51 protein-coding genes and 1 tRNA gene (1 of these 52 only partly in view) are annotated in these 57,671 nt (G+C 37.5%); 12 read left to right on the plus strand and 40 right to left on the minus strand.

Going from position 1 to position 57,671, the window contains the following annotated elements; genetic code table 11:
* From IPJ83_10985 to dapB, 7 genes are all read right to left on the minus strand, one after another.
* Nucleotides 1-762 carry the 5' end (the start) of a DUF1501 domain-containing protein gene (locus IPJ83_10985; GenBank protein MBK7881067.1) on the minus strand. The gene continues 804 nt to the left of window position 1, outside the view, so the window shows 762 of its 1,566 coding nt (coding positions 1-762); it begins with the start codon at nucleotides 760-762; the stop codon falls past the left edge of the window.
* Nucleotides 763-780: 18 nt separating this feature from the next.
* Entirely contained in the window at nucleotides 781-2,457 is a 1,677-nt protein-coding gene (locus IPJ83_10990) for a DUF1800 domain-containing protein (protein ID MBK7881068.1), read from the minus strand.
* Between the two features lie 128 nt (nucleotides 2,458-2,585).
* Nucleotides 2,586-3,140, minus strand: a complete 555-nt coding sequence (locus tag IPJ83_10995) for a hypothetical protein (protein MBK7881069.1) — start codon at nucleotides 3,138-3,140, stop codon at nucleotides 2,586-2,588.
* A gap of 4 nt (nucleotides 3,141-3,144) precedes the next feature.
* Nucleotides 3,145-4,335, minus strand: a complete 1,191-nt coding sequence (gene kbl, locus IPJ83_11000; GenBank protein MBK7881070.1) for a glycine C-acetyltransferase — start codon at nucleotides 4,333-4,335, stop codon at nucleotides 3,145-3,147.
* Between the two features lie 159 nt (nucleotides 4,336-4,494).
* Nucleotides 4,495-8,463, minus strand: coding sequence for a PKD domain-containing protein (locus tag IPJ83_11005; GenBank protein MBK7881071.1), 3,969 nt, complete (start codon nucleotides 8,461-8,463; stop codon nucleotides 4,495-4,497).
* A gap of 44 nt (nucleotides 8,464-8,507) precedes the next feature.
* Nucleotides 8,508-10,448: a DNA primase gene (locus tag IPJ83_11010; protein MBK7881072.1), complete on the minus strand. Its 1,941-nt coding sequence runs from the start codon at nucleotides 10,446-10,448 to the stop codon at nucleotides 8,508-8,510.
* A gap of 30 nt (nucleotides 10,449-10,478) precedes the next feature.
* Nucleotides 10,479-11,195: a 4-hydroxy-tetrahydrodipicolinate reductase gene (gene dapB, locus IPJ83_11015; GenBank protein ID MBK7881073.1), complete on the minus strand. Its 717-nt coding sequence runs from the start codon at nucleotides 11,193-11,195 to the stop codon at nucleotides 10,479-10,481.
* 133 nt (nucleotides 11,196-11,328) lie between these two features.
* Between dapB and IPJ83_11020 the strand changes: the two genes are divergently transcribed.
* The gene (locus tag IPJ83_11020; protein ID MBK7881074.1) at nucleotides 11,329-12,180 is read left to right on the plus strand and encodes an acetyl-CoA carboxylase carboxyltransferase subunit beta; all 852 of its coding nucleotides are present in this window, start codon (nucleotides 11,329-11,331) and stop codon (nucleotides 12,178-12,180) included.
* 110 nt (nucleotides 12,181-12,290) lie between these two features.
* On the opposite strand, the gene IPJ83_11025 is transcribed toward IPJ83_11020, so the two are convergent.
* The gene (locus IPJ83_11025) at nucleotides 12,291-12,881 is read right to left on the minus strand and encodes a DUF1572 family protein (GenBank protein ID MBK7881075.1); all 591 of its coding nucleotides are present in this window, start codon (nucleotides 12,879-12,881) and stop codon (nucleotides 12,291-12,293) included.
* Between the two features lie 116 nt (nucleotides 12,882-12,997).
* On the opposite strand from IPJ83_11025, the gene IPJ83_11030 reads away from it, so the two are divergent.
* The 3 genes from IPJ83_11030 to bshB1 are packed head-to-tail and all read left to right on the plus strand — an operon-like array spanning nucleotide 12,998 to nucleotide 16,222.
* Nucleotides 12,998-14,431, plus strand: a complete 1,434-nt coding sequence (locus tag IPJ83_11030; GenBank protein ID MBK7881076.1) for a T9SS type A sorting domain-containing protein — start codon at nucleotides 12,998-13,000, stop codon at nucleotides 14,429-14,431.
* A gap of 7 nt (nucleotides 14,432-14,438) precedes the next feature.
* The gene (locus IPJ83_11035) at nucleotides 14,439-15,494 is read left to right on the plus strand and encodes a ketoacyl-ACP synthase III (protein ID MBK7881077.1); all 1,056 of its coding nucleotides are present in this window, start codon (nucleotides 14,439-14,441) and stop codon (nucleotides 15,492-15,494) included.
* Nucleotides 15,494-16,222 (plus strand): bacillithiol biosynthesis deacetylase BshB1, encoded by a 729-nt coding sequence (gene bshB1 / locus IPJ83_11040; protein ID MBK7881078.1) that lies wholly within the window; start codon nucleotides 15,494-15,496, stop codon nucleotides 16,220-16,222. The genes IPJ83_11035 and bshB1 overlap by 1 nt, the downstream gene beginning before the upstream one ends.
* A gap of 9 nt (nucleotides 16,223-16,231) precedes the next feature.
* On the opposite strand, the gene IPJ83_11045 is transcribed toward bshB1, so the two are convergent.
* Nucleotides 16,232-17,065, minus strand: a complete 834-nt coding sequence (locus IPJ83_11045) for a hypothetical protein (protein ID MBK7881079.1) — start codon at nucleotides 17,063-17,065, stop codon at nucleotides 16,232-16,234.
* Between the two features lie 203 nt (nucleotides 17,066-17,268).
* Between IPJ83_11045 and IPJ83_11050 the strand changes: the two genes are divergently transcribed.
* On the plus strand, nucleotides 17,269-18,813 hold the full coding sequence (locus IPJ83_11050; protein ID MBK7881080.1) for a DUF853 family protein: 1,545 nt from the start codon (nucleotides 17,269-17,271) through the stop codon (nucleotides 18,811-18,813).
* A gap of 412 nt (nucleotides 18,814-19,225) precedes the next feature.
* On the opposite strand, the gene IPJ83_11055 is transcribed toward IPJ83_11050, so the two are convergent.
* Together IPJ83_11055 and ung are read right to left on the minus strand one after the other, a co-directional pair.
* Complete coding sequence (locus IPJ83_11055; protein MBK7881081.1) at nucleotides 19,226-19,723, minus strand: hypothetical protein; 498 nt, start codon at nucleotides 19,721-19,723, stop codon at nucleotides 19,226-19,228.
* 69 nt (nucleotides 19,724-19,792) lie between these two features.
* The gene (gene ung, locus IPJ83_11060; GenBank protein ID MBK7881082.1) at nucleotides 19,793-20,461 is read right to left on the minus strand and encodes a uracil-DNA glycosylase; all 669 of its coding nucleotides are present in this window, start codon (nucleotides 20,459-20,461) and stop codon (nucleotides 19,793-19,795) included.
* A gap of 72 nt (nucleotides 20,462-20,533) precedes the next feature.
* Between ung and IPJ83_11065 the strand changes: the two genes are divergently transcribed.
* The 3 genes from IPJ83_11065 (at nucleotide 20,534) to tnpA (ending at nucleotide 25,174) form a co-directional block, all read left to right on the plus strand.
* Entirely contained in the window at nucleotides 20,534-22,603 is a 2,070-nt protein-coding gene (locus tag IPJ83_11065; protein ID MBK7881083.1) for a SprB repeat-containing protein, read from the plus strand.
* Between the two features lie 59 nt (nucleotides 22,604-22,662).
* Nucleotides 22,663-22,736 (plus strand) — tRNA-Arg (locus tag IPJ83_11070).
* Nucleotides 22,737-24,706: 1,970 nt separating this feature from the next.
* Complete coding sequence (gene tnpA, locus IPJ83_11075; protein MBK7881084.1) at nucleotides 24,707-25,174, plus strand: IS200/IS605 family transposase; 468 nt, start codon at nucleotides 24,707-24,709, stop codon at nucleotides 25,172-25,174.
* Nucleotides 25,175-25,732: 558 nt separating this feature from the next.
* Here tnpA and IPJ83_11080 read toward each other — a convergent pair.
* The 7 genes from IPJ83_11080 to IPJ83_11110 form a co-directional block, all read right to left on the minus strand.
* Entirely contained in the window at nucleotides 25,733-27,118 is a 1,386-nt protein-coding gene (locus tag IPJ83_11080) for a tyrosine phenol-lyase (protein MBK7881085.1), read from the minus strand.
* Between the two features lie 51 nt (nucleotides 27,119-27,169).
* Entirely contained in the window at nucleotides 27,170-27,910 is a 741-nt protein-coding gene (ric, locus tag IPJ83_11085) for an iron-sulfur cluster repair di-iron protein (GenBank protein ID MBK7881086.1), read from the minus strand.
* A 386-nt stretch (nucleotides 27,911-28,296) separates the two neighbouring features.
* Nucleotides 28,297-30,867 carry a DUF4062 domain-containing protein gene (locus IPJ83_11090; protein MBK7881087.1) on the minus strand — a complete coding sequence of 857 codons (2,571 nt, stop codon included), beginning with the start codon at nucleotides 30,865-30,867 and terminating at the stop codon, nucleotides 28,297-28,299.
* A gap of 414 nt (nucleotides 30,868-31,281) precedes the next feature.
* Complete coding sequence (locus IPJ83_11095) at nucleotides 31,282-32,058, minus strand: response regulator transcription factor (protein MBK7881088.1); 777 nt, start codon at nucleotides 32,056-32,058, stop codon at nucleotides 31,282-31,284.
* Between the two features lie 125 nt (nucleotides 32,059-32,183).
* Entirely contained in the window at nucleotides 32,184-33,245 is a 1,062-nt protein-coding gene (locus IPJ83_11100; GenBank protein MBK7881089.1) for a histidine kinase, read from the minus strand.
* Complete coding sequence (locus IPJ83_11105; protein MBK7881090.1) at nucleotides 33,242-34,291, minus strand: histidine kinase; 1,050 nt, start codon at nucleotides 34,289-34,291, stop codon at nucleotides 33,242-33,244. The genes IPJ83_11100 and IPJ83_11105 overlap by 4 nt, the downstream gene beginning before the upstream one ends.
* Before the next feature lie 392 nt (nucleotides 34,292-34,683).
* Nucleotides 34,684-35,112 carry a DUF1761 domain-containing protein gene (locus IPJ83_11110; GenBank protein ID MBK7881091.1) on the minus strand — a complete coding sequence of 143 codons (429 nt, stop codon included), beginning with the start codon at nucleotides 35,110-35,112 and terminating at the stop codon, nucleotides 34,684-34,686.
* A gap of 450 nt (nucleotides 35,113-35,562) precedes the next feature.
* Here IPJ83_11110 and IPJ83_11115 point away from each other — a divergent pair, with 450 nt between their 5' ends.
* A complete protein-coding gene (locus tag IPJ83_11115) occupies nucleotides 35,563-35,814 on the plus strand; it encodes a hypothetical protein (GenBank protein ID MBK7881092.1) in 252 nt (83 codons plus the stop codon).
* On the opposite strand, the gene IPJ83_11120 is transcribed toward IPJ83_11115, so the two are convergent.
* The 5 genes from IPJ83_11120 to IPJ83_11140 form a co-directional block, all read right to left on the minus strand.
* On the minus strand, nucleotides 35,811-36,365 hold the full coding sequence (locus IPJ83_11120; protein MBK7881093.1) for a GNAT family N-acetyltransferase: 555 nt from the start codon (nucleotides 36,363-36,365) through the stop codon (nucleotides 35,811-35,813). The two genes, IPJ83_11115 and IPJ83_11120, sit on opposite strands and share 4 nt — an antisense overlap.
* A 131-nt stretch (nucleotides 36,366-36,496) precedes the next feature.
* Complete coding sequence (locus IPJ83_11125) at nucleotides 36,497-37,204, minus strand: DNA alkylation repair protein (protein MBK7881094.1); 708 nt, start codon at nucleotides 37,202-37,204, stop codon at nucleotides 36,497-36,499.
* 129 nt (nucleotides 37,205-37,333) lie between these two features.
* Complete coding sequence (locus IPJ83_11130; protein ID MBK7881095.1) at nucleotides 37,334-37,513, minus strand: glycine zipper family protein; 180 nt, start codon at nucleotides 37,511-37,513, stop codon at nucleotides 37,334-37,336.
* A 238-nt stretch (nucleotides 37,514-37,751) separates the two neighbouring features.
* Entirely contained in the window at nucleotides 37,752-38,102 is a 351-nt protein-coding gene (locus tag IPJ83_11135; protein MBK7881096.1) for a DUF2200 domain-containing protein, read from the minus strand.
* Nucleotides 38,103-38,264: 162 nt separating this feature from the next.
* The gene (locus IPJ83_11140) at nucleotides 38,265-38,822 is read right to left on the minus strand and encodes a hypothetical protein (GenBank protein MBK7881097.1); all 558 of its coding nucleotides are present in this window, start codon (nucleotides 38,820-38,822) and stop codon (nucleotides 38,265-38,267) included.
* Between the two features lie 566 nt (nucleotides 38,823-39,388).
* Here IPJ83_11140 and IPJ83_11145 point away from each other — a divergent pair.
* Entirely contained in the window at nucleotides 39,389-40,078 is a 690-nt protein-coding gene (locus IPJ83_11145) for a DUF4397 domain-containing protein (protein ID MBK7881098.1), read from the plus strand.
* 210 nt (nucleotides 40,079-40,288) lie between these two features.
* Here IPJ83_11145 and IPJ83_11150 read toward each other — a convergent pair whose 3' ends face one another.
* Nucleotides 40,289-41,710: a T9SS type A sorting domain-containing protein gene (locus IPJ83_11150; protein ID MBK7881099.1), complete on the minus strand. Its 1,422-nt coding sequence runs from the start codon at nucleotides 41,708-41,710 to the stop codon at nucleotides 40,289-40,291.
* A gap of 392 nt (nucleotides 41,711-42,102) precedes the next feature.
* Here IPJ83_11150 and IPJ83_11155 point away from each other — a divergent pair, with 392 nt between their 5' ends.
* Nucleotides 42,103-42,774: a flavodoxin reductase gene (locus IPJ83_11155; GenBank protein MBK7881100.1), complete on the plus strand. Its 672-nt coding sequence runs from the start codon at nucleotides 42,103-42,105 to the stop codon at nucleotides 42,772-42,774.
* Nucleotides 42,775-42,785: 11 nt separating this feature from the next.
* Nucleotides 42,786-43,637 carry an alpha/beta hydrolase gene (locus IPJ83_11160; GenBank protein ID MBK7881101.1) on the plus strand — a complete coding sequence of 284 codons (852 nt, stop codon included), beginning with the start codon at nucleotides 42,786-42,788 and terminating at the stop codon, nucleotides 43,635-43,637.
* 773 nt (nucleotides 43,638-44,410) lie between these two features.
* Here IPJ83_11160 and IPJ83_11165 read toward each other — a convergent pair.
* From IPJ83_11165 to IPJ83_11240, 16 genes are all read right to left on the minus strand, one after another.
* Nucleotides 44,411-45,319, minus strand: coding sequence for a homogentisate phytyltransferase (locus IPJ83_11165; protein MBK7881102.1), 909 nt, complete (start codon nucleotides 45,317-45,319; stop codon nucleotides 44,411-44,413).
* Entirely contained in the window at nucleotides 45,316-46,035 is a 720-nt protein-coding gene (locus IPJ83_11170) for a hypothetical protein (protein MBK7881103.1), read from the minus strand. Before IPJ83_11170 ends, IPJ83_11165 begins: the two co-directional genes overlap by 4 nt.
* Before the next feature lie 506 nt (nucleotides 46,036-46,541).
* A complete protein-coding gene (locus IPJ83_11175) occupies nucleotides 46,542-47,252 on the minus strand; it encodes a hypothetical protein (GenBank protein MBK7881104.1) in 711 nt (236 codons plus the stop codon).
* A 171-nt stretch (nucleotides 47,253-47,423) separates the two neighbouring features.
* On the minus strand, nucleotides 47,424-47,954 hold the full coding sequence (locus IPJ83_11180) for a hypothetical protein (protein ID MBK7881105.1): 531 nt from the start codon (nucleotides 47,952-47,954) through the stop codon (nucleotides 47,424-47,426).
* A 127-nt stretch (nucleotides 47,955-48,081) separates the two neighbouring features.
* A complete protein-coding gene (locus tag IPJ83_11185) occupies nucleotides 48,082-48,267 on the minus strand; it encodes a hypothetical protein (GenBank protein ID MBK7881106.1) in 186 nt (61 codons plus the stop codon).
* A gap of 13 nt (nucleotides 48,268-48,280) precedes the next feature.
* Nucleotides 48,281-48,769, minus strand: a complete 489-nt coding sequence (locus tag IPJ83_11190) for a DinB family protein (GenBank protein MBK7881107.1) — start codon at nucleotides 48,767-48,769, stop codon at nucleotides 48,281-48,283.
* 90 nt (nucleotides 48,770-48,859) lie between these two features.
* Nucleotides 48,860-49,363, minus strand: a complete 504-nt coding sequence (locus IPJ83_11195) for a DinB family protein (protein MBK7881108.1) — start codon at nucleotides 49,361-49,363, stop codon at nucleotides 48,860-48,862.
* A 347-nt stretch (nucleotides 49,364-49,710) separates the two neighbouring features.
* Nucleotides 49,711-50,808, minus strand: coding sequence for a regulator (locus tag IPJ83_11200; GenBank protein MBK7881109.1), 1,098 nt, complete (start codon nucleotides 50,806-50,808; stop codon nucleotides 49,711-49,713).
* Between the two features lie 264 nt (nucleotides 50,809-51,072).
* On the minus strand, nucleotides 51,073-51,666 hold the full coding sequence (locus tag IPJ83_11205) for a hypothetical protein (protein ID MBK7881110.1): 594 nt from the start codon (nucleotides 51,664-51,666) through the stop codon (nucleotides 51,073-51,075).
* 9 nt (nucleotides 51,667-51,675) lie between these two features.
* On the minus strand, nucleotides 51,676-52,137 hold the full coding sequence (locus IPJ83_11210; GenBank protein MBK7881111.1) for a VOC family protein: 462 nt from the start codon (nucleotides 52,135-52,137) through the stop codon (nucleotides 51,676-51,678).
* Nucleotides 52,138-52,293: 156 nt separating this feature from the next.
* The gene (locus tag IPJ83_11215) at nucleotides 52,294-53,373 is read right to left on the minus strand and encodes a hypothetical protein (GenBank protein ID MBK7881112.1); all 1,080 of its coding nucleotides are present in this window, start codon (nucleotides 53,371-53,373) and stop codon (nucleotides 52,294-52,296) included.
* A 544-nt stretch (nucleotides 53,374-53,917) separates the two neighbouring features.
* Complete coding sequence (locus tag IPJ83_11220) at nucleotides 53,918-54,652, minus strand: hypothetical protein (GenBank protein ID MBK7881113.1); 735 nt, start codon at nucleotides 54,650-54,652, stop codon at nucleotides 53,918-53,920.
* 534 nt (nucleotides 54,653-55,186) lie between these two features.
* Nucleotides 55,187-55,696, minus strand: a complete 510-nt coding sequence (locus IPJ83_11225) for a hypothetical protein (GenBank protein MBK7881114.1) — start codon at nucleotides 55,694-55,696, stop codon at nucleotides 55,187-55,189.
* A gap of 9 nt (nucleotides 55,697-55,705) precedes the next feature.
* Nucleotides 55,706-56,074, minus strand: coding sequence for a VOC family protein (locus IPJ83_11230; protein ID MBK7881115.1), 369 nt, complete (start codon nucleotides 56,072-56,074; stop codon nucleotides 55,706-55,708).
* 73 nt (nucleotides 56,075-56,147) lie between these two features.
* On the minus strand, nucleotides 56,148-56,960 hold the full coding sequence (locus IPJ83_11235; GenBank protein ID MBK7881116.1) for an AraC family transcriptional regulator: 813 nt from the start codon (nucleotides 56,958-56,960) through the stop codon (nucleotides 56,148-56,150).
* A gap of 44 nt (nucleotides 56,961-57,004) precedes the next feature.
* Complete coding sequence (locus IPJ83_11240; protein ID MBK7881117.1) at nucleotides 57,005-57,547, minus strand: cupin domain-containing protein; 543 nt, start codon at nucleotides 57,545-57,547, stop codon at nucleotides 57,005-57,007.
* Nucleotides 57,548-57,671: the final 124 nt, after the last annotated feature.

Raw genomic sequence — 57,671 nt, forward strand, 5'->3', positions numbered from 1 at the left:
CAAGGCATTGCCGGATGCCGGAATAGAGCCACCTGCATTGGTATTGGCTTGTTTGATGACTTCAGAATAATCATTCGTTTGCAACAAGGTGCTGACAATGTACCTTAATTCATTGGCATAATTCGTATTGGAAGGAAGATTTGCAGCTAATGCGCCTTCAGGCAATAGACCTAAAGTTGCCGGATCGTTAATGGCCAAACTAAAATTTGCAACTTTGCCCTGACAAGTTTGTGACACCAGTGATCCAATGGTGATCGCCAGTGGATCCGGGTTGTCGGCATTTGGATAACCGGTGGGAAATGATGCATGATTTTCGGTATAATATCTACCTAACCAGCCGGTAACCTCGAATTGTTCCGCAGAGGATCCGGAAGTCCAAATGTCCGTAGATCTAAAGTGGGATCTGTTTTGGTTTGGATAGCCTACGGACTGAATTAATTTCAAACCACCATTGTCATAAAGGGATTTTATACCAGTCATGGACGGATGTAAAGACAGGCCATCTCTTAATTTAATGCCAAAGCTTTCCTTAATTAGAATTTTATTTCTATGTTTATCCAGATTGCTGTACTGGTCAATTGGAAGGACCATGTTTAATCCATCATTTCCGCCACTCATTTGGATGAGGACCAAAATTTTGTCATTATCCGGACTAACAAAATCCAGGAAAGAATTCCGTGCTACTGCGTTAACCGGAATTCCATTTATTAAAACCGGCACTGCGGCTATTGAACTTGCTTGTAAAAAGGTTCTTCTTTTCATGGTGAAGAATTTGTGGGTTTAACTTAAAAAATATTCCGGCATTGACAAAAGAGTAGTAAACAAAGGTTTTAACCTTGAGTCTACTGCAGTTCTTGCTTGTGCGTTATTTGGATTTGCTTTGTAATTGTTCCACATGGTTGCCCATTGGGCTTCGGTAAGGTTTCCTAAAAGAGCTTTTTTAAGGAAGTCAATCTGGTTTTGGTAAATATTCTGAGGGAGCAAGTGAGCTACAATTTCACTAAGCAGCATGCTGATATTGGCTGGATCGGTAAAAGAGGTAACGTATTCTACAAGATCTAAACCAAAAGTAGTGGTGCCGGCACCTCCCCGAATGCGCATTTGTTTATTTACAGCCTGGCCGGTGAATCCCACACGAAGTGGATATGTCACAGAGTTTATCCAGATTTCATGGTATCCCGGTTCCTGATAATAAGGAGACCAACCCGCCACACTTGGGATATCAAAATATACTTGCTGTAAACCCATATTATTTCTGTAGATGGAAACAAACAATGAATAATTGATTTCCAAATCAGCAGATGGTTTGAATTTCATTGCCTTGAGCGTATTGAAAATAAACTCGTAAGGAGGGCGAATCATACAACCCAAGGCTTCTATAGAATAAAAATGTTCGCTGCCAAGAAGAGCTTTCAATACAGGTTTTATTTCAAAATTATTAGCGATCAATAAATTTGCCATCTCGTCAATAATCTGACTTTCAATCGTTTGATCTACTTTATAATAAACAAAATAATTATAGAGTTTGCGACAAATGAATGTAGCAGCTTCTCTTTTCTGGAATATCAAATTAATAACTGTTTTGTATTCGTTTTCTTCGCCATTGGTAATTTGTTGGTTGTTAAATCTGGCAGAGAGTTGCTTGGTGGATTTATCATGCAAACGGGTATCAAATCTGGCGTATGGATAAAAAGATTCATTCCTGCGGTCAGCGGCTATTGTCCATCCTGTAAGTGCTTTGGCGACAGCCAAAACATCCTGTTCAGTAAATGTAGTATAGTCACCGGGACCTGCAAGTGCTCCTTTTCCCAAGGTAAATAACTCCATTACCTCTCTGGCAAAATTCTCATTGGGCGCCAAATTTGTATTTTGATTTCCATTGAGATAAATCAGCATGGATTTATCGATGGTGATCTTTTCAGTAAGGGATTTAAAGTTTCCCATACAATTGGATCGCAAAGTGGTGATATAATCATAATTGTAGCGAGGGTCAAAAATCTCTGACACCACAAAATGATTATGCCAGAATAAAGTCATTTTTTCAGTCAAAGAAACGCCCTCATTAAACATCAATTGCATGAGCCATGAATAAAGAGAATTTTCTTTCAACTGGACCAGTCCCTGAACCTGAGGATTAAGTTTGCCTGTTACCCAAGTCTGTCCTTTTGGAATATCAGGGTCGGCAATTTGGTCCGTGTACAAAACAGGTGGACTTGGCAAAGCCTGGTCTTTGGCCAATTTATCCAAGGTCTTCTGCAATCCGTCCGATACCGCTTCTTTAATTTGTTCATGAGTAGGTCCAAACATTGCCCTTCGCAATAGATGAGCAGCGGTGGCATAATCCCATATCCCTTGATATGGTGTTAGCCCACCGTTTACCGGAAGTGCTGTGGTTGGGCGCATAGGCTCCACTTCAGCAGTACTGGTAAGTATTGAAAAAAGTTTCCTTCTATCCATAATATATGGTTTTTATTGGTTAGGAATAAATCGAATTGTTTCTTTGACTTGAATTCTTAAGTTTTGTTTAAAGAAATCTTAAGGATTCACTAATATATTTGGGAAGTCAGGAACGGGCTGTTTTGTACTCAATTGGATGAAGAAATATTTCGCTTGATTGCTGAATATATTGCAAATAATAAAATGCCCAACAAAATCAACAGGGATCCCCATTTCAAAATTTTAAAAATTTCCACAAAATGGGCGGTAATTATCCCTTCGGCTGGATACAGATTGAGCAGCCTAATGATAAAGGCATTTTCCAAAAAATCAAATATTAGGGTTGCTATGGGAAATATATTCCATTTTCTGAAGCGAAAGGATTTATAGTTTTTAAGAAGCAAACTCAACAAAACAATAAAAAAACAGGCGTAGGTCAGTGGATATAAAATATCCAAAGTCATTTCGACATTGTGGTAGTATATGCGTGCTTCATCACCATAATCTTTGACCATTTGGAGGGTCCTCGTCGGGAAATAGCCTATTGTAAGGTCTATTGGGCCAATTTCCTTTTTAGCCAAAGTGTTGATTTGCTTTTCTGCTTCAGGTAAGTAATGTACAACAAAAATGATGTATAATCCCAAAAGCAATAAGAGGAGATAAAAATTGGAAATTTTATAAAAAAAATCTGATAAACTTCTCATAGATTTATTGAATAACAGCCAATTCCTTTCCGACTTTGATAAATGCTTGAACACATCTTTCTATATGATTTTGTTCATGACCTGCTGAAATTTGTACTCTGATTCTTGCTTTTCCCTGAGGAACAACCGGATAGAAGAATCCAACCACATAAATTCCTTCTTCCAACATCCTTGCCGCAAATTTTTGCGCTAAAGGAGCATCGTAGAGCATTACAGGAACAATAGCATGTTCTCCAGGAAGTATATTAAATCCGGCCTGGGTCATGGCTTCTCTGAAAAATTTAGTATTCCGCTCCAACTTATCTCTAAGTTCAGTGGAGGAGGACAATAATTCAAGCACTTTGATGGATGCACCGGTGATGGCAGGAGCCAGTGTGTTGGAAAATAAATATGGCCGGGATCGCTGTCTAAGAATTTCTATAATCTCTTTTTTTGCTGCAGTAAATCCGCCCGAAGCACCGCCTAAGGCTTTTCCAAAAGTTCCTGTAATGATGTCAATTCTCCCCATTACATTGCGATATTCATGGGTGCCTCTTCCTGTCTTACCCATAAATCCGGAGGCATGGCATTCATCTATCATCACCATGGCTTTATACTGTTCTGCCAGATCACAGATTTTATCTAATTGTGCAATTGTGCCATCCATAGAAAAGACTCCATCCGTAACTACAAGGACTCTGCGGCAATCTTTGGCCAGTTCCAGTTGTACAGCAAGATCAGCCATATCATTGTGTTTGTAGCGGAATCTTTTGGCTTTTGCCAGTCTGATGCCATCAATGATGGATGCATGGTTTAGTTCATCGGAAATAATCGCATCTTCTTCACCAAGTAGGGGTTCAAATATCCCTCCGTTTGCATCAAATGCTGCCGCATAAAGTATTGCATCTTCCATCCCAAGGAAAGTGGAAATTTTTGATTCCAGCTCTTTGTGAATGTCTTGTGTCCCACAGATAAATCGGACCGAAGACATTCCAAAACCATGAGAGTCAATGTATTTTTTCGCCGCAGCCACTACTTCCGGATGCGAGGACAGACCAAGATAATTATTGGCACAAAAGTTCAACACCTCAGAACCAGTATTGGTGCGTATAACTGCACCTTGAGGCGTAGTAATAATCCGTTCAGTTTTATAAAGACCGGCATCTTTAATGTTTTGAATCTCTTTTTGAAGCTCTGTCAGAATATTTCCAAGCATAAATTTATTTTTCAGATGATTGAATTACGGTTTATGGCAGCTGTTGTGTACAGCTATATGCGCCAAAATTAAGATATTTTATGGTCAAACCAAGTATTGTGATTTTAGTCCAATTTTATAAATCTGAAACAACCAATAAATGGATTGGTGTTTGAATTTTTATTTTTCTTTGATCAGAATCGCATTTGAATTTTCGATTTTCATCAAATAAATACCTGCAGGAAAATTTGTTAAATCCAATTCTTTAATCCTGTTATTTTGCCAATTGGTGTTTAAGAGAATTTTACCTTCTGCATTGATCAGCAAAAGTCTTGCATCCGGTGAGTCTGCATGGTATTGCACACTGCAACTTGCACTTCCTGGATTTGGAAACAGTATAATTTCTTTTCCAGACTTTTGTTCATTTTGCGTGGAGGTTAAATCAATGGCGGGAATTTGAATGAGATATTGTCCATTGAAATTATTACCTCCAGGAAAAAATATTTTTGATCCCTCTTTCACTGCAGAGCTTGCCGGAACCTCTGTCGACCATACGCTTAAATGTTCGTTGGAAGCTTGTCTTTTGAGAAATTTAAAGGAAGCAGGATCATTCACTTCCTTGGAGCCAAAACGGGTAATTTCACTAAATCCTATACTGTCAAATTTACTGATAGAGATGGATCCCCAGGTTCGGATGATAAAATAATGATCTGCAAATTTTTCCGTTCCTGTCGAAGGCATAGAATCAGGTCTTTGAAACAAACGATAGGAGGCCACCTCATGCTGTCCAGAAGGCCTGTCCTGTAGAAAAATTTCTACGCCTGTTTGTTCGAATGTATTTTTTCCCTTGTCCAGATTCAGAATTTTTTCACTTAATCCGGTGGAGATGGGTGCAGTGGAAGTTTGTAATTTTCCATTTCCATTCAGGGCATGAGCGACGTTGACTTTATCATAAAATATTTGTTCGCCGGGTTCATTAAACTGGTAATAAGCAACTAAACCTGCTTCGGGTTTGGTCGAGATAAGATGCATGTTTAATCTAATTTCTTCTTCACTCAACGATCTGTTGAATAATTTTAGCTCATCCATCTGGCCATCAAAATCTCCGCATTGTCCTGGAACTCCCTGACCAATCGTCCAGGGGGTTTTACTGAGGTCGAATCCTGAGAAATCACCTTTTCGGGTCCAGCTCAAACCATCTCTGTAAAGCCTTACAGAATCGGGATAAACCACCATCGCGACGTGGATCCATTTTGTAGTATCCAGATTAAAGGCAGAGGTAAGTTGATAGGGTTGCCCTTTCCAGAAAAAAGTAAGATTTGTAGTCGGTCTGTAACCCTGGAAGGCGAAACCAAAACCAAATCCAATGTTGCTGTCCCAATTAGAAATAATCTGGGTAAAGCAATCCTGAGGTTTGTTGATTTTTATCCAGGCCATGCAGCTGAAACCTTTTGCATCTGCCATTGCAGGAATTGCGGAAATGCTGGCGTAATCATTTCTAAAAGAAAGATCAAGCATTTTACCGGGAATGGTGTCTCTTGCACAAGTACTGGTCTTGATTTCAACCATATCCATTACTGTCTTCGAGTGACTCCCTTTATTGTTTTTGACGGTTAATTTTACCGAATATTTTCCTGGTTTTCCAAAAACAACTTTAGTCGATTTACTTGTAGGGTCACTTACGTAAACAGCATTTGGAAACTCCCAAAGATATGCTGCTGCAGAATCGATTTTTAGCACGGAATAATCTTCAAAATAAAATGTGTCCCTGTCACAAAATGAAATTTGTTTGTCCACAGAAGGTTGGGCTACAGGTTGAGATTCCTCAAAGAAATCTATTTCCCAAATGCCCATGCTACTCCCGTTGATTAATTTTCCATCCCGGTAGAAAGGGCGTAGATTCCTGGTAAAATGATCTACACTTAAGCCCATTCCATGCTCTTCCCAATCTGTCATTTTTAGGTTACGATAAAATGTTCTACCGCCATCACAGGCAATATAAACGCCACCATCAGTACCGTTCTGAAAACAAATGTCACTTATTCTAAGATTACCGATTTTAGCAGTAGTTAAATTTAACCATGTCTTACCACCGTCTTTGGAAACGAAAACTTTGTTGCTGGAGCCACCGGTGCGTAGTGCCTGAAAAATTAATTGATCATCCTGATCGCTTAGGCAAATTGCTTTTACTCTGCGTTCTCCTCCGGAAGTTCCTGCCGGTGGAGGTAGTTCGGAGAAGCTAATTCCGCCATTTACAGATTTCCAAATTTTACCATCCGGAATACTGTTGCTTCGTTCTGTAAAATAAATAACCTCCGGATTACTCCTTGAAATTTCTATTGCCTCAACCCAGGAGTCTGCTCTTGGTACAGAGAAAACCGGAACAAAACTAACGGCATTATTTATACTTTTCCAAAGCGTGTTTTTTTGTCCAAGGTAAACAGTCTGGTAACACAATGGCGACCAAACCATGTCACTATGTTCCATCGGATAGTAGGATTCATTTGGATATTTTTCGCAGGGAAGTCCAAACCACTTCCAGTTGGTATCCAATTTTGCAGGCATGGAGTATGCGCCAATATCCGAAAAATAACAATCTCTGTTTTTTATGGGATTAATATAACCTGTGGGGGATTCCGCTCCACCCATCCGTATAAATTTACCTTCATAATTTTCGTGGTAAAAAGTATTTCCATTATGGTAACGGCCACCTACAAAAACATTTTCATGCCAACCTGCATCAAATCCCCAAAAATCACTTCCGTTTAATCCAAGATTTAGGGCTTTTGCATTTTTTACTTCCGTAAAAAAATCAGTAGAGTAGGTGAGCCCACCATCTGTTGCAATCCAACTTTCCGTACCGTTCGAAACGCTGGCTTGAAGATCCGGATGTAAAGCAAAACTTCCGCCATATCCACCAATAACTTTAAATGTTGTACCTCCGTCAGTAGATTTAAAAGTGGAACCTGTTCCGGTAATTAGTTCATCTGCTTTGGTTTGTGATGCCATCAGGGAAAGATCATAAAATCCTTGCCAATTATCCATTGGAAAACTTGGCGAATCATAGCCATCATAAGAACCTTTGGCAGTATTCACCCATGTCTCTCCTTCATCATTGCTACGCATTAAATATGGACCTTTATCGCTGGTCAAAACAATGGCATAAATTCTTTTTGGATCTGCAGCTGTCGTGGCCATGCGGGCTCCACCATCTTTTAGTGTATGCCAACCGGAATTTTTTAAAGTAAAGTTTGATCCATAATTCGTGGACTTGTAGGGATCATAAGAAGATTTAGTCCCATTATATCGAAGCGCATAGATGATATTGTTCTTACTTGGATGCGTTTTTATTTCACAGCTGGCTTCAGGAAAAATCTGCTTCCAGTCTTGACCTGAATTTTCGCTTCGATACAAACCTTTGCTGGTTGCAGCAAGAATGACATTTGGTCTGGAAGTGGGTATTTCTAAGTCGTAAACCCATAAATCTGCTACAGTTAAAACGGTTGTCCAATTTATACCTCCATCTGTAGATCTTCTGATCAGCCCCGAATTGCCAATATAAATTGTATCGGTACTTTGAGGGTGAACGGCTATGGCTTCTGAGCCCAACTGGTATTGGATGCCAATCTGCCGCCAGCTTATTCCTTTGTCCAGACTTCTGAAAAGTCCTCCAGTCTCCGTTGCACAAACCAAAAACTCTGGATGTGCTTTGCAAAGATCAATGGCATAAACGTTGGTCTGCCATGGACAGGTTTCCTGATTTTTCTCCAGCCAATATGTTTGCATGTTGTAGGGTTTCCAAGGTGTCAGGGAGGATCTGAATGATTGGTTTGCCACATGATTTCGGGCGTTTTCACGGTCAAGATTCTGACGGGATTCCATTTTTCCATCTGCTGACATGAACATTCTGTTAGTCATGATCAGCCTCTTGTAATATCTGGTGTAATTATTTTTTTCAAAAGGGTGGGTGTCATAAAATTTTTTGTAGGCTTCTTCCAAAGCAATAAAATTTATTGGCGTTGCGTACATCAACTTGGCCCACTCCGGCATTTTGTCAGTTATGTGGGGAATATTTAAATTTCCTTCCACTTGACAAAAAACATTTGTATTTATTAAAATAAATGCAAGAAAGAAGATCAGTTTTTTCATTTGATATTTATTAAAATTATTTGGAGTTATGGAAATGGTTTTTTCTATTTAAATCCTCCCCATACTTCTTCGTATAAATTGTTTTTTATTTTTTTTAATTCTTCCCTGGCTTTAACCAATTCTATTTGCTCCTCAAAGCTTGGTGCGGCTTTTATTTGTTGGTCAATATCCAAAATAACTTTGTGGAATTTACGGTATTTAATGTGTTTGATTATTTTTTCAACATCATCCGCAGAATATTCCATGTCACTTTGATTGCCGAGTAAATAAATACCATATTTGTCCGCCCAGTTGTTGCTGTAGACGTAAGGCGAACTGGTTAGCTCGATAGCCATGTGACTGATGTTTTTATCCGGGTGATGCAGAAAATAATTTAAATTGACAGCTTCCCCTTGTTTTAATAGAGACTCCACTTGTTGTAAGACTTCTGCATACAATTTATTGTCGAAATAGTCTATGACATCATTGAGATTGCCTACTAAAAATTGAGCAGTGGTAATGTTTTCCTGTCTCCACTTCTTGTCTCCTTCCAGCATTAATATTTTAAGAATTTCTCTTTCTTGAAATTCATCTCCCTTATGTAAGTAAGGTTCGTTTTGTTTTTTAAAACTAATGATTTCTTCCTGCTCTTTGATGATTTGTTCATCGTGGTCAAGTGCTTTTCTTTGTGCAGAAAAAGATTTGTTTTTAATGTCTTCCTTGATGAGTTTATTGGCGCTGCTGATCAAAGTGGATTCATCAATATTTAAAAAGTGTGCTGCGTTTTGTAAATAAACTGATCTCTTAACAGGGTCATCTATTTTTGCAATGGTACCGACAATGTCGTTTATCACATTTGCGCGTTGAATAGGATCATTTTGGGTTTCCTTCTTGAGGAGGTTGATTTTAAAAAGTATAAAATCCTTGACTTCTTCCTGTAAAAATTTTTGAAATCCCTCATAACCTACTTTCCGGATAAAACTATCAGGATCATCTCTGTCCGGAATCAAGCCAATATAGACATTGAGCCCTTCTTTGAGAATCATGTCTATTCCCCTCATCGCAGCTTTGATGCCTGCATCATCTCCATCATAAAGGATGATGACGTTTTCACAATGTCTTTTGATGAGTTGTACCTGATCTTCGGTTAATGAAGTTCCAGAAGAGGCCACAACATTTTCTATTCCGGACTGAACCAGTGACATCACATCCGTATAGCCTTCCACCAGAATACACGAACCTAATTTTCGAATGGCCGTTTTAGCCAGATGCAATCCATAAAGTGTTTTGCTTTTTTTGTAAACTTCAGTCTCCGGAGAGTTTATATATTTTGCAACTTTAGCCTCTTTGTCCAGAACCCGACCTGCAAATCCTATCACTTTTCCACCCTGGTTGTGAATAGGAAAAATGATTCGGTTTCGAAAAAAATCGTTCCCGGTAGAGGATGTTAATCCAAGTTTTTTGAGGAGGTCAACAGAATAACCTTTTTTTATAGATTCCGTGGTAAAGGCCTGATATTCATCCTGAGCAAATCCGATGTCAAATTTTCTTAAGGTGGTTTCCAAAAAGCCCCTTTCTTTAAAATATCCCAGGCCGATGCTTCTACCCAGATCCGATTCCCACAATTGGGCAGAATAATATTCTAGTGCCCATTGGTTCACAATGTTCAGACTTTGGACTTCCAGCGCTTCATCAATGCTTTCCTGAGTTTGTGCTGTTTCTTCCAGTTCTATCCTGTATTTTTTTGCGAGATGTCTGATGGCTTCAGGAAAAGTGTATTGTTCTATTTCCATGATGAAATCCACCGGACTTCCAGCTTTACCACACCCAAAACATTTGTAAATGTTTTTTGAAGGGGATACAGAAAAGGAAGGGGTTTTTTCTTTGTGAAATGGACATAAACCAGTGAGGTTGGAACCTCTTGTTTTCAGATCTACATAATCCCTGACAACCTCTTCTACCCGGGAGGTTTCAACTACTTTTTGTATGGAACTACGCGCAATCATCTAAGTCCTGGGATTAATAAAATGCCATGATTAAAATCCCAAAGCCTGAGACATGGTATAAAGTCCTTTTTTGCCTTTTAACCACTCTGCAGCAAAAACGGCACCTTTTGCAAAGCCTTCTCTGGTAAAGGCTTCGTGGCTGATTTCTAATTGGTCAATTGGACTTTTAAAGCGCACTTTGTGATAACCTACAACGGACTCTTCCCGCTTCGCCAAGACACTCAGTTGATCTGCGTTGGGCTCTTGGGGATCTAATATCCAGGATTTGTAAATTGGGTGTTTGTCCATGATATCATTAATGAGACTCACGGCAGTACCACTTGGTTTATCCTTTTTATGAATATGGTGAATCTCCTCAACCTGTATCTGGTATTCCGGTAGTCGGGACATAATTTTGGCCATCAGTCGGTTGACTTCAAATAAAACATTCACTCCAATACTGAAGTTTGATGCCCAAAGCATAGTTCCATCCGTTTCTTGAAGAATATGGATCAAATCATCCCATTGTGCAAGCCAGCCAGTAGTGCCGCTAACCACAGGAACCTGGTGTTCAAAGCAAGAAAGCAGGTTGTCAAAGGCAGATTCTGGGTCAGTAAATTCAATGGCAACATCAGACTGACTGAGAAAGTCTGCCAATTGGCTGGAATTGCTCCGCGTCACGATTCCACTCAATTCGTGCCCTCTTTCGACTAAAATAGGTTCAATTGCCTTGCCCATTTTACCATAACCTATCAAACATACTTTCATAAGAAATTGTTAATCAAGCGAATGTGTATTAAGATTGTTGCCCACAAAAATAGTTATATTAGATCATAAATAAAACATATAAATTTGCGCCAATCCTTATGAACATTATCATTCTTAACTAAATGATTGTGATATGGGATGGTTTACCCGCCTCAAAGAGGGGATTTCAACAGCGACAAAATCAAAAAAGGAAGCACCGGATGGACTTTGGTTCAAATGTCCGGACTGTAGTGCTACTTCAACCAACATGAAGTTGAAGGAGAATTTCTATAAATGCCCGTCCTGTAATTACCATACCAGGATCAGTTCAGATCAATATTTTGATATACTTTTTGATGGTAAATATGAAACGCTTTTCGATGATTTGCGATCTTATGATTTCCTTGAGTTTACTGACCTTCAGCCTTATGCCAAGAGATTGGACGAAGCCATGAAATCTTCCTCTAAGGATGATTCGATAACCGTAGCCATTGGCCGCATCAACAAAAAGCCATTGGTGGTAGCTGCAATGGACTTTAGTTTTATCGGCGGTTCTATGGGAAGTGTCATGGGAGAGAAAATCAGCAGGGCCATCGATGTAGCACTCGAAGACAGAGCAGCATTGATGGTCATTTCAAAGTCAGGCGGTGCCCGCATGATGGAATCTGCTTTTTCCCTGATGCAAATGGCCAAAACCTCAGCCAAATTAACCTTAATGGCTAAAAATGGCTTGCCATACTTTTCTTTTCTTACTGATCCCACAACAGGTGGGGTTACCGCTTCCTTTGCGATGTTGGGAGACATTAACTTTTCTGAGCCCAAGGCGCTTATTGGATTTGCAGGGCCAAGGGTAGTGAAGGAAACCATCAAGCGTGATTTGCCGGAAGGATTTCAGAGGTCTGAGTTTTTGTTCGACAATGGTTTTTTAGATTTTATTGTCGATAGACAGGATCTGAAAGAAACCCTTGGCAATCTCCTGGACATGTTTGATTTGGGGGAAGCGTAAACTCATCAATGAATAAAGACCAATTTTTAAATTGTGTACCACAATTTAATTCTGCAATTTATCGTCAGCAGAGTATTCCTATAAAATTTTCGACAATACCCATCGATTTTTTAGCCATTTTTTTCTTCAGCATCCTTGTTGGAAGTGGTAGAAGTGAAATGACGAACTCCTTTTTCTACTGAAAATTTATCTGTATTGAAAACGGCTGATTTATTGATGGGAATAGACAAACTTACCCATTCATTTGGTTTTAACATTTTTGCAATAAATACAATTTGTCCGACATGATATGAATAATGTGCCAATTGTCTGTTCAGCGCATCCATGATACTGTGTCCTTCATTTCGGATATAAATAATTTCTTGTAAATCTTCTTCGTAAATGGAATCCAATGCATGTTCAAAGCATATCCACCCAGCTTCCCATCTTTGCATAAGCTGATCCTTGTCCTGAATGATTGCCATAAATTCTTCATCCCTGTTTCGCCAGGTTTTTTCACCATCGGTCGTTTTGAAATCAGTCCACCTGGATATCATGTTGCCTGCCATATGCTGGACAATGATGGCGATGCTGTTTGATTCATCGGAAGGCCTGAGGAAGATTTGTTCCGGTTCCACCTGAGCAATGGATTTTTCGGCTAAAGACCTGTAATATTTAAACAGAGACTTAACGCCGTTGAGATAAGTTGTGTGGAGATTCATGCGGCTGCTTTTATTAATCAACATTATGGAATGACTTAAGTTTAGTGTGGAATTGGTTGAATTACCTAAAAAGGAATTACCTTGCAAGGATAAATTTTGCAAAATAAAAAAGCCTTATGATTACCCGTTTTTTACTTTTGATGATTGCCTTCACTTGCGTAGCTGACAGGGCATTTACCCAGCAATACACATTTAATTTTGAAGATTGGCAAAAGTATGACTTGTATGAAGAGCCGGCTGTTTATGAGACGGCTAATTTTCAATCCTATTTTTCCACATTTTCTCCAAATGTAACCAAAATAAAAGGCCCGGTTGGAAACGCTATCCGTCTGGAGAACAAAAGGGCCATGTTTGATACCACCATTATTCCGGGTTTGATTTATTTAGGGGATTTGGTAAATCTTCCCAATGGAGGATTTCCGTTTACAAAAGTTCCGGACAGTTTGGGAGGGCTGATTCGCTATAACATGGTGGCTAATGATACAGGATTTCTGGTTTTGATTTTTAAAAGAACGGGCATTCCGGTTTCTTTCAATGTTTTTCCTATAGTGGGTCAACAAAATCAATTTACCCGATTTTCACTGCCTCTGATTCCATCAGGAATTGCACCGGATACTGTATTTTTTCTTTTGGCCTCCGGCAATTTGGACAATCCCAAAGAAGGATCATTTATCGAATTGGAAGAACTTACTTTTCCAAATACTTTAAGCCAGATGCCAAATCATGATTTCGAAAAATGGGAGGACGTTTCTTTTGAAGAACCTGAACAATGGGCCAGCACAAATTTGATTTCTGCTTTGCTGAGACTGCCTCAAACCGTGGTAAAGAGTACCGATGCCAATGAAGGGAATTACAGTCTACAATTGGAACATAGGCAAATCAATAAATTGGGCATCAATCTTTCTGCTGGTTTTTGCACCATAGGGGAAACAGGTTCAGGCCAAGCCACCGCATTACCATTTAAAGCCACAAAACTTAAAGTTTCTTATTCCTACAAATATGAACCAAAAGGATTGGATACTGCATGGGTAGTGATCCGGGCTGTAAGATACAATCCTCAGATCGGAGGTAGAGAACTGGTGCATATTTATGCCGCACCACTGCTGTCTACCCGTTCCTACACCAGCATAGACCATACATCACCCGCGTTTATCAAAGAATCTGATTCCATTTATGTGGAAATTTACGCTGGAAATTTTTATCCCGGAATGCCGGCGGACAAAATAGGCAAACCAAAACCAGGAAGCAAATTATGGATAGATAATTTGGTGGTGCGGCCTACATCAGAAAATTCCATCGACAATACTCAAAACCAAATTACCATCAGCCCACAACCCGCTAAGGATTTTATGGAAATTAGGGTGGAAGAACCAATTTTGTCTTACAGAATTTTGGATGCCAGCGGCAAATCCATTGAATTTGTAGGCACTTACTCCTCGTTTGATTCTACAAACAGAATAAATATTTCCCACCTGGATCCGGGGAGTTATTTTATTCAATGGAAAACAAACTCAGGATATCAAGTAAAATCGTTTTTAGTAATTAAATAGACACACCATGTTTCATACAAAAATTGCAGGTCTTGGATATTATGTACCGGAAAGGATAGTGCCTAACTCTGAGTTAGAAAACTTAATGGATACTACCGATGCGTGGATTCAGGAGCGTACAGGAATTCAGGAAAGAAGGTATGGAAAGTTACATCAGGAAACTACCACAACCATGGGCGCGCGAGCAGCTGAAATTGCCATAGAAAGAGCTGGGATTCAAAAAGAGGATATAGATTTTATCATTTTCGCCACACTAAGTCCCGATTATTTTTTTCCGGGATGTGGGGTGTTGTTACAACGCGAAATGAAGATTACTGCACAAGAGATGCCGGCTTTGGATGTGCGCAATCAATGTTCAGGATTTATATACGGTCTGTCTATTGCAGATCAGTTTATTAAAACCGGCAAGTATAAAAATATTTTATTGGTAGGTTCAGAAATGCAATCCATGGGATTGGATTATTCGACCCGTGGGCGGAATGTTTCAGTCATCTTTGGGGATGGTGCCGGAGCAGTTGTACTCCAACCCAGTTTAGAGGAAAATTCAGGGATCTTGTCTACCCATCTGCATGCGGACGGTACTCATGCAGAAGAATTGGCTTTTATAAATCCCGGTTGTCATGGTGGATATCATTTGGGTTTGGAGAGATTCGGTTATACGGATCAGGAGTACGGAGGAATATTTCTAACCGAAAAAATGTGGCAGGAGCAGGACATATTTCCGAATATGAATGGACAGTTGGTTTTTAAAACAGCCGTCACCAAATTTCCGGAAGTAATTCACGAAGCCTTGAAAGCAAACGACTTGAAAAGCTCGGATATCAGTTTGCTCATTCCACATCAGGCCAATCTGAGAATAAGCCAGTTTGTGCAACGGCAATTGGGTCTTAAGGATGAGCAGGTTTGGAATAACATCCAGCGTTATGGGAACACCACAGCAGCCTCTGTACCCATTGCATTGACAGAAGCATGGGAAGCAGGGAAAGTGAATAAAGGAGATCTGGTTTGTTTGGCTGCGTTTGGGAGTGGTTTTACCTGGGGGTCTGCTTTAATCAGATGGTAATGGACAAAATTAAAAAGATAGATATCCTGGCAATAGGGGTGCATCCGGACGATGTGGAGTTGTCTTGTGCCGGTACACTTGCCTTGCAAAAATCTTTGGGTTATACTTTTGGGATCTTAGATTTAACGGAAGGTGAATTGGGAACCCGAGGAAGTGCAGAACAAAGAAAAAAAGAAGCCTTTCGTGCAGCTGAAATTCTTGGTGCTGAGTTTCGTCATATTCTTAACATTGGGGATGGATTTTTTCGGTATGAGGAAAACAATTTAAAAGATATCATCAGAGTCATCCGAGCCTGTAGGCCAAAGATTGTTTTTGCAAATGCATTGTCGGATCGACATCCGGATCACGGACGTGCGGCGAAGCTTGTTTCGGATGCATGTTTTTTATCCGGCTTGCGTAAAATTTATACGGAATATAAGAGCGTGACCCAGGAAAATTGGCGTCCGGAAGTAATTTATCATTACATACAGGATCATTACTTAAAGCCAGATTTGGTGGTGGATATTTCTAATTTTTTGGATAAAAAAATGGAATCCATCATGGCATTTGAATCCCAATTTTATAAAGAAGGATCCACGGAACCAGAATCACCAATCAGTGGAAAGGATTTTCTAGAATTTATCAAATCAAAATCCAGAGTTGTAGGCAGATCTTCGGGTGTAGAATATGGGGAAGGATTTAATACCGCAAGACCTATAGGCGTGCATAATATTTTTGATTTGAGTTAATGCTTACTTTTAGTTTGGATTGGTAAAAATTAAATAATTTAAACCAAAACCAATAGCCGTACCTATGAGTGGATATTGTTCCATGCTTGCATCCAAAAATAAGTTTTCTTTATATTGAAATCCAAAGCCAAAACTGAATTTTCCATCCGTGTTGTATCCGCTTCTCAAAGCTATATTTTTGACCGGGATATATTCCATCCCAAGGTTTATAGAAACTGGTATCAAACTAGTTTTATGTGCCTCTAGCTGGATATTAAATTTTGAATTCAAAAGATAACCAATGCCTAATCTAATGACCGTAGGTAATGGTGTATTGTTTTTTATTTTCACAGGAATCGGGTAGATAACCAGTGCTGCTGCACTTAGCGTTTTGCTGAGTGCACTAAGTATGCTTAGTTCCGGAACAAAGGCATTTTCCGTTTTTGATTCTGGAAGATTTCGGATAAAATAATTCAAACCTAAAGCCATACTGCTTGATTTTCCAAGCTTTCGCCCATAACATAGACCCAGGATATGCTCATTTAATTCTTTTGATCCTTCAGCCTGCCACTTAAATCCAAAACCTTGTTGAGGTTTGAATTTGTACAATACAGAACCGGCAACAGAATACAATCCTGAAGTAAAAGTATAGGGCTTGGATTGGATGGAGACTAAAGAATGGACGATATCCGGAATGCCCGAGGGGTTGCTGGTGAAATTTATGGGATTAGAAATCGTCATAACGGTGTTCGACATCCCTGAAGCTCTGACATTCTGCATGTTTGCAAAAACTACTTGCTGTCCCTGCAATAACTTCGGGGCATATAAAAGTAGTAAAGACAATAGGGTAATTGTTCTGCTCATAATAGTGTTTGATGTGCAAGATAAAGTATTTTTTATTAGGTGAATTATAGAAAACAATATTTTTTATACGAAGCTTAGACAGGATTTACTTTTTTATACATAGACTAAACTAAATGGCGAATTAATCAAAGTAAAACATCCTGCAAAAAGCTTAAACCAAAATGAATGTTTATTGAATTACTTTTGTATTGAAAATCTAGTAGATGAAAGAAGAGTTTATTTCAGAAATAAAAGCCGCTTATCAATTTAAGGGAGATTCCATCGTCTTAGGCTGTGGGATGTTGGATGGGGAAGTCCTGCCGGAGGCACCAATTTCCATTCCTTTAAGAATGGTCAACAGACATGGTTTAATCGCCGGGGCCACCGGAACCGGAAAAACCAAATCTCTACAATTGATGGCAGAACAGCTTTCTGCTAAAGGCGTGCCCTCTGTTTTGCTCGACATCAAAGGCGACCTGAGTGGAATTGCATTAGAAGGAAGCATGAACAGCAAAATTTCAGAACGTCACACTGCACTTAATATACCTTGGGAACCACATGGTAATTTTGTGGAGCTGCTCTCCATCTCCAAACAACCGGGCGTAAAACTTCGGGCTACCGTCACCGAGTTTGGCCCCGTTCTGTTGTCCAAAATTCTTGGTCTTAATGATACACAGGAAGGGGTAGTTTCCATGATGTTCAAATTCTGCGACGACAGTGGTTTGCCTTTACTTGATCTGGAAGATTTTAAGAAAGTTTTGCAATTCGTTGCCAACGAAGGGGAGGAAGAAATTGAAAAGGAATTTGGTGCAGTGTCCACTGCTTCAGTAGGGACGATCATGAGGAAGATTATAGAATTGGAACAACAGGGTGCCAAAGACTTTTTTGGGGAACGTAGTTTTGAAGTGGACGACCTTTGCAGAATGAACAAGCAGGGTAGAGGAGTGATCAGTATATTAAGGGCAGCAGACATACAGGATAAACCTAAGTTCTTCAGCACGTTTATGTTGCAAATGCTTGCAGAGATCTATACCAAATTTCCGGAGGCCGGGGATCTTGAAAAGCCAAAGCTTGTATTTTTTCTGGACGAAGCGCATTTATTGTTTGAAGAAGCAACTCCTGCATTGGTGAATCAGTTGGAGACGATCATAAAACTGATCAGATCCAAAGGAATTGGATTATTTTTTATCACCCAAAATCCAATAGACATTCCGGATGAAGTTTTGGGTCAACTTGGATTAAAAATTCAACATGCACTCAGGGCTTTTACCGCAAAAGACCGAAAAGCCATTAAACTGGCTTCCGAGAACTATCCGGATACCAGATTCTATGAGGTCGAGAATTTGATCACCGAACTGGGAATCGGAGAAGCATTGGTTACTGCGCTCAATGAAAAGGGTATTCCCACACCATTGGCGCATACCATGATGCGCGCGCCGGAATCCAGAATGGATGTATTGACTGTAGAGGAAATGGAAAGCATCAGTTCTCGTTCTGAAATAGCGGATTATTACAATGAAATAATCAATAGAGAAAGCGCATCAGAAATGCTTACCAGAAAATTAGAAGAGGCGCAGCGGGAACTTGAGGAAGAAAAGCCTGTCTCAGGCTCAAGAAGGCTAGAAAAATCGACCCTTGAAAAGGTCATGGGCAGCACAGTAACCAGACAGGTGGGCCGAACTGTGGCAAGAGAACTAACCAGGGGATTACTCGGGATGCTAGGCATCAAAATCGGAAGTACCAGAACGAAGAAAACAGGTTGGTTTTAACCCATGTTACGCATTAGGGTTTCGTAATGAAAGGCCAAAGACCAAAAAAGTCAAGCCCTCTCATGAATGAACTATCTTCTTTTGACAAGCCATAGTGGATCCTATGGTGTAGGATGACTGACCGATTTCCGCAATGCGGAATGAAGCACGACAGTGCATCTAGGGAAGGAACCCTGCCTGACTGCGTCGGCAGGCAGGCGCGAAAGCGGTACGAGAAAGTGTTTGTCCTTGAAGATGACTGAACGGTTTTCGCAAAGCGAAATGGCTTGCGACAGCAAGACACGTGAAGGAACAGCTAAAGCTGAAATTCTTTGACTTGGAATGGAAATTCTAATGCATATAATGGGTTTTGCCCCCAAAAAAAAAGCTGTCTGAAAATCAGACAGCTTTTTTTTTAGATTTTTTCAAGTATTTATTTCAACACATATCTAACGGCTAATCCACCATAAGATCCACCGAAACCGGTCAAGAAATCTCCACCAAAACCTACTGAAGGAATCCAGTCAGCACTGATGTTCAAAGGAATGTCTTTGAATTTATAATCCAGACCAATATTGCCAAGGATACCAAAAGACAACTTTGAATAATCGTTGTTTGGGTAATAATCATTGTCATAGTTCCAGAAGAAAACGCTGGCTCCTCCTCCAACATACCAATTCAAACCATCTACACTCTTTATTGGCATATGGTGTTGATACAATGCAGAAACGGTGATCCAGCTGTAATAGCTGTAACCTCTGAATCCAAGTATTCCCTCAATAGCTCCTTTCTCACTGATGAAGGTTTTGTAAGAAAGACTTAAAGGATATCCCAATCTGGCACCAATGGCTGACTTGTAATCCTGAGCTTTAAGTGCGCATACGGAACCCAATACAAAGAAAACGAAAAGGGTTAAAAATTTGGCTTTCATAAAAATAATCGTTTAGTTAATTAATGAGCCAAAGATATACAATCTGAACAAATGCAATGTTTTTCTAATTTAAATTTTCCAATTGACCGGAATTTTCCCATGTTCCTTGAGGTATTGATTCGTTTTCGAGAAATGCTTTTGACCAAAAAAACCACCCCCAGCCAAAGGAGAAGGATGTGGGCTTTCCAAAATAAGGTGTTTCGTTTCATCGATGAGTATCTTTTTTGAACGCGCATAATTACCCCATAGGAGAAAGACCAGATAAGATTTTTGGCTGCTGAGTTTTTGGATGACCTGATCTGTAAATTGGTGCCAGCCTATGTTTTTGTGTGAATTGGCTTGGTCTTTTTCCACAGTAAGCGAGGCGTTCAACATCAGAACGCCCTGCCTTGCCCAGGGACTTAGATCTCCATGTTCCGGGATGGGGAATCCTAGGTCGCTTTGAATCTCTTTATAGATGTTCTTTAGGGATGGTGGAATTTTAATGCTTTTTGGAACAGAAAAACACAATCCCATTGCTTCTCCAATGCCATGGTATGGATCCTGACCAAGAATAACCACCCTTGTCTTGTCCCAAGGGGACAGATCAAATGCATTAAAGATCAAAGACCCCGGAGGGAAAATAACCTTGCCCCTTGATTTTTCCAGTTTAAGAAAATCAACAATTTTTATAAAATATTCTTTATCAAACTCTTCTTTAAGGACCTCCCCCCATCCGATTTCAATTTGCACCTTCATGGATTAATTATTGGCAATAATTTTGGATATGCAATCCAAATTATGTAACTTCATTGTTTAATTGATAAAAGTATGAAACAATTTGTAGTGTTAGGGTTGATTTTGTGTGTTCCTATTTTCGGTTTCTCACAACCAATCAAAATCTGGAATAAAATCTTCGGGGGCAGTCAGGGCGATTATTGTAATGAAATGGCCATATATGAAGACAGTTTGATCGTTGCGGTAGGCAAATCCAATTCACCCAATCTTGTAAACAAGGGACTTGACGATGCAGCTATATGCGTTTTTACACCTCAAGGTGTATTAAGGCACATTAAAACATTTGGTTCTCCGTCCAACGATTTTCTGAATTCATTTGCCTATCTCCCGGGTGGTAATTTGATGACGGTCGGCACCATCAATGGCAAAGGTGGGGATATTGCCAACATACACGGCTTGCTAGATGGTTGGATCATGGTCTATGATCCCAAGAAAAACATGAAGGTCTGGGAAAAGAATTTTGGTGGAACCAATAACGACCAGATCAATGATGTCTATTTTCTGGAACCTGGCAAGGTCATATTTGCAGGCGCATCCAAATCCACCGATAGGGATATGACTGCCAATAAAGGCGGATTTGATGCCTTGGTAGGCACCATTGACGAAGCAGGAAATGTAGTGAGAAGCAGAAATCTGGGTGGAACCAAAGATGAATTTGTAAAAAAGATATTAAGGGCCGATGGGGCTAATTTTTTCCTTTTCGGAGAAACCTCTTCCAGTAACGAAGGTGATTTTACCGGCTTGACCAACAAAGGTGGGAAAGATGTTTTTGGTGTAAAATTGAACAGGAATTCCAATCAACTCTTGAGTTTAATCATAGGCGGACCCGGGGATGATCTATTTGCAGATGCCGTAGGTTTTGAAGACGGATCAGCCATTTTGTTTATCAACACCAGCATGAAAGGAGGAGATATTGATAGCATCAAAGGTGGAAAAGATATCATTATGGTTAAAATTAAAAGCGATGGTAAAATTCTTTGGAAAAAACCACTCGGTGGAACCAAGGATGATGAAGCAGTAAAAGCAATCCTGGATCAAGACAACAATATTCTTTTGTTATGTACTTCATTTTCAAACGATGGAGATTTGGATGGTAATTACGGAGATAAAGACGTAGCCATGATGAAATTGGACACCAGCGGAAATGTACTTTGGGCCAAGCATTACGGAGGTACTAAAGGGGAGACTGCATCTTCTATGGCTACAGACGGTATGGGAAATACTTATTTTATGGCTACCAGTTTCAGTACCAATAATGATTTGCCGGTTACCAATACCGTGCCTCCGGATTTTTGGACACTGAGATTGTATGAATGTCCACTCATTGTGACCAATTATACCAAAGATGCCTGCATAGGGGATACCCTGACCATAAATGGTAAAGCATATTATCAGGGCAATTCATTTGGCGCGGATACCATGAAAGGAAAATCTTATTTGGGTTGTGATTCGTTGATTAATGTTCTCGTAAACTTCAATGGGGACACCAGAGAATTTTATTACGATACCCTTTGTAATGAATCCACCAGCACCATCAATGGGGTGTTCTTTGATAAAAATAAAACTACCCATACCTTCGAACTGACAAATCAATATGGGTGCGACAGTACCTTGTTAGTAGAACTTTATTTTACTGAACCACTCAGTCTGAAAGATTCTGTAATTGTAAACGACAACGGGACCACCAATGGTAGCATCAGAATCGTTGTGCAAGGTGGAACAGCCCCATATGCATACAACTGGAGTAATGGATTTAAATCAAGCCAGATTGTAAATTTGAAGGCAGGAGTGTACAGTTTGACGATAACAGATGCCAGATCCTGCATTCAGACTTTTAGTTTCACCATCAAATCCACTGTAGCCACAGATGACCCGAAGACCAACCTGGTAAGTTATTCTATGGACGATGCTGCGATTAAATTCAGTTCAGCGGAGAAGGTAGAATCTTTTGTGGTATTCACTTTGAATGGCCAAAGTGTATTGTCTCAAAGTGTTCAAAGTCAGCAATTTAGCATCCGAAGGAACCAAATGCCAAAAGGCATGATTTTAGTACAGTTGCATCATGAATCTGGTAAGGTCACCAGCTTAAAATTGATAAATTAATTAAGCCTGAATTCGTTAAAAATCTTATATTTGCGCCTCCAAAATTTTTGGAGGTTAATGGTCTCGTAGCTCAGCTGGATAGAGCATCTGCCTTCTAAGCAGAGGGTCTCAGGTTCGAATCCTGACGGGATCACTGGAATGCCTTGTAAATGTAGATTTACAAGGCATTTTTTATTTTTGCCACCCTATTTGCTACCCTTTTTATAAATACCAAGGATTGGCTACAAAGGTAAAAACGGAGTGTTAGCCTTAAAATCTTCATAATATAGATGGTAAAAATATAAGGATAGGGGCGGAGCCCTGGCAATAAAATCTAAAAGATATCAGGGCTAACGCCCCTCATTAATTTACGAAAAACATTTTGCTATGAAAATATCAGGGCTAACGCCCCTCATTAATTTACGAAAAACATTTTGCTATGAAAATATCAGGGCTAACGCCCCTCAATAATTTGCAAAAAACATTTTGCTATGAAAATATCAGGGCTAACGCCCTCAATAATTTACGAAAAACATTTTGCTATGAAAATATCAGGGCTAACGCCCCTCATTAATTTACGAAAAACATTTTGCTATGAAAATATCAGGGCTAACGCCCCTCAATAATTTGCGAAAAACATTTTGCTATGAAAATATCAGGGCTAACGCCCCTCAATAATTTACGAAAAACATTTTGCTATGAAAATATCAGGGCTAACGCCCCTCATTAATTTACGAAAAACATTTTGCTATGAAAATATCAGGGCTAACGCCCCTCAATAATTTACGAAAAACATTTTGCTATGAAAATATCAGGGCTAATGCCCCTCATTAATTTACGAAAAACATTTTGCCATGAAAATATCAGGGCTAACGCCCCTCAATAATTTGCGAAAAACATTTTGCTATGAAAATATCAGGGCTAACGCCCCTCAATAATTTGCGAAAAACATTTTGCTATGAAAATATCAGGGCTAACGCCCCTCAATAATTTACGAAAAACATTTTGCTATGAAAATATCAGGGCTAATGCCCCTCATTAATTTACGAAAAACATTTTGCTATGAAAATATCAGGGCTAACGCCCCTCAATAATTTACGAAAAACATTTTGCTATGAAAATATCAGGGCTAACGCCCCTCATTAATTTACGAAAAATATTTTGCTATTAAAATATCAGGGCTAATGCCCCTCAATAATTTACGAAAAACATTTTGCTATGAAAATATCAGGGCTAACGCCCCTCAATAATTTACGAAAAACATTTTGCTATGAAAATATCAGGGCTAATGCCCCTCATTAATTTACGAAAAACATTTTGCTATGAAAATATCAGGGCTAACGCCCCTCGATTTTTCGATAAAAAATAAAAGCGGGGCGTTAGCCCCAAAATCTTGGTAATTAGGAGAGCAAAAATAAAAATAGAGGGGCGTAGCCCTGACATCATAATTACGAAAATATCAAAGCAACGTCATATGAATTTAAAAAAATATAAAACGGGGGGTAGCCCCAAAATCTTCCTAATTAGGAAAGTGAAAATGAAAATAAAGGGGCGTAGCCCTGACATCCAAACAACGAAGATGAGAGGGGACCTTCATTTGAATTTTCAAAAAATAAAATGAGGCATTAACCACAAAATCTTAGTATTTTTGATTGATGAATGAATAAACACTAAAAGTCAAGATATGGAAACCCTAATACTCCAAAAAAATATTTATATTAGATTTTGTTTGCTGATGAAAGTGAAGAAACCTAATGAACAAATTGAAAATAATAAAATAGGGGCGTTAGCCCCGGTATCTTCATATTTTTAATAGATGAATGAATAAACACTAAAAGTCAAGATATGGAAACCCTAAAACTCCAAAAAATATTTAATTCAGGTTTTGTTTGCTTATGCAAATGAAGAATCCCAATGAACAAATTGAAAATATTAATGTAGGGGCGTTAGCCCCAAAATCTTCGTAAGAGGGGCGTAGCCCTGACATCAAAACAACTAAAATACCAGAGCAACTTCATCTAAAATTGAGACAAACAAAAATTTTAAGTGTTAACTACAAAATTTTCGTAAATTTGGTAACGAGAACAAGAATTAAAAGCAATAACCCTTACACTTTAATATATTATGGCAAACACCTATACCCAATTATACATGCAATTTGTTTTTACTGTTAAAGGGAGACAAAACCTTATCAAAGAAGCCTTTCGGGAGGAATTAGAAAAGGTGATGTGTGGTATCGTGACCAATCACAAGTGTAAAACCTATGCTATCTATTGTAATCCAGATCATACGCACATTTTTGTTGGAATGGATCCAACAATGTCGGCCTCGAAACTCATGGAACAGGTCAAGTCGGGATCATCGAAATGGCTTAATGAAAAAAAATACATTCCAGGGATATTTGCATGGCAGAAAGGATATGGCGCTTTTTCTTATTCTAAATCAGATATTGACAATGTGGTGAGATATATTTTAAACCAACCTGAACATCATAAAAAGAAACCGTTCAGGGATGAATATTTGTTACTCTTGAAAAAATTTAATATTGATTATGACGAAAAATATTTGTTTGAATATTATGAATTGAAATGATGTCATGGCTAACGCCTCTCCTCCAATTCACACAACACATTTTGCTACGAGGATGTAGGGGCTAACGCCCCTTAAATTTCAACAAATATAAGGAACGGGGCATTAGATTAAAATCTTCATAATTATAAAAGCAAAAATATAAATAGAGGGGCTTAGCCCTGACATCTAAACTGCGAAAATTCCAGAGCAACTTCATCTGAAATTGTGGCAAACAGATAAATAGGACTTTAACCACAAAATCTTAATAATTATGAAAGTAAAAATATATAATTAAGGATTCCGTAATCTAAATTTTCAATAAATAAAAATTGGGGTGTTAGCCCCTAAATCTTCATATCAAGGAAAGTAAAATAAAAATAAAGGGGTGTAACCCTGACATCAAAATCACGAAAATATCAGAACAATGTCATCTGCATTTAAATAAATATAAAACGGGGTTTTAGCCCTACAATTTTCATAACTTGTAATACAAAATAAATAAAAGGGCGTAGCCCTGACATTACAACGAATTATAAAATTTATACATTAAATTTTGCTTTCAAATACCTTTCAAAACATCTACTCCATCCTCTCAAACTTCGCCTGGAAGAATCTTAGGTATTTTGGTTCGTATACCATTTTTAACCCTTTGATTTTATGACGTTGTTCATATACCCGGCAGGTGGATTCAGCAATGACATCCATGTGCGCCTGGGTGTACACCCGTCGGGGAATGGTAAATCTGACCAACTCCAGTTTTGGAAAATAATTGTCACCATTGGCTTTACGACCGGCGGAGACAATGCCCCTTTCCATGGTGCGGACTCCTGAGTCCAGGTAAATTTCAGCGGCCAGTGTCTGTGCAGGAAACTGCTCCTGAGGGATGTGAGGGAGGAATTTTTTTGCATCTACAAAAATGCCATGACCACCAATGGGCTTCACAATAGGGATGCCATATTCCATCATTTTTTCGCCCAGATAAATAACCTGACCAACCCTGGCTCGGATATGTGCGTCACTTACACTCTCGCTGATCCCAATCGCCATGGCTTCCATATCTCTTCCTGCAAGCCCACCATAAGTGTGCAGCCCCTCATACACGACGACCATGTTCCTGGCTTCTTCAAAGACATCCCAATCATTGACTGCTAAAAAGCCGCCAATATTGACGAGTGCATCTTTTTTTGCGCTCATGGTGGCGCCGTCGGTTAAATTGCAGATTTCCCTGACAATCTCTTTAATTGTCTTGTTTGCGTAACCTTTCTCTCTTTGCTGAATGAAATAGGCATTTTCTGCCACACGGGTCATGTCGTGTATGATCTTTATCTTATGCTTCTTGGTGAGGGTTCTGAGCTCTTTTAAATTTCGAATACTGATGGGTTGTCCGCCGGCCATGTTTACACTGGTAGCGATGCTGATATAGGGAATTTTGGCAGCACCGTATTTTTTGATGAGCCGCTCAAGTTTGTTGAGGTCCACATTTCCTTTGAATGGAAACTCATTTTCAGCATCGTGAGCCTCATCAATGATGATGTCTTCAAACTTACCTCCGGCAAGTTCCTGATGGAGGCGGGTAGTGGTGAAATACATGTTTCCGGGGATGATGTCGCCTTTTTTGATCAGTATTTTGGACAGTATATTTTCAGCACCCCGCCCTTGATGAGTCGGAATTAAATATTTGTAACCGTACACGTCGCGCACCACCTCCTCCAAATGAAAAAAGTTGCGACTGCCGGCATAGGCTTCATCACCCATCATCATGCCGGCCCATTGGCGGTCACTCATGGCAGACGTGCCGCTGTCGGTCAACAAGTCAATGTAGACGTCCTCGGATTTTAGTAAAAATGTATTGAAACCGGCTTCCTTTAGCGCTTTTTTCCTTTGAGCAGGGGTGGTCATTTTTAACAATTCCACCATCTTTATTTTATAGGGTTCTGCCCAACTTTCTTTTACGTCTTTTTTCATAGGATTTTGTGTTTTGATAAGTTTCTTACGTCTTTAAAGTTTTAATAAACCTTAATGTTGAAGATGCAAGGCATGAGATTCATTCTCCAGCTCGATGGCTTTAGGGAACAGAATGTTGTTTTCCAAATGGATATGAAGGTGTAGGTCCTTTTCAAAGTCTTTCAACATGGAATAGCAGACCCTGTAGGTGGTACAACCATCTTCCGGTGCAGTGTAACCATTGCTGAGTAATGACATTTTTCTAAATCTTTCTCCTTCGACATCGTGTTCCTGCATCATCATTCGGATGGGGTTTTGGACATTTCCAAAGCCTGGACTCATGTGCTCATCAGGGTTCACTCTTACAGATACCAGTGATCGCACATATGGGAAAAGTATCATTTCCTCTTTCTTCATGTGTGCCTTTAACTCCAGAGCTGATTCATTGAATTCCTTGTTGATTTCATACAATTCAGGGTGTCTGCCGCCATGAACTTTGCACAGTTTATCCAAAAACTGTATGATTGCCGGACTGTTCTGCAGAATATACCGGTGGTGTTTTTTCTCAATGTAGTCTGCCAATAAATCCAATGGCCATTTTTGAAAATTCATGGCGCTATTACCCGGAACTTTACAAGCCAGCTTCAATTCTTTGCTTAGTTCCTGTGCGGAGATGTTTTTTTGTGTGCAAACTTCTTCAATCGTCTTTCCTCCTTTACAACAAAAGTCAATGCCATATTTTTCGAAAACGCTTGCTGTTCGATAGTCCTCCGCAACGAAATGCCCTATTGTGGGGGAAGTTAAATTTTTCATGATCTTTAATTTTTAGATGATATAATTTCATTTTTCACTGGATGAATGTTCGGTTCTTCAATTTAATCTAAAGAATGATCCTGCAAATTTACTATTCATTTTAATAGTGGATCTTTATGTCCGATAAATGTTTATCATCTAGCGGGATGATAATTATTAGGGTTTGAAATCCGGTGATCAGGAAATTTAAGATGTATGTGGACTTAATTTTATTGAACTTTTGGCGGATATTTTTTTTTAAAAAATCCAAATAAGGCGAGGAATGGATTACCTCGTATGGAAGAATTCAGATTCTAAAGTGGACATGCAATGTAGAATTAAAATTACTTGATCTTACGGCATCGATGTCGTTGCCATTAGTTGCAGAATTTAGGCCTATTGCCATTTTATTTTTCCATGGCAAAGCTGACCATTTTGTCGATATTCATTTTGGTCCCTTCTGCCCAGGAAGCAGCAAATTCTTTAGGATCCATGAGACTATGCACCTTGTTCTTAGCATCCTCAATTACTGCCTCCAGATCATCCCATACAGGCATATGGGTAGAATTTCTTAAATAATTGACCGCACCCAATAAAGTTACTGCATGATCAAATTTGTTTTCATTAATGGAAACCAGTGCCCAAATTTCAAGTGACCAGGCCAATGCTTCGTAGAAGTGCAGACTTTGGCTGAGCAAAATGCTTTCGCGTAAATAATTCTTGGCATCCGCATTTTTTTCCATGACCTCACACAATGCAAATCCGCTTAAACATATGATCACGGAAATCTCATTGTGATCCTCTTTTGCCAAAGCAATGCTTTGACGATAATATTCTTTTGCTTCTCCGGTCTTATTTCCAAAATAAATGGAATTTCGGCCCAATCCACTTAACGCAAGGCTGATGCCGGTAGTCAATCCAATTTTCTTATACTTCTGGAGACTTATCTGAAGTTGTTGTTCTGCCAGCTGATATTCCTTTACAATGGTAGAAACAATCCCTGAAATCAGTAAGGCTGTTGCCACCAATTCATCATCTTTTTGATTTTGTATCAATTCAAGATTTTTTAATAATGTGGCCTGATAGGTAATGAAATCTCTTTGGAGGAATGACATGATGCCTACATTCGTCACCAGTAAGGAGAATGTTCTCTCATCCAGTGGTAAATTCCATAATTGATATTGTTCCCAGGCCTTTTTCAACCACGCATATCCTTCTTTTGTGTGAGCGTTGACCCACCAGAACAGCCATAAGTTCCAGGATATTTCAATTAGTTTTTGTAATTCATTTTGTTCAAGGAGGTAATCCAATACTTGGCGGATATTGGGATGCTCTTTTTCTAGTAAAGACAGAGCTTCTGTTTGATCAATTTTATTTTGTTGAAGTTTGAGCGCTTTCAGTGATCCGATATAATAATCTGCCTGCTGCAGTTTTAACTTATTCAGCTTGTTTTGTTCAGTTAGTTTTTCAAGAGCAAATTCTCTGACACTTTCCAACATTTGAAATCGGACATTGATCGATTCATCCTGTTTGGTGATCAGACTTTTATTCAGTAAGGAATCCACAAGTCCAAATACATCATCATTAAGATCAGATGCCAATGATTCAATCGTTTGCAATAGGCAACCTGCATTGAACAAACTCATTCGCAGTAGTAATTCTTGTTCGGTTGGATTCAATAATTCAAAACTCCATTCTATGGTCCTTCGAATAGTCTTTTGTCTGTCCGGAATATCTCTAAAGTTTCCTTTGAGTACATCCAGTCTGTGATTCAGTTTTTGCAACAGAAGTTGCGGACTAAGCATATTAATTTGGCCTGCTGCCAATTCTATAGCCAGGGGTAAACCTTCGAGTCTGTGGCAGATCTGAAAGATGGTTTCTCTGTTTGAATCCATCATATCAAACTCTGGCTGAACAGCTTTTGCTCTTTTTATAAAGAGTTCTACAGCGGGGGGCAAATGGTTAGGATCATTTTCGCTGTATTCGGATATTTCATCTTTTAACGCGGGTACTAAAAATACTTGTTCGTAAGAAAGGGACAGACGTTCGCGACTGGTTACAATGATTTTTACTTTTGGAGCAGCGTTGAGTAATTCATTTACTACAGTTGCGGCTTCAATAATTTGTTCAAAATTATCGAGTACCAACAGGAGCTCCTTGTCTTGCAAAAATAGTTTCAAGCTGTCTATTGTATTCCCTGCAGAAACTTTAATGCCCAAATTGTAACAAATAGTTTCTGCAACCAGCATTGGATCCTTTACAGGTGCGAGTGGAATAAATGCAACTCCGTCTTTAAAGAAATTTTCTGATTGCCTTGCCCCTTCAATGGCTAATCTGGTCTTGCCAATACCACCAGGTCCAAAAAGTGTGATCATTCTTGTCTCAGGATTTTCGAGAACGTGTTTCATTTGCTCCATGCAATGTTCTCTTCCAATAAGCGTATTTGGGGAAGCAGGTAATGTGTGGATAAGTTTTAAATCATTAAGTTTATGATGTAAGGTTAGGTTGAATCGCTCGGTGAGTAAAACAGCCAGGTCATTTACAATCAGATTGCCTAATTCTGCAGGATCTGAGAATGTTTTATAAGATACCTTGTCGTCCTTTTGAATTCTGTCCAATAATTCTGCTAGTCTGGGCTCTCTCTGACCTTCACTTTTCTTAATATAAATTAGTTTGGGCATACTTCCGGATAGGTTGTATTCATCTTCCAGTCCGGATATTTTTTCTTCCGGTGCAACCCAACCATATCGATCCCAATAAATACCGATAAATATCTGGCTTTGTGCCAAATATTCGCGGTATAAATTTCTTGGGGCATGTGGTCTGGCACCCAGTTCAAACATGACCGGGATTAAATGAATGTCCTGAATTGCTTTTTTTACAACTGCACGTTCTTCTGCCAACTCTTGTAGCGTTGAACTGATAAACACACGAAGCCTTTGATCCGGTGTTAAAATCTGAGAGGTTGAATTTTCCATGTAAAATTTGATTTAAAAAACTATTTCGTATTTGATGGTGCAAATTTATAGCAGCCTCTTTCTTAGCGTATGATGATTGTGTATGAGTTGTAATTATTTTATGATGAGTTGCTTTATTCATTGCTGATTTGTTGAAGGATGTTTTGTTTTTTATTTTGATAGAATTAGAGTGATCCAAAAATTTATCATAACAGGAGCGGTTCTCTTATGAATTAAATAGGGAAGTTCGTATTGAAATGTAGACTACTGCCTTTCACAAATTATCTAAATCTGGATCTAAATTGTCCTTCGAAAATTAAGTATTTTTCTCCCAGAGTGCCAGATGGGTAGTAACTAAATGAATCCATCGACTTGATGGGAATCTTGAAGGAATTGATTATTTAAAAGATGAGCTTAGGAAGTTATTTTGTAAAATCATTTACCCATCCACTCCTTAAAGTCACTGACTTTCTCCCGGCTTACAATGGTTTCTTTGTCAATGGCAGGGTTTAAAACAAGCTTCAGTCTGTTTCCAAAATAGTCGTTAATCTGGTCAATACTTTTAATAGCCACTATAAAGGCTCGGTTGATGCGAAAGAATTTGTCTGGATCTAACATTTCTTCTATTTCGTCCATCGAATAGTCAACCAAATACTTTTTATCATCCATGGTTTTGAAGAAGTTGAGTCTGTCTTCGCTGTAAAAGTATCTGATCTGTTCGATGTCAATTGATATTAATTTTTGTGCATGCTTGACCAGAAACCTTTTTCTGTATTCTTTGGGTTGGGAATTTTGTCGCAATTCATTCATCAATTGTTTGATGTTGATGACAGATTCTGATGGGTCTGGATGATCTCCTCTGAGCTTTTTAAATTTGCTCAGTGCAAGTTCTAATTCTTCCTTTTGGATTGGTTTTAGTAGATAGTCTATGCTGTTTACTTTAAAGGCTTTTAAAGCATATTCATCATAACTGGTGGTGAAGATGACCGGGCTTTTTACCTCAATCCGGTTAAATATTTCAAAACTTTGACCATCAGACAATTCAATATCCATTAATATCAGATCCGGATGTGGATGCTCTTCAAGCCAAAGAACCGATGAAGCAATACTGTCTGCTGTTCCTGTAATTTCAAGATCAGGATTTATTGAATGGAGTGTTTTAATTAATTTTTTTACTGCCAGGTCTTCGTCTTCAACAATAAATATCTTCATTTTTTTGTGGTTTGTCGGATGATGTTATATTTTCTTTTTAAATGTTGGTACAAAATTAATTGGTTGGTTGTAGGGCTATAATATTAATTGTATGAATTGGTGTGAGTGATTACCAAATTGTAATTTTAAATGGATGAAATGTTTTCACTTTTAGTTTGTATAAGCGGGATGGTCACTTTGAAGGTGTTGGCTAATTCTTCTATAGACACTTCGCCTTGCTTAAGTAATCGATACTTTTCTTTAATATTCGATAATCCTATTCCGGTGGATTCAAGCGTATTCATTTTTTTATTGAGATTATTTTCTACGACTATTCTTGCATCATCGGTTGTTTGTATGGACACATGGACTGGATTGGATTTGCTTACCACATTATGTTTTACAGCATTTTCCAGGAGAAGTTGCAGGCTTAGTGAGGGTATTTGTAGTTCCATATAGCCTGGGTGAACGTTTATGCTTAATTCAATTCCCCTTCCATATCTGGTTTTTAGCAATTTGAAATAGGATTTTATGAATTGTATTTCTTGTTCTAAGGTGCTCATGCCGCTTTCATTATTTCGGAGTAAATAACGATACACTTTGCTCAATTCGTCCAGAAATTTTTCCGCTTGTACCTTATCATCCGAAATGAGGGAAGACAGTGTATTGAAACAGTTGAACAAGAAGTGTGGATTGACTTTTCTTTTTAGTTGATTGAATTCCTGCTGTAGGCTTAATTGTTCGATGGTTTCTTTTTCTGCAGTAACTTCCTTGTATTTGTCAATAATATAAATCACCTCCCACAGGGATTCGAAAATAATATTGACGGTTAATCCGGCTAAATATCCGGATTTTAAATCTCCCGAATGGATTTGATAATCCATAATTTTGAAATAATCAAAAAAGTAAAAAATAAGTAACACCGATGGGGTCATTACAAGCAAATTAACCGGCAACTTATACAATACTCTTTTATAAGTTTTATCTATGGAAGGATACTTGCTTCTTAAGAAATAGTCATATACAGAGTGAGATCGCCAGGAAGCATATCCTATGAGGTATATTATCGGATAGCTTACCAACCATATTTTCCACTCATGAAATAATCTATCCTCATACATTATGTAGCTCAAACAAAATACAATAAAAGGCATAGAGAGCCAAAAGCCAGTAACCTGGTATTGCGGTACTTTTGGGAGTCTTATCATACCAAAATATTTTTTTGGAATAATGGCAATACAATGGTGCGATGCAGCCCTTCGTCTGTGATCTTTATGGTTTCTTCATTCAACAGTTTATATTTGTTGATTAGATTCTGCAGACCCTCATCATGATTCAAATTACTCAAAATGGTCTTTTCATGTACGGTATGCGTAATGATCAGTTCCTTGTCATCGTGAAAATTAATTTGAATGGTTAGGGGTTCCTTTTTATGAAGTGCGTTCGTGTAGATTATGTTTTCCAATATAACCTGCATGCTCAATGGAGGAACCAACAATCCTTTTGATTTATTTGTCAAATTGAAACTGGTATTTATAGCCATGCCGAATCTTGCTTTGGTAAGATATAAATATGATTGGGCAAATTTTAATTCCTCTTCTACGGGCACCAAATACTCATCATCACTCCTGAGTAAGTAACGGTGAACTTTCGTCATTTCATCCAGAAACCTCTCGGCTTCTGCTTCGTTTTCATGTATCAATCCCGATAGCGAATTAAAACAATTGAATAGAAAATGCGGATTGATCTGGCCTTTTAAGCCAAACAATCTGCTACGTTGGTAAGCGTTTTTGAGTTTTTCTTTTTCGGCCAAGGAATCTTTCCAGCGTTCCCAATTAGCCATTCCTTCATTTATAAATGTGATCACAGTACTCCAGACGCAACCATACAGGATGGTGTACCAAATCATATAGGGAATGGGCTTGCATGCAAATAGGTTGGTCTTCTCAAATAGAATAAACGCTCCTTTTACCGCACCGATGTTCATTAAATAGAAAAATGGCAGTAAGACACTTATTCTTTTGAATAAATCTCCGGCAGCTGGAAATTGACTTTGAATTCTAACTGCAACTGTTCCAAAGATTGCATAGATTCCAAAAAAGTAAACCGTACTATACAGGAAGCTGGTCAAAAACAATCCAAAAGAAGACAATATACAAGTGCCAAATATCAGGAGGTTCATGAAAATGATGTAGGGAAACATCACCCAAAGGAATACAATTGGTTCCTGCTTGCTGTACCTTTTTATGGCCATTCTGCAAAGGTATTTGATTTTTTAAGTCTTATTCTGGGATTAGAATAGGTTGTAGAAAATGATGTTTCAATTGTCTAAAATTGAGGATGAATCGTTATTGCTTTATATGACAAACTTTAGCAACTTTTTTCTTCTTCGCGGATTCCAGCCTAAATGCCAAGCCAAATTCATCTGGATGGTGAACATGTTTTATTGGTTTAGTAGGTTCAGGGACCTATTTTTGAGAGTCTATAAGCGGATATTATCAGGTGCTCTTCCACTTAAGTCAATTCTTCCTCATTTTCCAAACCAGCAGGTTTAATCATTAAAGAAGAATTGACAAGTGGATAATATATTATGACAAATAATTTCAATGATTAAAACTATTTATCGTCAAAAGGGTATATAATTTTCTATTTCCAATAAGTTAAAATAAACGCAACCAACAACAAGGAAGCAAGGTGGTAGCCTGTATTGATGGCAAATAGTTTCCAGGACTTATTTTCCCAAACTGTACCTCCCAGTTCTCCCGGCAAATAAAATCCAAGCCAGGTAAAGATGGCAGCACTTAAGGCATTAGCCATGTTTCCTTGTTCGCTCATTCCGGGTACAAAACTCCATGCCGCAATATTGTGCGCAAACACCCAGGCAAAAAGGATATTTCCAATGACCATAAAAGCCATGCCTTTAATCATTACTGAATTATCCGGTTTCATGTTTGGGTCAAAGCCCATTTCTTTTCCCCAGGCCTTTCCAAATAATGGGGTGTACCATAGAAACCCCAGAATAAAATTTGCCACTACTGCAACAGCGATGGCTGTCATGTTAATCCCTAATTCCATATTCGTTTTGTTTAATTCCTACTCATTTGGCTTTTCGGTTACGCCCCGCTTTTGAAATGGTCTCCGGACCCCATTTGTCGTTACAATATTACTGAATTTCTAAATTTTAAAACTGTTTTAAAGTATTTTATTGGGTGGTTTTGCAAATTTGAAAGGAAAAAGTATTGCCGGATTACTTTTATGCGATTTTAGTTTGAGTTGTCTTTTTTTTAGTTTGTTTGCTTTTTTATGAAAGAGACATATAACAATATGCTGGTAGTAGGGATATATTTAATGCAATTCGTTTGTGCTTTCGATTTTAAAATTAATTATTTCTTCTATTCAGAATCAGAGAGAAACGATTTATAGTATTTAGCTATTGAGTTATGTCTCGGCATCAGATAAAAACTTCCAATAAACATTGTTGAACAACTAGCAAGTTAAAGCTTGTAACCCCATCCATTGGAAATTATGGGATGTGAAATTCCTCCTTCATTGTCCATGGTGGATCCAAATAGCAAGAAGGATAGTGAGAAAATTGAGGGAAGCAGGCTTGATATCATGGAGACCTTCAAGTTCCTATACAGGGTAAACCACGCAATAAACAAGCATGGATTCGCGAGCCATGCAATTCCGGTTCCATTGGCATTTTTAAACTATTCATTTTTGGGCCTCACTGACTTTTATAGTTTTTTCAAGTCTGGTAATTTTAGTCTTTACTAGCTTGGCGCTCCGAAAGTTGGTTCATTTTTCAATGTAAATCCTACGCGATTTTTTTTATTTGTAAAGTCCAGTGAAAAGTCAGGCATAAAATTATTTTTTGTCAAAATTCGAATAGAAGCCTTATTGTCCTCATGTGTAAATGCTTCAATAATCTTTAATTTCATGGTTTGGAATCCATATTCGATTACTGTGGCTAATGCCTCACTCATATAGCCCATGTTGTGAAACTTTGGGTCAAGGGTGTATCCTATTTCCGCTTTGTGTTCTTTAGTTAAAATATTCCATATACAAATGGTTCCAATAAATTTATTAGTATGATGTAGGGTGATTACCCAAAAGATATTTTTGTTTTGTAAGACTCCTTTCTGAATGCGCTCGATAAATGCCTGCGTTTGCGCTATGCTCGAATGTCTGTAATCCTCCAAATATTTATTTACCCTGTCGTCTGAGCGGTGGGAAAAAATATCTTCATCGTCTGCATTTTCAAGCTGCCTTAAAATCAGTCGCTCTGTAGTGAGTATTGGAAATGGCGTAAAATTTGTCACCACCATAATGGAGTATCTTATACTATTTTTTTAACGGAAAAATATTTTTTCCAACTTTTTATTTGGACTTATTTTTAATCCTGTGTTTTTAATATCATTCCAGTCAAGTTAATTTTTGACTATTTGCAAAATTTATTTTAACATCTGGCAGTTTTTCTTTTCTTTCCTACTTGGCCTTTCTCAATGACCTTCTGGAGATATTCGGATGCTAATGGTACTTTGCAAGTTGTCCCATTCATATCCACTTCCACAATTCCTATTTTCTTTGCAATCTTTTTAGCTTTTTCTGTCAGTTCTGAAATAAATGTCCCAACAGCAATAACAAATGTATTCATGGCGTATTTTACCCGCCCATTTGCATTATGAATTTCGGCAGCAACTTGATCTAGTAATCTGGAGTAGGCAGGAATGTCCAGTTTGTCGTCCGGATTCAAACCAGCATAAGAGGAGAGGGTAGACCACCCTCCAGATGCGATTCTTTCCTGATCCGAACGAATCCACTTCAGGCCCAACTCAAAACCAAATTTAGTTTCTGCGGTCACCCAGGGAACAGCGTACTCGCTTAAATAATACCAATATGCGTTTTCAATCCATTGGTTTAAATTTTCTTCCGTCATCCTGGTTTCGTCTGCCATCAGTCCTGCCAGATACATGGCATCTGTATTGCCGGTGTCATAAAGTTCCAGAGATAATGAATAGTTCTTTTTGGTTTTTTTAAGGATCTTTTTTAAGTCTGCCACTTTAACCCCAAATAGTGGCTCCCTGGCACCATGTCTGATGTAAGTCTTTTTTGTTTGTTCGTCGCCAAACGCTTTTAATTCACTCATTACTTCATTAGCAGTCATTTGCAGTTCTTTGATATTTATAATATCAAAATTAAGAAAAAGTAAAAACTATTTCTTAAATTGTTTCGATTGACTTGTAAAATGAATCGATTTGTCTTTGTCAAACGGATGGATAACTCTTACTAAGAGTTAATTTCTTTTTTTTACAAGATCAAAAATGGCTCCAAAGGCAACACCTACTGCTAAACCGAAGGCAATACTCAAAGCTGTATTTTTAGAATAAATTCCATACGCTGTTCCGAATGCCACGCCAAGGGCAGCTCCGATCCCGATGCCATTTCCTGATATTGTTTTTTTGAACTCTGACATAATTATAGATTTTTTTGTTAGTTATATATGTTTGTCTTTAAAATAATTTTTGTACCCATGGTTACCATTTTTGTTTATAAATACGGCATAATTAAACCAACAATGGTACATTAGTGACCAAAGCTAAAAATTTTTTGGATCTGCTTGTATTAAATTAAAATGAAGTCAATATATCGCTCTGTTATTCTCTCTTCTGGAAGTTTATGCACTCTATTTGTTTATTTAGAAACTGAGTTCTTCAAAGAAAACATATTACTTCATATATTCCATACCTTATATTATATTCCATACTACGTACTTTCACCAATTCATCAACCAGCTTTTCCAAAAATCTTACCTTTTCTGTCAACGGATTTTCGATTTCTTCAACCCGATAGCCACAGACGAGCCCGGTAATCAGATGTGCGTCCGGGTTTAACGCGACGTTTTTAAAGAACGTTTCAAAAGTAACTTTTTCTTCAAGGAGGGATTTTAATTTATTTTCATCATATCCGGTTAACCATTCAATTACTTGATGTAATTCTGCTTGAGTTCCCCCTTTCTTCTCTACTTTTGTGAGGTAATGTGGATTTGCCGAGGCAAAATTCATTTTTGCTTTCCGGTCATCATGGTGGTTTGTGTTGTTCCTTTTGATAGTTTAGCTTAATCCTCTTTTGTCAAATCTATAAACTATAGCCCTCTGGGAAATTATTCCTGATTAAATTTATTTATAGCTCAAATACATAGTTGAATAGCTTGACCATCTATTCATTTATTTAGAGAAGTCTGAATTTTTTATATTACTTGCGAAAGTATTTAATCTATTATTTAACTCTTCACTAAAATTGTCTGCACTGAATTTGGCTTTCACATGAATGTTGTAATCCTTTTCATTGTAACCACTTATCAAAGATGTTGAGAATGCGGAGGTGCTTTTTACCAAATTTCCACCCAAAGCTTTAGCTTTCAATAAAACAGTGTTATACCCATATTTGCTGTCCTTATCACTTTCTTTGCTTTCACACGTTAGAGCAAAGTGAAATGGTTTATTTAGTCCAATGCATTTTTTGATAACAGTTTTTAACGGTGCAATTAAAAGTCCACCCCAAATTGGACCTACAATTATAATTGCTTCATATTGCTGTATTTTTTCTTTTGATACATTGATTGGAATTGGTATATTGAGTAATGATAATAGGAACAAGAGGCCTGTGTTGTGAATCATGGAATCAATCATTTCCATCTCACATTTAAGCTCTTCGGACAGCCTTTCTGCAATGAACTTACTGTTATTAGTTTTGGAATAATAGAGTATAAGATACTTTTTCATAAGCTATTTATTTGCGCAGGCTGTAACAGGACGCTGTGAATTTACTGCCCTTGTTGTATGCAACAAAACTTCTGGACTTCTAAATTTTAAAGTTAACCCAGCTATGCAATTCTGAACGCACGGTGCGGACAAACCTAATGGGAATCAAGGAAATTACCCGGTTCTTTTTACTTATAGTACATCCTCGGTAGGTCAACGCACCCTGACTGATTGAGTAAAGTGGATAAATATGTAGCCAATCTACAAACTGGCTTCACGTAGAGCTTATTTTGACAAAAACCTGGCACTGGGTTGATAAACACAAAAATCAACCTTTAAAACTCATTTTATCCTGTAGATAATAACTGTAGAATATTATTAGACTGATTTTCAATTACTTGTCAACTATTGTATGTATTGAGTCATCTTTTTTAGAATATTGGTCTAAACAAATTTTTAGGAGTTAAATAGCCTTTTAATCAGGCTAGAATAGTTTTGTTTAACAAAAATATAAAAAAGTTAAACAAAATATGGGTTACGACGTTTGAATAGCTATTGTTAACTAAATATATTAAAATTTTAAAGTCATGAAAAACAAAATTTCAATCCTCCTTTCAACAATTCTATTTGCTTCCATCACTCTTTTTACTTCTTGCAATGAAGACGAATCTAACGATGACAAGTCTTATGCAAAGGTTTTAGTTACCCATGCCTCACCAAACGCTCCTGGCGTTGATCTTCTAATAGATAATAGCAAGCAAAACTCTTCGGCGCTAAATTTTCCTAATAATACGGGATACCTTAATGTTGAGTCAGGTACACGAAACATTAAAGTAAATGTTACAGGAACTTCTACCACTGTAATAGAGGCAAATCTGACGCTTGCGAAGGATAACAGTTACTCTGTTTTTGCGGTAGATTCGGTGTCAAAAATTTCAGCAGTTGTCCTTGCCGATGATCTCACTGCCCCTGCAGCAGGCAAAGCGCATGTTCGCTTCATTCACTTGTCGCCCAATGCTCCTGCAGTTGATGTAGCTGTTGCGAGCAGCGGAGCCGTTGTCTTTGGAAACAAAGCGTTTAAAGAGTATACTGCCTTTACTCCGCTTGATGCAGGTACTTACAATTTAGATGTACGGGTGGCTGGAACTTCTACTGTCGCACTGGTATTACCCGCTATTACCCTCGAAGCCGGTAAAATATACACAGTCTTTGCTAAAGGATTCCTTGGTGGAAGTGGTGCTCAGGCATTAGGTGCCGAAATTATTGTGAACAAATAATTTAAGAAGTGCTCATATTGAAAAAGCCCATATTTTAATATGGGCTTTTTAATTTATCAAAATCCCATATTCCATTTTTTTTTTTCCTTCAATTTCATTCAGCAAACAATAGGTATATCCATAAATACTTGTTTGCTTTCAAGAAATGTCCGTGTAGGCAATTTAATCCTAGTTATTTAAAATGTGATAGGCAATACTGAATTTCAATACTTAAAAGATCATCAATTTTTTAGTGGATAGATTTAGATTTGAATCCATCATTTTTAAAAAATAAATTCCGGACGGCAGGTGGACTAAACTGAGTTCAATGAATTTATTTTGGTGAATATTGGCATGTGAATAGACCTTCTTTCCGATTTTGTCAACGATTTCAATATGTGAAATATCTTTTGTTGCTTCTAAATAGATTACACCATGGCCGGGATTTGGGAACAATTGTATCTCATTTTTACTAAGCCTTGTTTCTTTGATGGTTGTTTGTAAAGTATTGCATACGGTTTTTGATAGTACAGGGGTAGATGAATTCAGGGTTGTAAATGCCCCATAACCCAACTGGCCATAATTATTTCTTCCGGTGGCCCAAAGTTCGCCATCAGATTTTAGAAATAGAGAATGTTCTCTGGTGGCTTCTGCTCTAACTATCTTGCCTCCTCCCCAGGATGAAATTACCTGAACAGGGATAGGTCTGTCAACAGCCGTACCATCGCCTAATTGACCGTCATTGTTTCCACCACTGTTTAGACCACAGGACCAAACAGAACCATCATTTTTGAGGAAAACAGAATGTATGCCTCCTGCTTCTGCTTGAATGATGCCAGTCAAGGTTGGTATAAGCTCTGCTTTATTTTTATCTCTTGTTGTGCCGTCGCCCAATTGTCCAAACTGATTCCTGCCACTTGAAAAAACAGACCCATCATTTTTTACAAAAAGCGAATGCCATTCTCCTCCTGTTATTTGAATGATGTCTGATAAACCGCTTATCAGCACGGGAACTTTGCTGGAAGAATTTGTACCACTGCCAAACTGTCCGTAACCGTTATGGCCACATGCCCAAACAGTTCCGTCGCTTTTTAGGAAAAGAGAAAACTCCGCACCTGCTGCCACTTGAACTATATCAATAAGGTTAATGACCTGAACTGGTGTGTTTTTATTTGTGTTTGTGCCATCTCCCAGTTGTCCGGAAGAATTATTTCCACACGCCCATACCGTGCCGTCACTTTTTAAAAAGAGGGAGTGCTCACCACCCCCGGCTGCCTGAATAATGTCCGTTAACTCTAACACCTGCACGGGAATGGTTTTATTCGAGTTTGTTCCATCTCCTAGTGGACCTAATGGGTTCCTTCCGCAACTCCAAACAGTTCCATCACTTTTTACAAAAAGAGAATGAAATAATCCGCCGGCTACCTGTACGACACTTTTTAATCCGATTATTTGCGTTCCTGAATGCTGTTCAACGATATTCCCATTTCCCAATTGACCATAACCGTTATATCCCCATGCCTCCACAGTGCTGTCGGAGCAAATTGTCAGGGAGTGTCGGCCGCCGGCGGCCATTCTTTGTGCGATAGACTGATTCGAGATAATGACCAGGCTACTGATTAGAATTGAAAATAGTGTGTTCTTCTTTTTCATTTTTTAATGATAGTGTTTTTATTTTATTCTAAAAACCGTTATAATTTTTAATTGCAGTTGCCAAGGTTATAAGATTCAGTACTCAGTTAGAAAAAATTAGTTTGTTAAATAATCTGAGTGCAGGCAAATATAATAATATTAAAAAGGAATAGATGTGGATTTTTTTTATCCTTTAAATATTAGAAAATTCTATTCATGGTTCAATTTCAATGGTAATACAATCTTATTCTTGTGAATCGGCATCAAAGCCAAAGCGTGATTTATGAAACAATTTTCTCAAATAGTGTAAGACATTACTGAATGGTGGTAAGTATGTTTGCACTAACATCACTTATGAGTTTAAATTTAAACACAAGTACTGATAAACAATTCTGAAATTACAAATATGCACCATGAAAAATCAAATTCTAAATATAGTTTCCACAAAAAATGTAACACACGATGTATTGCGTATCCTTACCAGCAAACCTTCAGGATTTGACTTTGTGCCCGGACAGGCTGCCAACTTAGCTATAAATAAAAGTGGCTGGCGAAGAGAAGAGAGACCGTTTACTTTTACCAATTTACCAACGGACAATTCTTTAGAATTTACCATTAAAACCTATCCTGAACATGAAGGGGTCACAAATGAGTTGTTACAATTAAAACAGGATGATGGGTTGGTATTGCATGAGGTTTTTGGGGCTATTGCCTATAAGGGAGAAGGGGTTTTTATAGCCGGCGGAGCTGGTATTACTCCATTTATTTCTATTTTTAGAAATCTGAAGGCAAGAAATGAAATTGGGAATAATATGCTGGTGTTTGCCAATAAAACAAAAGCTGATATTATTTTGGAAAGCGAATTTGAACAATTACTTGGGGATAAATTTGTCAATATTTTATCTGATGAGCAAATTGAAGGATACCAATTTGGAAGGATTTCGGAAGAATTCTTAAAATCAATTGTAACTGATTTTGATAAACAGTTTTATATATGTGGTCCGCCATCAATGATAAAAGAAGTAGAAAAACAATTGATTAGCTTGGGTGTTGATAGAAATTCAATAACAAAGGAAATTTCTTAAATTAAAGGAACATGGAATCTGCAACTAAAGGATTTAATCTAAACATTTCCGTAAATGACTTTCTCTTTTCTTATGATGATTTTGGAGAGGGAAATATTCCCATTATATTTCTGCATGGTTTTCCCTTCGACAAAACGATGTGGCGATTTCAGCTCGATTTTTTTAAAAATACTCATCGCATTATAGCTCTTGACATAAGAGGATTTGGAAAATCAATAGACGAAACATCAGCCTTGAGCATAGATTTATTTTCGGAAGACTTAATACTTTTAATGGATCAGTTAAGCATTAAAAAAGCCATTGTTTGTGGCTTGTCCATGGGAGGATATATTGCGCTGAATGCAATAAAGCGATTTCCTGATCGCTTTGAGGCTTTGGTTTTATGTGATACACAATGTAATGCCGATTCACCAGAGGTTAAAAAAAAGCGATATAATACTATTGATGATATTAATATGAGTGGTACAATCACTTTTAGTGATAACTTTATAAAAAATGTATTTTACAAGGATTCATTAGAGAACCAAAAGGAACTGGTACAACAATTGAAAAGTGTTGTTTTGGCTAATTCGAAATACATAATTACGCAAGGATTGACAGCGCTTGCAGAAAGAACGGAAACATGTTCAACTTTGAATAATATTACTATCCCAACATTGATCATTTGTGGGCGGGAAGATACGGTTACTCCTCTTACACAATCCGAATTTATGCATGCAGCAATAAGAGGATCAAAATTGCAAGTTATTGATCGGGCCGGACACGTATCTAATCTTGAGCAACCATTGGAATTCAACAGGCATCTTTTCAGTTTTTTAACAGATATAGGTCTCGGTAATGGAGAAGAGGAGAAAGGAATTTAAACACCCATTAACTGAGAACAAATCAGAAAAATGGTTCCACTGAAAATTTCAAGTAAAAGGGTCAATAGGGATCCCCATTTTGCAACCAAGCAAAAGTGGGTTTTTATAATTAAATAATTGCTGTTAACTGCTTTTTTACTGTTTTAGCAATTTGATCACGACAGATTTTGTAATAATTTAGGGCATTTCAACAATGCCCAAGGAGTACCCATATGATTACAAATACCACTATTGTGCCTATACATCCACCGCCTAATTTATGCGCTCCGTAACCTGCAAGAAGTCCTTTAAATATATTGTTCATTCCGGTTTGATTTATACTGTAATTTATGATTTTTCAAAGTTGATAATTGAAGTAGCTGTTTAAAATTATATTTGATAAGAATTTACTATTGTTCTTTTCTCAGGGTCAACATTTTTTTGAAATGGTTATTAGATCAGGATTTAAAATATTTCATTGCAAAGTTACTTTAGATTGGTGTTTTAATAGTTACATAATTATACATATTAGCTACATGATTTACTTATTATTCTCTTATAAGCTTGATTTAATATTCTTTAAAATTCGTTGGCTTGTGATTGATAGGTTGATATTGAATAAAATAATTGGGGCTGAACAATTGTTCCTTTATTCTAACAACCAAGCATAGGGCTGTTGGCAAAGATGAACGTATCGTGTTTTCATTTAGTGAGGATCCTTTTATTTAACTATACTTAATATCTTGTTGTTAAATCAAGTATTTATTTCATTTGCTTTCATTTTGAATTTCTGATTATACATTCGTTGCATATGCAAGAAGGTACAATCCGTACTCCGCAAAGAAAAACCACCAGAAACGCTTATAAAATATTTTAATGGAAGAATGTTCACGCAACTTAATAGTAACCGCATTACACAGGAAGAGAATTAACAAGATAATATGTCCGTAAAAAAGTACTTTCGTTTCAAAGGTTTCAACATTTGATAAAAATAGTTCGGCGAATTTAACTGCAATGGTAAAAATATAGGCCATTGATACCAGTAGGTTCCCTGTTATCAATACAAACCTTGGTGAAAATATGATGGCGAATGATTTAATATTGTATTGAGCATCGCCTTCTATATCCGGTAAATCCTTAAACCAGGATATGACTATACTGAATACAATGATGAAAAGGGTTAGAATTCGTACATTCTCAGGCATCTCAAGGGAATTGTTGACCAGGTAGTTGAATACAAGGAAGCCACCCGCATTGAGCAATACTCCGCGAACCACTGTTATAGCTATAGCGGCTGTAACATGGTGTTGCTTTAGATAAAATGGCGGCATGGAATATGCCCAGCCAATAGTCATTGCTAAGGTAATTATGCCAAATAGGTACGGTGAGATGTATAGCGCAAGACCTAGACTTATCAATAATGCAATGATCACAATGTACTTGGCTTGTTGCAAGCTTAATATATTGGAGGGAATTGGTAGGTAAGGTTTGTTGATTTTGTCAATGTTCACATCTGCGATCTGATTTATACCCACAATGAAAAGATTGCAGGTGACTCCAATGCTTAGTGCAATTGCTAAATAGGAAATAGATTGTGTTTCATGCTTCTCGCATACGATGTAATACAATGTGAGTATGCTGATTACACTTCCAATAATTGTATGCGGCCTGCTGAATTTCCAAAGCGTCAGGAGGGCGTTCATTTCATTTGATCTATTTGTATGATAAGAAGGGAGTTTAATTTGTTATTAAGACGGTATATTTTTACTGATTGTTCGTAATGAGCAAATAGCTTTTGGTATTGTGATATGGAGCGGGATTTTAAAACAGACACGAGGCCATCTATTGTGATGGTTAGTAGATTTACCGGAACTATATAAGTTAAGAACAGTCGTATGAAAGAGAAAGGAAGTATAAATGGGGTTAACATTAAATTGCCAATGGTTCCTGTGAATAATACTTTTATAAAGCAAATGAAATTTGGTTCGAGTAATTCAACTATATATGCATCGGAACCGGAAAGCCGAATTTTTTGCACAATGTGTAATTTCTCTTCATCCTCAAAATGATGAAATGCATTAAACATGGTATAGCAGGTTCCACGTTTAAATTCCATTTCCAGGACATCTGTACTTTGCATTTTGTAAGTGATTCTATCATCATTTGTTTCTAGATCGATTGAAAATTTATCACTGAGGGAGAGGCTTCTAAAGCTGTTGCTTTTTCTAAAAATACTTATTGCAGGTTCGCCGCTGCCCGAACAGAGATCTGTCATTGAAGAGCTTGTTGGAGATAAAGTTTTGAGATGTCTGATAAAAACATCATATAGATGAAACTGAGTTACAACGAAACCAATAAATTCTGTTTGAAACTGTCTTAAAATAGGAGGGAACCAAGTGTAATCTTCAAGTTCTTTCATCAGGCATTGTAATTTATTTATTTCATGAAATCATAAATAGTGAATTTTGTATAACCGATTTCTACCAATTTAATGGTTGCAATCATTTTTATCTTCTAATTATTCTCAGAATATGAATTGACACTTTCAATATTTTCAATTTCTGCATTGCCTCTGGCAAACTGATAAAGAACTGTAAAGGAGATTATCTAAGATAATTTTACTCTACAAAGTTGATACATTTGTTTTAGATAACCATTACACAAATCTGAAGATAAGTTACATCATTGACACTTTTAGATATAGGAATTTATGTACGGCCATCTCATTGGCACATATTGTACTGTATAATATTTTTTGATCAGTAAAAGTTGGGTGTAATTAATTTGTAGCTTTTACTTTTTTGCGGTACTTGGTGAAAATTATTATTTTGGTTTCCTATATTGCCTGAACATTTGTGAGTGTATGATTGGCTAGATTTATTGATCAGCTGATTGGCATCCTTTAATATGGATTCCCCAGCCGATTTAAATCAATTCAACCATCCATTTTGCAATACTTTGCCAAAGAGCAGTATTTGGAAAAAATATAATCAGGATATTGGGGATCAGCCAGATGATTAGAGCTATTGAAAATGGATTGATGGCGAATGCCTTTTTATTTTTTCTGTCATAAATAATAAGTGCAATAAACACCAACAGGGTAATTAGACTCATCATGCCAATGGCCGCTAGGATATCCATATCCATCCAGGTCATAAAAATGCGGCCTAATCCGGGTCCCCCAATTACAATCCCACTGGAAATCATGTATCTCATGTGTTTGGTGGTTTCACGCTTATTCAGTATAGCTAGAATATAAAAGATTAAAAATGGAATAGAATCCGTAGTTGGACTAAATACGAATGCCAGCGTTTCGGATTCAGGTTTGCCTTCTGCAACAAACCGTAAATATTGATTGTGATAGGCTAAAAGCATGGACACAAACATGATGGGAACCAGAAGGTAAGAAAATCTACCTATCAGTCTGTGGGCTGTAATTTGGTTCTTTGCTATAAGAATGGGTTGTACAATCAACATAATCAACCATAGGGTTAATGCGACCGCATGGAAATGGTGGATGTTTTTTAGTCCTGGAAATTCAGGAAACAGGGAAAAGTATTTCTTATAAAAACCTACAAAGGTTATGAGGGCAATTATTCCGAAGAAATAGGCTAATTGTTTATATCCCTTTTCCATTTTGACATTGTTTTATCAGACTTTGAAGTTAGCATGACAAATTTAACAAATTCCAATCAAAATAGAGAGTCTGGCACCTTAAATATTTATGGGTGTATTAAAGTACTCATTAGATGGGTACTGTAAAATTTAGAGTAAAGTTGTTTACGTTAAGTTGTAGACGTGCTACTGTTACATATCCATATAGGTAGACGCTTCATTTGTAAATTTTTCCTGGTCGCTAGTTTCAATTTCCACCCTGAATTTATGAATGGATTTTTCAAATTTTGCAGAATTTAGAAATTCCGAACCGAAATGAATTACTATTACTCCCGAGAAATTATCGAATTCAATTCGGAGATTTTCTTCCTCTTTGAAATTCGTACCAGCCTTAATAATTTGACCTTTGTAATTAAAGTCTTTATCACAGCTTAACTTGAACGAATTTCTGTTGAGAGAGCTGAGAGCGGTTTCCGAACAGCTAGTTGCATAGGAAGAGCTGATAATTCCGGAATTATGAAAGTTGCCTGAAATTCGAGTTTCCAAAAATAAATTAATTTCAAATTCACTTCTAATGGTGTCACTTCTTCCATTGTCTATCTGATGGATGTACATTTTTCCATTTCCAACGATTTTGGATGAATATCCACAACAACATGTAATGAAAATTGAAAGTATAATTATAGAACAATAGAACTGAAGTGCGTGCTTTAATTTTTTCATCAGTATAGTGTTTTTAATTTTGATAAAACGATTTAATAATTTGCTTTTAAATGTGAATATTTAATAACTTTAATCAAGGGTAGGATATATGAATAACTTCCTTATTGTGTCTGGTTGATATTACATGTTAATTAAATTCATAGGTTAATTTTTTGGTCTTGTTTATGTAAAGAAATAAATTAAACTGGATATCAGAAAAACTATATTCACGATTCTTGCAAAAGGTGGTGCGCTTTCCGGAAATATCTGTCCTAGCAAAACTACTGAATTTAGGATAATCATACTTATAAAAGTACTTTCTTATTTCTGCCATTTCATTCAATTTTTCAATAATTTTCTGATGATTTATTAGGTGCAATCAATTTTATTATCAATGAAATTTGCCCTAAATGATAATAACTGTGCTCAATTACCCCTTCAATATTACGAAGCAAGGTCCCATATTTTTCATCAATAAATGGTTGGTCAAAATCTTTGTCCTCCATTTGTTCAATTTTGGTCGCAAACTTTTCCGAATTACTCAAAAATTCAGTAACCAATTTGTTCCACTCTGATTCAGAATCAATGGGCGGAAGATCAAAACTGTATTGGTCCCTGATTTCAATTTTCCCATTTTCAAACGCACTGAGCAATCCTCCCAAATAATAATTTATATGGTAGATCAAGGCCGCAATGGTATTTAGGTTTTTAACTTTCTGTGTGGCCTGTTGCCAGTTTACACTTAATATTTGTTCTTTATAGTTGGTGTTGGCAATCCATCGCCCATTTAAAAATACTTCCCGCAGTCGGCTTGCAATAGTTAGATTTCTGTTCATATTTTCATTTAAAGTGTAAAACTAATTTCTCTGGTTTTATTTAATCTGAAGCCAGTATTTAAGTGTTTTTATATTCAGTTCAAATCTTCCTTAAATGTGTTCAATTTTCTTGGCCTGACTTACCCAATTCGGCGCCTGGTCAACAGTTTGCCTGAGCAATAAATTTAACTGAGCAGCATGATGTTGAATATGCCGGAGGTTATACAACAGAATTTCAAATAAGGAATAATTTTTATAATCATTGATCCATCTATCATTCATCTTTTCATTCGTCAATGTGGAAATTAGTTGAATGGCCTTTTTTCGGCAATGTTCCAGGTAAAAAATTAATTCTGTTCTGGAATAAGTTCTGTCTGGTTTTTTTCCATTTGGGTCAAACTCTGAAAAGGTAAATGGTGCCGGTGGTATAAATTTGTTGGGTTCTGTCGTCAGGTAATAGTCTGTCCAAAATATGCAATGGTAGGCGGTGTACCAAAAATTCAGTGCAGTGTCCCAATGTTCATCAGGACACATATTTATTGCATTTTCAAGCATGTCTAGACTTGCGCCGAATTGGTGCCAAATTGCAGTTCTGATCGATTTTATTTGGTCCATAAAGTAATATTTAGAGTGTTTTTTTTGTTTGTAGAGAAACGCTTGTTTGCAAATATAAGGACTTTAATTTTTTTTTATTGAGTCGAATAATAACAATAGACTTTAGGCAACAGGGTAAATACAAAAGGGTTTTCTAATGTTTTCATGCAGTTCAAGACAACTGTAAAGCGAAATAGGAGGGTCAGAATGCTCCGTAATTTATTCCTTACTTCATTCTAACGTTGGAGCAAGTACCCTCTTTATTGTGCATTTACTAAGTTAATCGAAGAAAGTTATATCAACCAATCGTTTAATTGGAGTTAAACGAATTGTTGTTTTATGGTGAGTCGATTTGATTTTAGTTTATGTTACCAAGGCCCGGTCTTTTTAACTTGATAAAAGCGCTTTCCATCAAATCGATAAAGTCCTTGGCCCGCACCCCACCACATATTGTTTGACCTGTCCTGGTACATACTCTGTACACAACAGTTGATCCCATCTTCAACCGTAAATACGGTAAACGCCTTTGGATTTGCCACAGGAATGGAAGGGTCAAATCTCGTGGTGCTGCCACGTGCTGTAATCCAAATAATACCCGATTGTTCTATATAAATACCCCAGAACTCCGTGCCACCTATTCCGTCTTTAGGGGTGTATTCTGTGAAGTTTTTCCCATCATATTTACAGATGCCATTATTCATGGTAAACCAAATGTTTCCTGCATTATCTTCTGCCATACCTCCTGCATAGTTATTCCCCAAACCTATCTTATCGGAAATACAGGTAATTGCTTTTCCGGCCGCTTTTTGTGATGCTGAGGGATCGTAGCGAAAGACGCCATTTTCAGCTGTAGCAAACCAAATGTTTCCACTGCTGTCTTCCATGAGGCCGGCAATATGCTCCTGAGGAATCAATTGGAATAGAGAAAAACTTGGGCCGCCGCTAATTTCAGCAGATGGGTTATATTGAAATACCCCGCTGTGCGTGCCTACCCAAACAGTACCGGATCGATCCACAAGAATACCTTTGCGACTTATTTCATTGGACTGCAGACCATCTTGCTGAATGTAATTTCTAAATTTTTTTCCATCATATTTATACACACCCTGGTCAGTACCAAACCATAGATTACCATTTTTATCTTCATTGATGGCATAAACTGTGTTGTTAATAAAACCATCGGGATTGGAATAATAAGTCAGGGTTTTTACATCATATTTAACTACGCCTTCACCTAAAGTGCCAAACCATAAATTCCCTTTCGAATCCTGAAAAATACTCCGTATATATTGACTAACCAGGGTAGTGTCAAAATCAGGCGCCAAAGCAACTGCTTTAAAATTTCTTACAATTGTTGGATTTGATTTACCGGAAATTTGCTCTTTAATTGTGCTTTTTTTTTCTTGCCCTAGGCAGGATGTGAAAATGCTAAAAAAAACAAGCCACAATATTTTGCTTAAATTCATAAGTAATAAATGTATTGATTAAAGTTTTATTATACTCAATTTAACCATATTTTCTGTATGCTTCAAAATCTTTTTAATAAGGCCTCCTGATATTGTTTATAGTAACAGGAATACTTGCAACATTAGTAATGATTGGTATAAAATGGATATTTATAAACTGGGTCTTTCTTCAGTTTATAAATACATACATTTGGAAGCTTTGAGATCATTTTTTATTTTTTTATTTTTACAACGGGCAAAGTAACATTTGTACAATGCAAATTTTTATTTAATCATATAAATTAGTCTGGCCGCTAAAGTCCAACTTAGTCCTTTAATTCTGATGGGTAGTGAAGCTTTAAAATTAATTCCCATCTTTTTTGTAAAATTGTACGTTGTTCCAGCTTGTAATAATATGGCATCTTTATTCGCATAAATAATTTTGTCATTGACATTTACTTTGTCAATTGTTTCAATATTGTAGCTAAGCAATCGTGTATATGCTAATCCAATATTTAAGTTCCAATCGTAGAATTTATCCTTTTGGAAGACACCTATAAGCCAATCAATATGGACCGGTACTTCTACATGATTTAGCCAAACTTGTCCGTATTGTAGTGCCGGATAATATTTTGGTAAAATATATTCCCCGTTTTGACTAAATAAAATTTCCATTCCCAATTGCGAGTGTCTAGTTATTTTTGCGGTTCCAATTATTCCTGTATTCAGCCCAATATAATTAGTAGTTCCATTTCCCTCGAGCGCAGCAAAATTCAATCCGGCAACAAAGCCGGCATTAAATCTTGAATCTTGTGCATCACTGTATATAAATAGAAGGAAACTGAAACTGAAAAATAAAAGATACGTTTTGTTATGCATGTCAAGGGTTTAAAAGTCTGCAATGATTAGTTTTTTCATGCCCATCAGTTTTTTGAATGCACCGGGTTTTTTGTTCAGTTCTTCCCAATTTTCCGGGCATACTTGCCAGCTTAATCCATACTTGTCTTTCAGCCATCCACATACACTTTCTTCGCCACCATTCGCCGTAAGCGCATTCCAGTAATAGTCAATTTCTTCCTGGTCTCTACAAGGAATCATAAACGAAACAGATTCATTGAATTTGAATAAAGGTCCGGCATTTATGCCAATAAAACGCATGCCTAAAATTTCAAATTCAACGGTGAGTACCTTACCGGCAAAGTCTTTTTGAAAGTCAGCCAACCCTTCTTCTTCTGTCATAGGGTAATAAGTAATTTGAATCAGTTTGCCGTCCTTAAAAATAGTTAAGTAATATTCTGCTGCTTCTTTGGCATTGCCGTCAAACCAAAGATTTGGTATTATTTTTTGCATGGTGTTTATGGTTTGATGAAATAAAAATTTCGGAGTTGTCTGTCATGTAATAGAAAGGCTTTTTGGAATAACTGCTTTTTTTATGTTTTTATTTTTGTGCTTTTCACTTTGTCCATGTAGCGAGTAAGGTTTATCCAAACACAATCCACATTAAACCTACTCATTATTTCTCTCCAACCATTCCCTCACTGACATTTGATATGGCTTAATAAATTCAATAAACTCCTGTGTATTCTGGGATGGTTCTGCAGGAGTGGTGTCTAAGGCTTTCTGTAACCTGAGCATGTTGGGTCTGAAGACTTGGCTACTGCTTTTAAACTGATGTTCCAGAACCCGACACACTACATCAATTTGGAGCAGGGTCAGGTCACCGGAATAAACAAAGGATTTGGCAAGTGCCATCTCTGTTGCTTTGGTTATGGATTCGAGGCTAATGTTGATGGGGTCTACAAAACGAGCCGGATGCTCCACGGAGTATTGATCCAGAAAATTATAGACCCAATGAAAATCATAGTGTCCATACCCGTCTGAACGCTGCAATTTACCGATCAATTCATCTTCCCAATTTGGTAGGGATTTAAGGCGGTTTGCAGCAAGATCCCTGACCCATTTTTCTTCATCTTTTGCATAGTTAAGTAGTGTTTCAACAGAGTTTTCCTGCTCTATGGATGGCACGAGATTTTCCTTCTTCCAGTCTTCCATTGATTGCTTGGGTACCCTGATATTCATCGAGATGACAATCTGGGGAATCATTACAATTACAAAACCCAACAAACAAGCCATCACCAGTGGAATCTTATAGAATCCGGCTGGTATAGATTCGCGCCAATGCGGATGGAGCAATATCGCATATGGGATGAGCATCAATAGAGGCAACCATACACTGCCATAGTATACGGGTCTGGACAAGATCCTAAGTATTCCTGTGGTCCGGTCTGTATTCATCTCTGTACTCAACATGGCGCAGAATACAACACCGGCAATCATGCAGAACCATAAAATACCCACCAGAAAATTACGGGATAGAGTGGATGAGGAGAGCCATTTAAACCCGCCTTTAGACGCAATACTTATAGTCAACAACAAACTAAACAAAACATATAATGCTATCAAACCCAAGCCAATAAATCCAGCGCCCATGAGTCGTTCCCCTGTAGCATTCGTTTTCTGAATATTCAAGATGACCAGACCAATATAATTGATGATTGTGAGGATAAGAAGGATATTTGAGAACATATATGGATAAGACATTTGTTGAAAAACGAATATCTGAAATCATCTTTATATCACCAAAGAAAAAATAGATCACTCAAGGAATTAATAAGTCAGGTACACCTTATGGGGATTAAGTAGAAATTAAGCAGCCTTAATAGCTTGATGACTGACCGATTTCCGCAATGCGGAATGAAGCACGACAGTGCTTCAAGGGAAGGCACCGCGAAAGCGGCATGAGGAAATACTTGTATTTAACGAAACAGCGAAAGCTGAAATTCTTTGACTTGGAATAGAAATTCTAATGCATAGAATGGGTTTCTCAAGACAAAATAGAACAAGGTTTATAGGATGGAATTTTAGGACAACTTTTGTGGAGCACCTCTCCACCAGTTTATAAAACCCTGTGATTTCGCTGCTTTCCAAATGATTAATTTCAATAGTTTGGAAAAATATTTGTCAACGTTTTTAATTACCTGTGTTAAATGACCAACCTGCCCAAGTGGTATCGAAGGTAGGTGTCTCCGCACAAATAATATGGAAAAACTATCATCCACCACTAACTATATTATTGATACAAATGATGTACTACAAAATTTCCAAACGCCTGCCAAATTTCTGAATAACGGGCATGGTACACCAAGTTAGAAAATAGAAAAGCCAAAAGCACAATCAAGTAGGGTATCCAATTTTTCTTTTTTGCTACATCGATAAAAAATAAGATTGCAGCAAGTGCGGTTTTTAGGTATAATACAACCAGAAGTATGGTGGCTGCCCCCATTTCAGGGAAATAACTAATTAAGATTCTATTCATAGGTGGACCAATCATGAGTATCGCCGTCCCAATGATGAAGCGCATATGCATGGCTGTAATTTTTCTATGGTAAATAGCCAGAGCATAAAATAATACAAACATGAACAGTTGCATCCATGTGATGGATTGAATGGCCATCACATCATCAGAGTTTTTTTTAAGAATGCCTGCTTGATAATTCTCCCTTGCAACAAAAAACATAGATGTCATAATAATAGGCGCAAGGACATAAGTCAGTTTTCCTAAAAAACGATGAGTTGTAAAACGTTTGTGGTAAATCAATACAGGTTGCACAACCAGTAATAAAACCCAGGCACCCATCAATGCGCCATGAATATGGTGTGTCCAATTAAATTTAGTAAACTCAGGAAAATGTTTGATGTAAGTGGCATGAAACCCTATGTGTACAACAATAAACATAAAGATCATACCGGTAATAATATGTTTAATGTTTGTCTGTGAGATATGCTTTATGTTTTCCTGTTGCATAATGGATATTGCATAAATTGATCTTGACTATTTTTATAAAATTACTAAAGAAGCTATTTCGTATTTAATCAAATTTAGTTTAATCCCAAATTTATGACAAATCCTCTTATTTTGTCTACATGAGTTAACCAATATCTCATTCAAGTACTACAAATACTCCTACAGGACTAACGTGGTCTCACTGATTTATCCAGTCCAAAACGTTGAGAACACCGTATAGACTAAAGCCTATATGTTAAGGTTTTCCTCCAATCGATCTTGATCTGTTTACCTCTATGTAAACTGTGTTATTAGTCTGCACGGCTATATAGTTGTGCCTGGTGTTTGTCCTGTCCCGTGTTATTTCAATTCTGCGGTGACCTCGCTTCCACACATAAATATGCTTTGCCAAAGAACTTACGTCTGTCCTTTCACTATTTTGGTAATTTCTTTGGCAAGCATTATTGAAATTTACTTGAAATCGCTTTCTAATGATTCAAGATATTCTGTCGGATTGGATACAGCGATTTTCATCGCAATATAATTTAAAATTTATTAATTCACTACGCGCATAAAATTAAACGGAATGGTATCCCGGTTCCCTGATGGATTCGGTCCCGCAATGAATGCACGTAAGATGTTATCGTCTGCTAAATGATAATAAATGTCGGTCGGAAAGTCATGAGTCGGATTGCTGAAATGCGCTATATCTTGATTCAGCTTTACAACAGTAAATTTGATGGCTTTCCCTTCGTTCTGCCCGGACACTGTGTTTTCAGAAATCCACTGACCGTTTTCGCGGTGTACGTAAACATGCTCTGTGAAAACGGTATCTGCATTTTTAACCTGAAATCCAACCGAGAGATAAGAACCATCGGCATTTTTTGTCCAACGCTCAAAGCTTTTTTCGTCTTCGTTTTTCCATAAGCCGATAAGCCTGTCAAACAAAATTACCTCTTCCAACTTTTCCTGCGATAAGTTGTCTGAAGTTGTTTTGGTCGCATTATTTCCGCAAGCTGAGAACAAACCCATTGCAGAAAGGAGAAGTATTGCTATTTTATTCATGTATTTTTTTTAGTGTAAAGAATGAACTGCCATTTTATTTCCTTCGGAGTCGATGAACATTCCAAAATATCCCATTTCAAGGCTGATTTGGGTTTTTGGAACAATCACTTTTCCGTTGTTGGATTCTACTTTGTCCAATACTGTTTGCAAATCATCTCCACCATTAAGATAAGCGACGACTCCATCTGTTGAGGGTTGATAATCTTCGCCTTGTACGATAGCTCCCGATACGTTTGTTCCATCCGTAGGAAAGAAGCCCATTTTTGAACCAAACATTTCTGCTTCTTTTATTTCCAAACCCAAAATGGCTTTGTAAAAAGATACAGCTCTGCTGAAATCCGTTGCAGGAATTTCAAACCAATTGATTAAATTTTCCATTGTTAAATTATTTTAAATTAGGCTGCAAAAATGCAATGCGTTTGAAACCTAAAATTGTAAAAATACGACAATGCTAATCCCTTATAAAAAAAGAGGTCATTTTAAGTTTATCTCTGTAAAATTCTTTAGGCGTAAGCCCAGTTAGCTCTTTAAAATCTTTGATAAAATGAGCTTGGTCATAATATTCATGCTGATAAGCCAAAGTGGTAAGACTTGTAAACTTTTTGTTTAGCAATATTTTAAGCGTGGCTTGTAGTCGAATGGTTTTTGAAAGTTTTTTCGGACTTAACCCTATGGTTGCTGAAAATTTGCGTTCCAATTGTCTGCGGTTGATGTTCGTTTGTTTGGAAAGATCGTCAATGGAAAGTTGTCCGTTAGCCGTCAATATGGTTTCAACGGTTGATTTTACAATGCGATCAACGGTTTCGATGTCAGTCAGCCGGTTTATTAAAAATGCTTCAATAAGTTTTATCTTTTCCGAAGTTGAATCGGCGTTTAAAACCATCTGTTCAATTTCTTGGCCGTCTTTTCCAAATAATTTTTCTAACGAAACGGCTGTGTTTTCCATTTCCTTAATCGGAATAGTCGCAAAAGGCAAAAATCCATATGGGTGGAATCGAACGGAAAAAACTCCGGTATCACCTGTCGGTTCAATTTCCAACGGTCGCGTCAGTTGTCCGATTACAAAACATCTTGGCTGGATAATGCTGCTCCCTTTTTCGGTATACTGTTTGTACAAATCGCCATAATGGAAAATCATTTCCATACAGCCATCAGGCACTATGGATTGTTTTTGCGGGGTTTCTTCTCTTGGACTTTCCAAGGTCCAATAACATTTGATAAGTGTTGCTAAGTCTTGGTTTGGTTCGAATGTTTGATAGTTCATCTGTTAATTTTTGGACCGTGGCTCAGTACACTTGCTACCATATTTCAGAATGAAGCATTGTGGTCTTTAAGCGACTTCACTTTTGGTTTGGTAAATAATCTTGCGATAGCTGCAATAATCGTGAATATAATGCCGGGTGCACCTGCAAACTTGTATTGTCCGCGAATTTGATTGAGTATAAAGTCAAAATCAACTATCATCTGCAAACTCGGTTTATTGGGATTAGATTGACTGTTTAATGAGTCAAACCCCTGTACCAACATATAGTCAATGTCAAGTGCTGGTTTGTATGTCGCTCTAAACTTTGTCTCCCTGTCAAGCGGATTTGAAAAGCTGTGTGCCGTCTTTGCTGTAACATTAAAACTTTGTCCTTCTTCAAGAACTATTTTCTTGCCTTCAGCCGAAAGTTCAAGTTTGCCTTCAATAACTTCAAAAATTTCGTCTTGCAATGGATGAATATGTGGCGGTGGACCCTCTTGTCCAGCTGGAATGGTGCAGATAACTTCTGTAAAAGCACCTTCAGTGTCCTTACCTGTCTTTACAAAGGTGATTGTTTCACCTGTTGATTTTAGTGTAATAGATTTCATTTTAACCTTGTTTAATTCTTTGTTTAATATTTATTGTTTTTAACTTCCATTTTTGTCGCTTATGCGAGATAATTTGATATTAGCACTGTCTGCAAGTATGACGTATAATTCTTAGGAAAGTTGA

The organism is Candidatus Vicinibacter proximus, from assembly GCA_016713905.1.
Taxonomy (GTDB): domain Bacteria; phylum Bacteroidota; class Bacteroidia; order Chitinophagales; family Saprospiraceae; genus Vicinibacter; species Vicinibacter proximus.

Bases quoted from the DNA above. Each gene is read 5' to 3' on its own strand.
- IPJ83_11185 (MBK7881106.1), bottom strand. From the start codon at position 48,267: ATGGCAGAAATAAGAAAGTACTTTTATAAGTATGATTATCCTAAATTC.
- IPJ83_11145 (MBK7881098.1), top strand. From the start codon at position 39,389: ATGAAAAACAAAATTTCAATCCTCCTTTCAACAATTCTATTTGCTTCC.
- IPJ83_11115 (MBK7881092.1), top strand. From the start codon at position 35,563: ATGGGATGTGAAATTCCTCCTTCATTGTCCATGGTGGATCCAAATAGC.
- IPJ83_11210 (MBK7881111.1), bottom strand. From the start codon at position 52,137: ATGCAAAAAATAATACCAAATCTTTGGTTTGACGGCAATGCCAAAGAA.
- IPJ83_11125 (MBK7881094.1), bottom strand. From the start codon at position 37,204: ATGACTGCTAATGAAGTAATGAGTGAATTAAAAGCGTTTGGCGACGAA.
- IPJ83_11180 (MBK7881105.1), bottom strand. From the start codon at position 47,954: ATGAAAAAATTAAAGCACGCACTTCAGTTCTATTGTTCTATAATTATA.
- IPJ83_11170 (MBK7881103.1), bottom strand. From the start codon at position 46,035: ATGAAAGAACTTGAAGATTACACTTGGTTCCCTCCTATTTTAAGACAG.
- IPJ83_11235 (MBK7881116.1), bottom strand. From the start codon at position 56,960: ATGAACTATCAAACATTCGAACCAAACCAAGACTTAGCAACACTTATC.
- IPJ83_11200 (MBK7881109.1), bottom strand. From the start codon at position 50,808: ATGAATTTAAGCAAAATATTGTGGCTTGTTTTTTTTAGCATTTTCACA.
- IPJ83_11205 (MBK7881110.1), bottom strand. From the start codon at position 51,666: ATGCATAACAAAACGTATCTTTTATTTTTCAGTTTCAGTTTCCTTCTA.
- dapB (MBK7881073.1), bottom strand. From the start codon at position 11,195: ATGAAAGTATGTTTGATAGGTTATGGTAAAATGGGCAAGGCAATTGAA.
- IPJ83_11165 (MBK7881102.1), bottom strand. From the start codon at position 45,319: ATGAACGCCCTCCTGACGCTTTGGAAATTCAGCAGGCCGCATACAATT.
- IPJ83_11140 (MBK7881097.1), bottom strand. From the start codon at position 38,822: ATGAAAAAGTATCTTATACTCTATTATTCCAAAACTAATAACAGTAAG.
- IPJ83_11195 (MBK7881108.1), bottom strand. From the start codon at position 49,363: ATGGACCAAATAAAATCGATCAGAACTGCAATTTGGCACCAATTCGGC.
- IPJ83_11135 (MBK7881096.1), bottom strand. From the start codon at position 38,102: ATGAATTTTGCCTCGGCAAATCCACATTACCTCACAAAAGTAGAGAAG.
- IPJ83_11160 (MBK7881101.1), top strand. From the start codon at position 42,786: ATGGAATCTGCAACTAAAGGATTTAATCTAAACATTTCCGTAAATGAC.
- IPJ83_11080 (MBK7881085.1), bottom strand. From the start codon at position 27,118: ATGAAAAAAGACGTAAAAGAAAGTTGGGCAGAACCCTATAAAATAAAG.
- IPJ83_11240 (MBK7881117.1), bottom strand. From the start codon at position 57,547: ATGAAATCTATTACACTAAAATCAACAGGTGAAACAATCACCTTTGTA.
- IPJ83_11150 (MBK7881099.1), bottom strand. From the start codon at position 41,710: ATGAAAAAGAAGAACACACTATTTTCAATTCTAATCAGTAGCCTGGTC.
- IPJ83_11065 (MBK7881083.1), top strand. From the start codon at position 20,534: ATGAAACAATTTGTAGTGTTAGGGTTGATTTTGTGTGTTCCTATTTTC.
- IPJ83_11030 (MBK7881076.1), top strand. From the start codon at position 12,998: ATGATTACCCGTTTTTTACTTTTGATGATTGCCTTCACTTGCGTAGCT.
- IPJ83_11130 (MBK7881095.1), bottom strand. From the start codon at position 37,513: ATGTCAGAGTTCAAAAAAACAATATCAGGAAATGGCATCGGGATCGGA.
- tnpA (MBK7881084.1), top strand. From the start codon at position 24,707: ATGGCAAACACCTATACCCAATTATACATGCAATTTGTTTTTACTGTT.
- IPJ83_11005 (MBK7881071.1), bottom strand. From the start codon at position 8,463: ATGAAAAAACTGATCTTCTTTCTTGCATTTATTTTAATAAATACAAAT.
- IPJ83_11215 (MBK7881112.1), bottom strand. From the start codon at position 53,373: ATGTTCTCAAATATCCTTCTTATCCTCACAATCATCAATTATATTGGT.
- IPJ83_11090 (MBK7881087.1), bottom strand. From the start codon at position 30,867: ATGGAAAATTCAACCTCTCAGATTTTAACACCGGATCAAAGGCTTCGT.
- IPJ83_11190 (MBK7881107.1), bottom strand. From the start codon at position 48,769: ATGAACAGAAATCTAACTATTGCAAGCCGACTGCGGGAAGTATTTTTA.
- IPJ83_11025 (MBK7881075.1), bottom strand. From the start codon at position 12,881: ATGAATCTCCACACAACTTATCTCAACGGCGTTAAGTCTCTGTTTAAA.
- kbl (MBK7881070.1), bottom strand. From the start codon at position 4,335: ATGCTTGGAAATATTCTGACAGAGCTTCAAAAAGAGATTCAAAACATT.
- IPJ83_11095 (MBK7881088.1), bottom strand. From the start codon at position 32,058: ATGAAGATATTTATTGTTGAAGACGAAGACCTGGCAGTAAAAAAATTA.
- IPJ83_11055 (MBK7881081.1), bottom strand. From the start codon at position 19,723: ATGAAAGCCAAATTTTTAACCCTTTTCGTTTTCTTTGTATTGGGTTCC.
- IPJ83_11020 (MBK7881074.1), top strand. From the start codon at position 11,329: ATGGGATGGTTTACCCGCCTCAAAGAGGGGATTTCAACAGCGACAAAA.
- ung (MBK7881082.1), bottom strand. From the start codon at position 20,461: ATGAAGGTGCAAATTGAAATCGGATGGGGGGAGGTCCTTAAAGAAGAG.
- IPJ83_10995 (MBK7881069.1), bottom strand. From the start codon at position 3,140: ATGAGAAGTTTATCAGATTTTTTTTATAAAATTTCCAATTTTTATCTC.
- IPJ83_11230 (MBK7881115.1), bottom strand. From the start codon at position 56,074: ATGGAAAATTTAATCAATTGGTTTGAAATTCCTGCAACGGATTTCAGC.
- ric (MBK7881086.1), bottom strand. From the start codon at position 27,910: ATGAAAAATTTAACTTCCCCCACAATAGGGCATTTCGTTGCGGAGGAC.
- IPJ83_10990 (MBK7881068.1), bottom strand. From the start codon at position 2,457: ATGGATAGAAGGAAACTTTTTTCAATACTTACCAGTACTGCTGAAGTG.
- IPJ83_11120 (MBK7881093.1), bottom strand. From the start codon at position 36,365: ATGGTGGTGACAAATTTTACGCCATTTCCAATACTCACTACAGAGCGA.
- IPJ83_11035 (MBK7881077.1), top strand. From the start codon at position 14,439: ATGTTTCATACAAAAATTGCAGGTCTTGGATATTATGTACCGGAAAGG.
- IPJ83_11050 (MBK7881080.1), top strand. From the start codon at position 17,269: ATGAAAGAAGAGTTTATTTCAGAAATAAAAGCCGCTTATCAATTTAAG.
- IPJ83_11155 (MBK7881100.1), top strand. From the start codon at position 42,103: ATGAAAAATCAAATTCTAAATATAGTTTCCACAAAAAATGTAACACAC.
- IPJ83_11010 (MBK7881072.1), bottom strand. From the start codon at position 10,448: ATGATTGCGCGTAGTTCCATACAAAAAGTAGTTGAAACCTCCCGGGTA.
- IPJ83_11225 (MBK7881114.1), bottom strand. From the start codon at position 55,696: ATGAATAAAATAGCAATACTTCTCCTTTCTGCAATGGGTTTGTTCTCA.
- IPJ83_11110 (MBK7881091.1), bottom strand. From the start codon at position 35,112: ATGGAATTAGGGATTAACATGACAGCCATCGCTGTTGCAGTAGTGGCA.
- bshB1 (MBK7881078.1), top strand. From the start codon at position 15,494: ATGGACAAAATTAAAAAGATAGATATCCTGGCAATAGGGGTGCATCCG.
- IPJ83_11175 (MBK7881104.1), bottom strand. From the start codon at position 47,252: ATGGAAAAGGGATATAAACAATTAGCCTATTTCTTCGGAATAATTGCC.
- IPJ83_11105 (MBK7881090.1), bottom strand. From the start codon at position 34,291: ATGGCCATAAAAAGGTACAGCAAGCAGGAACCAATTGTATTCCTTTGG.
- IPJ83_11100 (MBK7881089.1), bottom strand. From the start codon at position 33,245: ATGATAAGACTCCCAAAAGTACCGCAATACCAGGTTACTGGCTTTTGG.
- IPJ83_11220 (MBK7881113.1), bottom strand. From the start codon at position 54,652: ATGCAACAGGAAAACATAAAGCATATCTCACAGACAAACATTAAACAT.
- IPJ83_11045 (MBK7881079.1), bottom strand. From the start codon at position 17,065: ATGAGCAGAACAATTACCCTATTGTCTTTACTACTTTTATATGCCCCG.